The organism is Streptomyces sp. NPDC042002 (assembly GCF_055588305.1).
In genome coordinates this window covers 1-56,222 of sequence record NZ_JBVJCT010000031.1, presented here as the reverse complement: position 1 = coordinate 56,222, position 56,222 = coordinate 1, and the positions used below count along the sequence as shown (strand labels likewise).

General features: G+C 70.5%; 50 protein-coding genes and 2 pseudogenes (1 of these 52 running past the window's edge). 24 read left to right on the top strand and 28 right to left on the bottom strand.

Annotated features, from left to right (window positions below; genetic code table 11):
• The 6 genes from resB to hemL form a co-directional block, all read right to left on the bottom strand.
• Positions 1 to 578, bottom strand: partial view of a cytochrome c biogenesis protein ResB gene (resB, locus tag ACZ6KY_RS32205; RefSeq protein ID WP_469313791.1) — the 5' portion only. The gene continues 1,261 nt to the left of window position 1, outside the view; only the first 578 of its 1,839 coding nucleotides appear in the window; it begins with the start codon at positions 576 to 578; the stop codon falls past the left edge of the window.
• A 3-nt stretch (positions 579 to 581) separates the two neighbouring features.
• The gene (locus ACZ6KY_RS32200) at positions 582 to 1,319 is read right to left on the bottom strand and encodes a cytochrome c biogenesis CcdA family protein (RefSeq protein WP_469313828.1); all 738 of its coding nucleotides are present in this window, start codon (positions 1,317 to 1,319) and stop codon (positions 582 to 584) included.
• A 50-nt stretch (positions 1,320 to 1,369) separates the two neighbouring features.
• The gene (locus tag ACZ6KY_RS32195; RefSeq protein ID WP_469313790.1) at positions 1,370 to 1,987 is read right to left on the bottom strand and encodes a TlpA family protein disulfide reductase; all 618 of its coding nucleotides are present in this window, start codon (positions 1,985 to 1,987) and stop codon (positions 1,370 to 1,372) included.
• 66 nt (positions 1,988 to 2,053) lie between these two features.
• Positions 2,054 to 3,316 carry a polysaccharide deacetylase family protein gene (locus ACZ6KY_RS32190; RefSeq protein ID WP_469313789.1) on the bottom strand — a complete coding sequence of 421 codons (1,263 nt, stop codon included), beginning with the start codon at positions 3,314 to 3,316 and terminating at the stop codon, positions 2,054 to 2,056.
• A gap of 151 nt (positions 3,317 to 3,467) precedes the next feature.
• A complete protein-coding gene (locus tag ACZ6KY_RS32185) occupies positions 3,468 to 4,178 on the bottom strand; it encodes a histidine phosphatase family protein (protein ID WP_469313788.1) in 711 nt (236 codons plus the stop codon).
• Positions 4,175 to 5,491 carry a glutamate-1-semialdehyde 2,1-aminomutase gene (hemL, locus tag ACZ6KY_RS32180; protein ID WP_469313787.1) on the bottom strand — a complete coding sequence of 439 codons (1,317 nt, stop codon included), beginning with the start codon at positions 5,489 to 5,491 and terminating at the stop codon, positions 4,175 to 4,177. Before hemL ends, ACZ6KY_RS32185 begins: the two co-directional genes overlap by 4 nt.
• 386 nt (positions 5,492 to 5,877) lie before the next feature.
• On the opposite strand from hemL, the gene ACZ6KY_RS32175 reads away from it, so the two are divergent.
• The gene (locus tag ACZ6KY_RS32175; RefSeq protein ID WP_467759640.1) at positions 5,878 to 6,498 is read left to right on the top strand and encodes a hypothetical protein; all 621 of its coding nucleotides are present in this window, start codon (positions 5,878 to 5,880) and stop codon (positions 6,496 to 6,498) included.
• 91 nt (positions 6,499 to 6,589) lie between these two features.
• Here the strand turns inward: ACZ6KY_RS32175 and ACZ6KY_RS32170 are convergent, their stop codons facing one another.
• A complete protein-coding gene (locus ACZ6KY_RS32170) occupies positions 6,590 to 7,327 on the bottom strand; it encodes an SDR family NAD(P)-dependent oxidoreductase (protein WP_469313786.1) in 738 nt (245 codons plus the stop codon).
• A 467-nt stretch (positions 7,328 to 7,794) separates the two neighbouring features.
• Here ACZ6KY_RS32170 and ACZ6KY_RS32165 point away from each other — a divergent pair, with 467 nt between their 5' ends.
• Both ACZ6KY_RS32165 and ACZ6KY_RS32160 read left to right on the top strand, forming a co-directional pair.
• Entirely contained in the window at positions 7,795 to 8,400 is a 606-nt protein-coding gene (locus ACZ6KY_RS32165; protein WP_469313785.1) for a hypothetical protein, read from the top strand.
• A 270-nt stretch (positions 8,401 to 8,670) separates the two neighbouring features.
• Positions 8,671 to 9,369 carry a class F sortase gene (locus tag ACZ6KY_RS32160; RefSeq protein WP_469313784.1) on the top strand — a complete coding sequence of 233 codons (699 nt, stop codon included), beginning with the start codon at positions 8,671 to 8,673 and terminating at the stop codon, positions 9,367 to 9,369.
• 72 nt (positions 9,370 to 9,441) lie between these two features.
• Here the strand turns inward: ACZ6KY_RS32160 and ACZ6KY_RS32155 are convergent, their stop codons facing one another.
• The 6 genes from ACZ6KY_RS32155 to ACZ6KY_RS32130 all read right to left on the bottom strand — a co-directional run bounded on the left by ACZ6KY_RS32155 (position 9,442) and on the right by ACZ6KY_RS32130 (position 17,049).
• Entirely contained in the window at positions 9,442 to 10,125 is a 684-nt protein-coding gene (locus ACZ6KY_RS32155) for a response regulator (protein WP_469313783.1), read from the bottom strand.
• Between the two features lie 219 nt (positions 10,126 to 10,344).
• Complete coding sequence (locus tag ACZ6KY_RS32150; RefSeq protein WP_469313782.1) at positions 10,345 to 11,013, bottom strand: potassium-transporting ATPase subunit C; 669 nt, start codon at positions 11,011 to 11,013, stop codon at positions 10,345 to 10,347.
• Between the two features lie 24 nt (positions 11,014 to 11,037).
• Positions 11,038 to 13,170, bottom strand: coding sequence for a potassium-transporting ATPase subunit KdpB (gene kdpB, locus ACZ6KY_RS32145; RefSeq protein ID WP_469313781.1), 2,133 nt, complete (start codon positions 13,168 to 13,170; stop codon positions 11,038 to 11,040).
• Complete coding sequence (gene kdpA, locus ACZ6KY_RS32140; protein WP_469313827.1) at positions 13,167 to 14,831, bottom strand: potassium-transporting ATPase subunit KdpA; 1,665 nt, start codon at positions 14,829 to 14,831, stop codon at positions 13,167 to 13,169. Before kdpA ends, kdpB begins: the two co-directional genes overlap by 4 nt.
• Positions 14,832 to 14,863: 32 nt before the next feature.
• Positions 14,864 to 14,953, bottom strand: coding sequence for a K(+)-transporting ATPase subunit F (gene kdpF / locus ACZ6KY_RS32135; protein WP_033264828.1), 90 nt, complete (start codon positions 14,951 to 14,953; stop codon positions 14,864 to 14,866).
• Positions 14,954 to 15,213: 260 nt separating this feature from the next.
• A complete protein-coding gene (locus ACZ6KY_RS32130) occupies positions 15,214 to 17,049 on the bottom strand; it encodes an APC family permease (protein WP_469313780.1) in 1,836 nt (611 codons plus the stop codon).
• Positions 17,050 to 17,292: 243 nt separating this feature from the next.
• On the opposite strand from ACZ6KY_RS32130, the gene ACZ6KY_RS32125 reads away from it, so the two are divergent.
• The 9 genes and pseudogenes from ACZ6KY_RS32125 to ACZ6KY_RS32085 all read left to right on the top strand — a co-directional run bounded on the left by ACZ6KY_RS32125 (position 17,293) and on the right by ACZ6KY_RS32085 (position 27,554).
• Positions 17,293 to 17,844 (top strand): hypothetical protein, encoded by a 552-nt coding sequence (locus ACZ6KY_RS32125; RefSeq protein ID WP_469313779.1) that lies wholly within the window; start codon positions 17,293 to 17,295, stop codon positions 17,842 to 17,844.
• Between the two features lie 93 nt (positions 17,845 to 17,937).
• Positions 17,938 to 19,917: an APC family permease gene (locus tag ACZ6KY_RS32120; RefSeq protein WP_469313826.1), complete on the top strand. Its 1,980-nt coding sequence runs from the start codon at positions 17,938 to 17,940 to the stop codon at positions 19,915 to 19,917.
• 280 nt (positions 19,918 to 20,197) lie between these two features.
• Positions 20,198 to 20,677 (top strand): annotated as a pseudogene (locus ACZ6KY_RS32115) (cation:proton antiporter domain-containing protein); the annotation flags it as partial.
• Positions 20,678 to 20,703: 26 nt separating this feature from the next.
• A complete protein-coding gene (locus ACZ6KY_RS32110) occupies positions 20,704 to 21,003 on the top strand; it encodes a hypothetical protein (RefSeq protein ID WP_469313778.1) in 300 nt (99 codons plus the stop codon).
• Between the two features lie 187 nt (positions 21,004 to 21,190).
• The gene (locus ACZ6KY_RS32105) at positions 21,191 to 23,149 is read left to right on the top strand and encodes an APC family permease (protein ID WP_469313777.1); all 1,959 of its coding nucleotides are present in this window, start codon (positions 21,191 to 21,193) and stop codon (positions 23,147 to 23,149) included.
• A 144-nt stretch (positions 23,150 to 23,293) separates the two neighbouring features.
• Positions 23,294 to 24,016: a response regulator transcription factor gene (locus tag ACZ6KY_RS32100; protein ID WP_469313776.1), complete on the top strand. Its 723-nt coding sequence runs from the start codon at positions 23,294 to 23,296 to the stop codon at positions 24,014 to 24,016.
• Entirely contained in the window at positions 24,017 to 25,477 is a 1,461-nt protein-coding gene (locus tag ACZ6KY_RS32095; RefSeq protein ID WP_469313775.1) for a sensor histidine kinase, read from the top strand.
• A 350-nt stretch (positions 25,478 to 25,827) separates the two neighbouring features.
• Positions 25,828 to 26,091, top strand: a pseudogene (locus ACZ6KY_RS32090) (helix-turn-helix domain-containing protein); the annotation flags it as partial.
• A gap of 44 nt (positions 26,092 to 26,135) precedes the next feature.
• Complete coding sequence (locus ACZ6KY_RS32085; protein WP_469313774.1) at positions 26,136 to 27,554, top strand: MFS transporter; 1,419 nt, start codon at positions 26,136 to 26,138, stop codon at positions 27,552 to 27,554.
• 222 nt (positions 27,555 to 27,776) lie between these two features.
• Here the strand turns inward: ACZ6KY_RS32085 and ACZ6KY_RS32080 are convergent, their stop codons facing one another.
• Entirely contained in the window at positions 27,777 to 28,280 is a 504-nt protein-coding gene (locus ACZ6KY_RS32080; RefSeq protein ID WP_469313773.1) for a MarR family winged helix-turn-helix transcriptional regulator, read from the bottom strand.
• A 353-nt stretch (positions 28,281 to 28,633) separates the two neighbouring features.
• On the opposite strand from ACZ6KY_RS32080, the gene ACZ6KY_RS32075 reads away from it, so the two are divergent.
• Genes ACZ6KY_RS32075 through ACZ6KY_RS32065 form a run of 3 tightly spaced genes read left to right on the top strand, consistent with a single transcriptional unit; the run spans position 28,634 to position 29,973 of the window.
• Positions 28,634 to 28,972 (top strand): YnfA family protein, encoded by a 339-nt coding sequence (locus ACZ6KY_RS32075; RefSeq protein WP_469313772.1) that lies wholly within the window; start codon positions 28,634 to 28,636, stop codon positions 28,970 to 28,972.
• A 60-nt stretch (positions 28,973 to 29,032) separates the two neighbouring features.
• Positions 29,033 to 29,800: an SDR family NAD(P)-dependent oxidoreductase gene (locus ACZ6KY_RS32070; protein ID WP_469313771.1), complete on the top strand. Its 768-nt coding sequence runs from the start codon at positions 29,033 to 29,035 to the stop codon at positions 29,798 to 29,800.
• Positions 29,800 to 29,973 (top strand): hypothetical protein, encoded by a 174-nt coding sequence (locus ACZ6KY_RS32065; protein WP_469313770.1) that lies wholly within the window; start codon positions 29,800 to 29,802, stop codon positions 29,971 to 29,973. The genes ACZ6KY_RS32070 and ACZ6KY_RS32065 overlap by 1 nt, the downstream gene beginning before the upstream one ends.
• A 108-nt stretch (positions 29,974 to 30,081) precedes the next feature.
• On the opposite strand, the gene ACZ6KY_RS32060 is transcribed toward ACZ6KY_RS32065, so the two are convergent.
• Positions 30,082 to 31,275 (bottom strand): RtcB family protein, encoded by a 1,194-nt coding sequence (locus ACZ6KY_RS32060; protein ID WP_469313769.1) that lies wholly within the window; start codon positions 31,273 to 31,275, stop codon positions 30,082 to 30,084.
• Positions 31,276 to 31,476: 201 nt separating this feature from the next.
• Here ACZ6KY_RS32060 and ACZ6KY_RS32055 point away from each other — a divergent pair, with 201 nt between their 5' ends.
• From ACZ6KY_RS32055 to ACZ6KY_RS32045, 3 genes are all read left to right on the top strand, one after another.
• A complete protein-coding gene (locus ACZ6KY_RS32055; RefSeq protein ID WP_469313768.1) occupies positions 31,477 to 32,313 on the top strand; it encodes a DUF3558 domain-containing protein in 837 nt (278 codons plus the stop codon).
• Between the two features lie 145 nt (positions 32,314 to 32,458).
• Complete coding sequence (locus tag ACZ6KY_RS32050) at positions 32,459 to 33,373, top strand: DUF3558 family protein (RefSeq protein WP_469313767.1); 915 nt, start codon at positions 32,459 to 32,461, stop codon at positions 33,371 to 33,373.
• A 190-nt stretch (positions 33,374 to 33,563) separates the two neighbouring features.
• Entirely contained in the window at positions 33,564 to 34,919 is a 1,356-nt protein-coding gene (locus ACZ6KY_RS32045; RefSeq protein WP_469313766.1) for a DUF2637 domain-containing protein, read from the top strand.
• A 92-nt stretch (positions 34,920 to 35,011) separates the two neighbouring features.
• Here ACZ6KY_RS32045 and lysS read toward each other — a convergent pair whose 3' ends face one another.
• The gene (gene lysS, locus ACZ6KY_RS32040; RefSeq protein WP_469313765.1) at positions 35,012 to 36,775 is read right to left on the bottom strand and encodes a lysine--tRNA ligase; all 1,764 of its coding nucleotides are present in this window, start codon (positions 36,773 to 36,775) and stop codon (positions 35,012 to 35,014) included.
• Between the two features lie 168 nt (positions 36,776 to 36,943).
• Between lysS and argS the strand changes: the two genes are divergently transcribed.
• Positions 36,944 to 38,713 (top strand): arginine--tRNA ligase, encoded by a 1,770-nt coding sequence (gene argS / locus ACZ6KY_RS32035; RefSeq protein WP_469313825.1) that lies wholly within the window; start codon positions 36,944 to 36,946, stop codon positions 38,711 to 38,713.
• Positions 38,714 to 38,827: 114 nt separating this feature from the next.
• Entirely contained in the window at positions 38,828 to 39,706 is an 879-nt protein-coding gene (locus ACZ6KY_RS32030) for a DUF4253 domain-containing protein (RefSeq protein ID WP_469313764.1), read from the top strand.
• A 118-nt stretch (positions 39,707 to 39,824) separates the two neighbouring features.
• Here ACZ6KY_RS32030 and ACZ6KY_RS32025 read toward each other — a convergent pair whose 3' ends face one another.
• Positions 39,825 to 40,727: an SAM-dependent methyltransferase gene (locus tag ACZ6KY_RS32025; protein WP_469313763.1), complete on the bottom strand. Its 903-nt coding sequence runs from the start codon at positions 40,725 to 40,727 to the stop codon at positions 39,825 to 39,827.
• A 72-nt stretch (positions 40,728 to 40,799) separates the two neighbouring features.
• A complete protein-coding gene (locus ACZ6KY_RS32020) occupies positions 40,800 to 42,263 on the bottom strand; it encodes a helix-turn-helix domain-containing protein (RefSeq protein WP_469313762.1) in 1,464 nt (487 codons plus the stop codon).
• A gap of 209 nt (positions 42,264 to 42,472) precedes the next feature.
• On the opposite strand from ACZ6KY_RS32020, the gene ACZ6KY_RS32015 reads away from it, so the two are divergent.
• Positions 42,473 to 43,216 carry a DUF4232 domain-containing protein gene (locus tag ACZ6KY_RS32015; protein WP_469313761.1) on the top strand — a complete coding sequence of 248 codons (744 nt, stop codon included), beginning with the start codon at positions 42,473 to 42,475 and terminating at the stop codon, positions 43,214 to 43,216.
• A gap of 51 nt (positions 43,217 to 43,267) precedes the next feature.
• On the opposite strand, the gene hemB is transcribed toward ACZ6KY_RS32015, so the two are convergent.
• The 5 genes from hemB to ACZ6KY_RS31990 form a co-directional block, all read right to left on the bottom strand.
• The gene (hemB, locus tag ACZ6KY_RS32010) at positions 43,268 to 44,260 is read right to left on the bottom strand and encodes a porphobilinogen synthase (RefSeq protein WP_469313760.1); all 993 of its coding nucleotides are present in this window, start codon (positions 44,258 to 44,260) and stop codon (positions 43,268 to 43,270) included.
• A 98-nt stretch (positions 44,261 to 44,358) separates the two neighbouring features.
• Positions 44,359 to 45,108, bottom strand: coding sequence for a hypothetical protein (locus tag ACZ6KY_RS32005; RefSeq protein WP_469313759.1), 750 nt, complete (start codon positions 45,106 to 45,108; stop codon positions 44,359 to 44,361).
• A 13-nt stretch (positions 45,109 to 45,121) separates the two neighbouring features.
• The gene (locus ACZ6KY_RS32000; protein WP_469313758.1) at positions 45,122 to 46,006 is read right to left on the bottom strand and encodes a DNA-processing protein DprA; all 885 of its coding nucleotides are present in this window, start codon (positions 46,004 to 46,006) and stop codon (positions 45,122 to 45,124) included.
• A gap of 134 nt (positions 46,007 to 46,140) precedes the next feature.
• Positions 46,141 to 47,226, bottom strand: a complete 1,086-nt coding sequence (locus ACZ6KY_RS31995) for a helix-turn-helix domain-containing protein (RefSeq protein WP_469313757.1) — start codon at positions 47,224 to 47,226, stop codon at positions 46,141 to 46,143.
• A gap of 287 nt (positions 47,227 to 47,513) precedes the next feature.
• Entirely contained in the window at positions 47,514 to 47,948 is a 435-nt protein-coding gene (locus tag ACZ6KY_RS31990; protein ID WP_469313824.1) for an ATP-binding protein, read from the bottom strand.
• 151 nt (positions 47,949 to 48,099) lie between these two features.
• Here ACZ6KY_RS31990 and ACZ6KY_RS31985 point away from each other — a divergent pair, with 151 nt between their 5' ends.
• Entirely contained in the window at positions 48,100 to 48,942 is an 843-nt protein-coding gene (locus ACZ6KY_RS31985; protein WP_469313756.1) for a helix-turn-helix domain-containing protein, read from the top strand.
• A complete protein-coding gene (locus tag ACZ6KY_RS31980; RefSeq protein WP_469313755.1) occupies positions 48,939 to 49,133 on the top strand; it encodes a DUF397 domain-containing protein in 195 nt (64 codons plus the stop codon). Before ACZ6KY_RS31985 ends, ACZ6KY_RS31980 begins: the two co-directional genes overlap by 4 nt.
• A 77-nt stretch (positions 49,134 to 49,210) precedes the next feature.
• Here ACZ6KY_RS31980 and ACZ6KY_RS31975 read toward each other — a convergent pair whose 3' ends face one another.
• From ACZ6KY_RS31975 to ACZ6KY_RS31955, 5 genes are all read right to left on the bottom strand, one after another.
• Positions 49,211 to 50,914, bottom strand: a complete 1,704-nt coding sequence (locus tag ACZ6KY_RS31975) for a bifunctional uroporphyrinogen-III C-methyltransferase/uroporphyrinogen-III synthase (protein ID WP_469313754.1) — start codon at positions 50,912 to 50,914, stop codon at positions 49,211 to 49,213.
• A complete protein-coding gene (gene hemC, locus ACZ6KY_RS31970) occupies positions 50,911 to 51,870 on the bottom strand; it encodes a hydroxymethylbilane synthase (RefSeq protein WP_469313753.1) in 960 nt (319 codons plus the stop codon). Before hemC ends, ACZ6KY_RS31975 begins: the two co-directional genes overlap by 4 nt.
• Positions 51,867 to 53,570: a glutamyl-tRNA reductase gene (locus ACZ6KY_RS31965; protein WP_469313752.1), complete on the bottom strand. Its 1,704-nt coding sequence runs from the start codon at positions 53,568 to 53,570 to the stop codon at positions 51,867 to 51,869. Before ACZ6KY_RS31965 ends, hemC begins: the two co-directional genes overlap by 4 nt.
• Positions 53,567 to 54,325, bottom strand: coding sequence for a redox-sensing transcriptional repressor Rex (locus tag ACZ6KY_RS31960; RefSeq protein WP_469313751.1), 759 nt, complete (start codon positions 54,323 to 54,325; stop codon positions 53,567 to 53,569). The genes ACZ6KY_RS31965 and ACZ6KY_RS31960 overlap by 4 nt, the downstream gene beginning before the upstream one ends.
• Positions 54,326 to 54,667: 342 nt before the next feature.
• Positions 54,668 to 54,967 (bottom strand): glutaredoxin family protein, encoded by a 300-nt coding sequence (locus tag ACZ6KY_RS31955; RefSeq protein ID WP_469313750.1) that lies wholly within the window; start codon positions 54,965 to 54,967, stop codon positions 54,668 to 54,670.
• Between the two features lie 186 nt (positions 54,968 to 55,153).
• Between ACZ6KY_RS31955 and ACZ6KY_RS31950 the strand changes: the two genes are divergently transcribed.
• Positions 55,154 to 56,086 carry an HAD family hydrolase gene (locus ACZ6KY_RS31950; RefSeq protein WP_469313749.1) on the top strand — a complete coding sequence of 311 codons (933 nt, stop codon included), beginning with the start codon at positions 55,154 to 55,156 and terminating at the stop codon, positions 56,084 to 56,086.
• Positions 56,087 to 56,222 lie beyond the last annotated feature (136 nt).

Sequence of the window (56,222 nt, the reverse complement as noted above, 5' to 3'; positions counted from 1 at the left end):
TACGCGGGCAGCCGGGTCAGCCGCTTGGGGGCGCCCGGCGGACGGCCGCGAAGCTGTCCGACGAACTGCCAGGTGCGGGGCACGATGCAGCCGATGAGCGAGACGAACAGCAGGATGTAGATCGAGGAGAACCACACCGAGCTGTACACATGGAACAGGCCGAGCTTGTCGTAGACGGATCCGAGGACGCTGTGCGCGGCCTTGAAGTCCGCCACCTTCTGGGCGTCGGTCCCGGACTGCGGAATCAGGGAGCCCGGGATCGCCCCGAGCGACAGCAGGAAGAGCAGGATCAGCGCGACCCGCATCGACGTGAGCTGACGCCAGAACCAGCGGGCCCAGCCGGTCACCTCGCGGGCGGTCCAGGTGATCCACCCCGCGGCACCGGGCCCCCGGGTGCCGCCGAAGGAGCCGGGCACCGCCGTCTCGACGGGCGCGGTGGACAGCTGCGACCCGGCCTCGCCGAGTTCGCCGTCGGCGCTCACCCCGATGTGCCGCTTGGTGCTCACCGGGTCCGGCGCGCCGTCGTCCTCCGGCGTCGCGGCGGACTCGGACGGGTTGCCGGTGTCGGTCGTGCTCATGGATCAGATCCCTACCGTGAAGCCGTCGGACCAGGTCTGCATCTGCTGCACGATGCCGTCCCAGGCACCGGTGAGCAGGAGCAGGCCGGTCACGATCATCATTCCGCCGCCGATCCGCATCACCCAGGTGTAGTGGCGCTTCACCCAGCCGAACGCGCCGAGCGCCTTGCGGAAGGCGACCGCGGCGAGGACGAAGGGCACTCCCAGACCGAGGCAGTACGCGACGGTCAGTATGGCCCCGCGCCCGGCGCTCGCCTGGTCCATGGAGAGCATGTTGACGGAGGTGAGTGTCGGGCCCAGACACGGCGTCCAGCCGATGCCGAAGAGCGCGCCCAGGACCGGCGCCCCCGCGAGCCCTGTCACCGGCCGCCGGTGGAAGCGGAACTCACGCTGGGTGAGCCAGGGCATCAGCCCCATGAAGAACACGCCCATCGCGATCATCAGCGCGCCGAGGACCTTGCTGAGCGTGCCGTTGTACTCGTGCAGCGTCGAGCCGAAGTACCCGAACAGCGCCCCGCCGGAGACGAACACGGCGGTGAAGCCGAGCACGAACAGACTGGCCCCCGCGACCATCCGTCCCCGTCGGGCCTCCGCCAGATCCGTGCCGCTGACTCCCGTGACGTACGACAGATAGCCGGGCACCAGCGGCAGGACACACGGCGAGAAGAAGGAGACGAGGCCGCCGAGCACGGCGATCGGCAGCGCGACCAGCAGGGCGCCGCTGTAGACCGTGGTGTTCATACCGGTCGGGGCGGCGAGGTTCGTGGACGACAGGAGAAGGGACACGCCGGTCACTTCTCCGCGAGGATGGGGTCGAGCATCTCGTGCAGCTTGTCCTCGCTGAGCGCCTGAAGCGTGCGGGCCGCGATCTTCCCGTCCCGGTCGATGATGAGCGTGGAGGGGATCGTCTGCGGGTTGAGCGTGCCCTTCTTGAACCGGAGCATCAGCTTGCCCGTCGGGTCGTACAGGCTGGGATACGTGACCTTCTGCTCCGTCTCGAAGGCCTTCGCCAGTGAGGTGCTGGCGTCACGCGTGTTGATGCCGACGAACTGCACGCCCTGCCCGGCGGTCTCCTTGGCGACCTTGACGAAGTTCGGCGTCTCGGCGCGGCACGGCGGGCACCAGGAGCCCCACACGTTGAGGACGACGACCTTGCCCTTGTAGTCCGCGACATCGAGCTGCTTGCCGTCGACGGTCTTGCCCGAGAGGTCCGGGGCGGCGTCCCGGGACCCCTTGGCGACGGTGGAGATGCCGTCCTTGCCGGAGATGTAGTTGCTGTTGCCCGCGCCGCCGGAGGTACCGCCGGATCCGCACGCGGACAGCACGAGCGCGGCGACGGCGGCCCCCGCTGCGAACAGGGCGGCGCGGGTGCGGTTCGGGCGCTGGTCTGCGCGGCAGGCGGCACTCATGTGAAAAGTTTCGCATGCCCGTTTCGGGGATCTTCCGCACCCCCCTTGCGGGCGGAAACCCGCATTTCAGGCGGCCTGTCCCCGAAGGAAGGAGTGCCAGCCCCCGTCGGGCTGTTCCGCCACGTCCATCGACTGGAGTTTCGCCAGTACCTCGGGCCGCTGCACGTCCAGCCAGTCCACGAACTGGCGGAAGGAGACCATGCGCACGTCGGCGCCCTTCTCCCTCTGCTGGGCGATGTGGGTGAACACGTGCTCGACGGCGTCCATGTAGATACCGCCGTTCCACTCCTCGAAGTGGTTGCCGATGAAGAAGGGGGCGCGATTCGTCTCGTATGCCCGCTTGAATCCCGCCACGTACGACGCGGACGCCTGGGTGCGCCAGCCCGGGTAGTTGTACGAGGGCGCCCGGGTCGAGGCGACCGACTGGTTGGCGAGGATGTTGTAGTCCATCGAGAGGACCTCGAAGCGGTGCCCGGGGAAGGGCATCGCCTGGAGCGGCAGGTCCCACAGCCCCTCCTTCTTCTGCGGCCAGCGCTGGTCCCCGCCGGGCGAGGAGGCGTCGTAACGCCAGCCGAGCTCCTTGGCGGCGGGCAGCAGGTTGTTCTGGCCGAGCAGACACGGGGTGCGGGCGCCGATGAGCTCCTTCTCGTAGTCGAAGGGCAGCGGGGGCAGGTCGGTCCAGCCCGTGTTGGTGCGCCACTCGGTGACGAAGGACTTGGCCTGGTCGATCTCGCTGCGCCACTGCCGGGGCGTCCAGTTGCCCACCGAGCCGGAGCCGGCGCAGAAGTGGCCGTTGAAGTGGGTGCCGATCTCGTGGCCGTCGAGCCAGGCCTGACGGACCAGCTTCAGGGTGGCCCTGACGTGCTCGTCGCTCAGATAACCGATGTCCGAGGCGCCGACGGGGTTGTTGGGCGGGTCGTACGCGCGCTTCTTCGACTCGGGCAGCAGATACAGCCCGGAGAGGAAGAACGTCATGTGCGCGTCGTTCTTCCTGGCGAGCTGGAGGAAGCGGTCGAAGAGACCGGTGCCGACCTCTCCGGCGCCGTCCCAGGAGAAGACCACGAACTGCGGCGGGGTCTGGCCGGGTTCCAGCGGCACGGGGGCCTGGGGCTGGCGCGGCTGCTTGCCGGTGTAGGCGGTGGAGCCGTCGCCGATGAGACGCGTGATCGGCTTCTTCGGGGCGCCCGGCCGGCCGGTGCCGGCCGTGGGGGAACCGCCGGGATGGCCCGAGGCGTCCTTCCCCTCGGTGGTGCCGCACGCGGCAAGTCCCAGCGCGGCCGCGGCACCCGCGCCGAGGCCGATCATTCCCCTCCGGCTGACGTCCCGCATAGGGTCCTCATTTCATCGCGCCCTCTCAGCTGGCTCTCAGCTGGCATCCCATGAGAGGACACGATGAAGTCGAAGGTTCCGTTTAACGCGCACAGATTTATATGATTTTACGAAGATGAGCCCATTTGGCCCGGGTTCTCCGCTGCGCCCGTCAGGCCCCGAACGCCTTGCCCTTGCCCTTCACCGGCTTGGCGCCCGCGAGGAGATGGGCCGGAACCAGATCGCGCGCGGGCTCGCTGTAGCCCACGGACACGATCTTGTCGCCGCGGTAGGTGAAGGTCGTCAGCGACGCCAGCGTGCACTGCCGCTTGCGCGGGTCGTGCCACAGCCGCCGCTTCTCCGCGTAGCTGCGGACGATCCAGATCGGCAGCTGATGACTCACCAGCACCGCCTCGTGGCCGCGCGCGGCGTCCTTGGCGGCGTCCAGCGCCCCCATCATCCGGACGACCTGGTCGACGTACGGCTCGCCCCAGGACGGCTTGAACGGGTTGACGAGGTGCTTCCAGTTCTCCGGCCGCCGCAGCGCGCCGTCACCGACACCGAAGGTCTTGCCCTGGAAGACGTTGTCGGCCTCGATGAGCCGCCCGTCCGTCGCCAGGTCGAGCCCGTGGGCCTTCGCGATCGGGGTGGCCGTCTCCTGCGCCCGCTCCAGCGGCGAGGCCACGACGTGCGTGACGTCGCGCGAGGTGAGGTGCTCGGCCACCCGGTCGGCCATCCGCCGTCCGAGCTCGGACAGGTGGTACCCGGGCAGCCGCCCGTAGAGCACGCCGTCCGGGTTGGCGACCTCGCCGTGCCGCATCAGGTGGACGACGGTGAGGTCGTCGTTGCCGGTGCTGCCGTTCGTACCGATGCTCTCGCTCATGCCGTGGCCTCCGCCGCTGCCCGCGCCGCCGCCGGAAGGGCGTCGGCGATCCGCTGAACCGCCTGGTCGTCGTGGGCCGTCGACACGAACCACGACTCGAACGAGGACGGCGGCAGATACACGCCCTGCGCCAGCATCGAGTGGAAGAACGCGGTGTAGCGGAAGGACTCCTGCGCCTTCGCGCCCTCGTAGTCGCGCACCTCACGTCCCGTGAAGAAGACGGAGAACATGTTGGAGGCGCTCTGCAGACGGTGGGTCACACCCTCCTTGGTAAGCGCCTCGGTCACCAGCGTCCGGATCCGCTCCGACACCGCGTCGACCTTGTCGTACGCGGCCTCATCGAGCAGCCGCAGCTGCGCGAGCCCGGCGGCGGTGGCGACGGGATTGCCCGAGAGCGTGCCCGCCTGGTAGACCGGCCCGGCCGGCGCGAGGTGCGCCATGACGTCCGCACGGCCACCGAACGCGGCGGCCGGGAAGCCACCGCCCATCACCTTGCCGAAGGTCATCAGGTCGGGGCGTACGCCGTCGATCCCGTACCAGCCGGCCCTGCTGGTGCGGAAGCCGGTCATGACCTCGTCGGAGACGAAGAGGGCGCCGTTCTTCGCGCAGGCGTCCTTGAGGCCCTGGTTGAAGCCGGGCGCGGGAGGCACCACACCCATGTTCCCGGGCGAGGCCTCGGTGATCACACAGGCGATCTCGCCGGGGTGCGCGTGGAAGGCGGCCTGCACGGCTTCGAGGTCGTTGTACGGCAGGACGATGGTGTCGGCGGCCTGGGCGCCGGTGACACCGGGCGTGTCGGGCAGCGCGAAGGTCGCCAGCCCGCTGCCCGCCGCGGCGAGCAGCGAGTCGACGTGCCCGTGGTAGCAGCCGGCGAACTTGACGACCTTCGACCGCCGGGTGAACCCGCGGGCGAGCCGGATGGCCGACATGGTGGCCTCGGTGCCGCTGGAGACGAGCCGGACCTGCTCGACGGGCTCGACGCGGGCGACGATCTCCTCGGCGAGGGCGACCTCTCCCTCACCGGGTGTGCCGAAGGACGTACCGCGCGAGACGGCCTCCTGGACGGCGGCGATGACCTCGGGGTGGGCGTGCCCGAGGATCATCGGACCCCAGGAACAGACGAGGTCGACGTACTCACGGCCGTCGGCGTCGGTCAGGTACGGACCGGTACCGGACACCATGAACCGGGGCGTACCGCCCACGGCGCGGAAGGCGCGCACCGGAGAATTCACGCCACCTGGCGTGACGGCCGTCGCACGGTCGAACAGCGACTGCGAGGCTGGGGCTGCATAGGGATAAGGCAGTTCGGTCATGACCTGCGACGTCTCCGACTCCGGGGGGCTAGTGACCTCCTCAGGGTAGGCCAGGGGCCCAGGGGAGCCGTGAGGGGAAGAACGCGGGGCCGTGAACGGATGAACCCGGCCCGACGTACGGCTCTCCACAGAGGAATGATCCCGGCCATCGCGGAGCCGGTGTGACGGAGCCCGGTACGACAAACGGGTTCGTTCCCCCGGCCATCTGCGAAACTGGGCGACGAACGGACAGCTCACATGAACGACGGTGTTCAGGGGCCGCGAAGATCCCGCGGACAGGTGTTTCGGCGTACGTTTCGGCGTGCGACCGTGGGGGAGGTCACTGTCACGATGATCGGGTTGCGTGGCGGGGGTCTCGCGACTTAGAAAAGCAGTCGGGTGGAGATATGCATCGCGGTGGCGGACTGGGCGAGGGGACCGATGACCTCAACCCTCGGCGTGCCCGGCGGGGGAAGCACCGACGCGAGGCGGAGGAAGCCGCCGGAACAAGAGCGGGACAGGCACAGGGATCGCAGGGTGAGCCCGAGCGGATCGAGCGACTGCGAGCGGAGAGCGGGAATGGTGGCCGGGTGGGGGTGACGTACAAATATTTCGGCGCGCCGGACGGCGCGACGGCGGCCCGGGTCCCGATCTCGATGCGCCCCGAAGAACTCGGCGGCGACGAGCTCGGCATGAACGGCATGTTCACCAAGATCAAGCCGGAGACGATGGCCGCGATGGTCCTCACCGGCATAGAAGGCGTCCCCCTGCACAAGGTGCCGCCGCTCGAACTGGTCGTTCTGCACCCCGACTACGCCGTGGTCAAGCTCCCGATGACCGTCGTCGACCCGCTGCGCGGCATCGGTGAGGAGGCCGTCGGCGCCGCCGCCTTCATCTGGTCCACCGTCCCGGACCGGGGCGGCCCACGCGACGCCTTCAACGTCTACCAGCTCCTGCACGAGTGGCAGGACTTCTCGCACCGCTTGCACGAGGCGGGGCATCAGCCTTATTGCCTGGTGTGGCCCTGAGCCGGGTTCCTCCCGGACCGGGAGACCCGGACGACCGGGTTCCCCTCGGACACGCAGACCCGGACAGGGGCTCCCGGAGGCCGTCGCCCGTCTAGCGGCCGCCCGCGACCCGCAGGACCGCGCCCGTCGTGTACGAGGCGTCGTCCGACAGGAGCCAGGCCACCGCGCCGGAGATCTCCTCCGGCCGGCCCGCGCGGCCCATGGGGACGCCGGCGGCCACCCGGGCCGGGCGCTGCGGGTCCTCGTGGAAGTCGGTCCAGATCACGCCCGGGGCGACGCAGTTCACCCGGATGCCGTCGGCCGCCACCTCCTTGGACAGGCCGATGGTCAGGGCGTCGACGGCCGCCTTCGCCGCGGCGTAGTGGACGTACTCCCCCGGACTGCCGAGGGTCGCCGCGGCGGACGAGATGTTGACGATCGCTCCCCCGCCGGACGCGGTCATCTCCCGTACGGCGCGACGCGCGCAGAGCAGATAGCCGAGGACGTTGACCGCGAGGGCGTCCCGCATGCCCTCGGGGTCGGCGTCGGCCAGTGGCCCGTTGGGTCCGCTGACACCGGCGTTGTTCACCAGCCCGGTGACCGGCCCGAGTTCGGCCGCCGCCGCGTCGAAGAGCCCGTCGACCGCGGCGGGGTCGGAGGTGTCCACGGCCACCGCCAGACAGCGCCGGCCCGCGGCCGTGACGGCGTCCGCCACCGTCTCGGCCGCCGCGCGATCGGACCGGTAGCCGATGACGACGTCATGGCCCTCCAGGGCCAGCCGCCGGCAGACGGCGGCGCCGATACCGCGGCTGCCGCCGGTCACCACCGTGATCTTCCGCCCGTCCCGCATGATCACCTCTCTTGTTCTACGCGAACGGTCAGTGTGCCAGGAGGACCCGCGTTCGGCTCTTGTCGGCCGCGTTCGCTGACGCCTTGAGCCGCCGGAAGACATGACTCATTCATGAATCGCCCATGGCTCCGCCAAGGACAAGAGCCGCCGGGACAGCGGGATCTGACGGAGGGTGGCCCGTGCGGCTCATCCGGGCGGGCAGACGTGTCGCCGCCGATCGGGTCATGTGCGAGGCGCCTCACAGGGCCGCCTGACGCCGAGCACGCGCGCCGAATCAGCAGGTCAGAGCGGCCGGTCCGCCTTCGGACGGTCGTCAGGGCGGCCGACGGGCGGGTCCCCGGCCATGGGCCGGGTGCGCTTCCCAGGTGGTGGGCCGCGCACATCGGCTTGACGGTGGATCACGTCGGGCCGGGTTCTTTTCTGCTGACAAGGGGTCAGCTGCCCGATCCTGACGGAAGGACTCCGAAATGCGATCTGCCCGCACGCTCCTCGCCACCGCGACGGCCACCGCCGCCCTCGCGCTCGCCGCCCCCGGCGCGTACGCCGTCTCGGCCGGCGACTGGGGCCACGACGACTCCTCCTCCTCCTCTTCTTCCTCTTCTTCCTCCTCCTCCAGCAAGGAGCACGAGGACTCCGGATACGGCAAGGAGCACGAAGACTCCGGATACGGCAAGGAGCACGACCAGGACAGCGGCGACCACGGCAAGGGCACCTGGAGCCACGAGAAGCCGGAAGGCGGCGTGCACACCGGCGGCGGTGCGCTGACGTCCGTCAAGACGGACGACTCGTCCAAGGGTGACAAGAAGTACGACCCGGAGACCTACAAGGACAAGGGTTCCTCCAGCTCCGACAGCGGCAGCGGCAGCGGCTCCTGGGACTCCGGGCAGGACAAGGGCTCGTGGGACTCGAGCGGCAAGGAGGACCAGGACAAGCCGCACGGCGGCATGCACACCGGTGGCGGCGGTCTCGCCACGTCGTCGGGCATCACGGCCGGCGGAGTCGGGGTCCTCGGCCTCGCGGCCGCGGGCGTGTACATGCTGCGCCGTAGAAGCGCGCAGGGCGGTGTGGCCTGACCATGCCTGACGACATAGCGGTCCGGGCCGCCGCCCACCCACCCCGTGGCGGCCCGGCCGGTCTCCCCCTCCCACCCCGGCCAGCTCACCCTCTTCCCCTCCCGACCCCCACTCCACTCACCGACCCGTCTCCCGCGGTTCCCGCCGCTCGTCCCGCTCCGGCTTCTCCTGCCACTTCCCCTGCTGCTTCTCCTGCTTCTGCTGCTCTTGCTGGTCCTGCTGTTTCCGTCCAGTCCTTTCCGCTGCCCCGACCCGATGAGGTGGTGCCCGATGGCATCCCGGTTGTCCTCTCCTGCCGAGACCCCGTACATGTCGCCCGAGCGGAACGTCCGGCGTCGTGTGACGTGGGTCGTGTGGTGCGCCGGTGTCGCGGTCCTGCTGGCCACGAACCTGCTCCACCGCCACGACGAACCGTCCGGTCCCTCCCCCACCGCTCCTGCGGCGGCGGCCCCCGCGCCCTCGCACTCGGCCGCGTCCTCCGCCTCGCCCTCGAACGATCGCCCGGCCGGGAAGCATCTCCCGCGGTCCGAGCCGACCCGTCTGCTCATTCCGAAGATCTCGGTCGACGCGCCCTTCACCGAACTCGCCATCGACGACACGGGCAAACTCCAGCCCCCGCCCGCGGGCGACACGAACCTGGTCGGCTGGTACGCCAAGGGCGTCTCCCCCGGTGAGACGGGTGCGGCGATCATCGCCGGACACGTGGACACGACGACCTCCGCCGCCGTGTTCGCCGGTCTCGGCGAGCTGGAGAAGGGAGACAAGTTCAGCGTCGAGCGGTCCGACGGCCGTACGGCGTCCTTCGTCGTCGACAGCGCGGAGACCTTCGCGAAGAACGACTTCCCCGACGACCGGGTGTACGCCGACACTCCCGACGCCGAGGTCCGCCTGATCACCTGCGCCGGCACCTACGACCGCACGGTCAGGGACTACACCGACAACCTGGTGGTCTTCGCCCACCTCGTCTGACCGGGCGGACGTCTGCCTGAACGAACGAAGACACCGCTCACGGCCTCCCGAGGCCGATCAAGAAAGCGGCCCTCACGCCTCGAAGCGGTAGCCCATGCCGGGCTCGGTGATCAGATGGCGCGGGTGGGCGGGGTCCGCCTCCAGCTTCCGTCTGAGCTGGGCCATGTACACCCGCAGGTAGTTGGTCCTGTTGCCGACGGAGACGCCCCACACCTCCTGGAGGAGCCGGCGCTGGGTGATGAGCCGGCCCGGGTTGCAGACCAGGATCTCCAGCAGCTGCCACTCGGTGGGCGTGAGGCGGATGTCCCGCCCGGCGCGGGTCGCCTTCTTGGCGGCCAGGTCGACGGTGAACTGGTCGGTGGTGACCAGAACGGTCTCGGGGGCGAGCGCCGGTGCCTCGGTCCGGCGGACGGCGGCGCGCAGCCGGGCCAGCAGTTCGTCCATGCTGAACGGCTTGGTGATGTAGTCGTCGGCGCCCGCGTCGAGCGCGGCGACCTTCTCGTCGAAGGCCCGGCGCGCGGACAGCACCAGGATCGGTACGCGGGTCCAGCCGCGCAGGGCTTTGATGACCTCCGTGCCGTCCATGTCGGGCAGCCCGAGGTCCAGGAGGACCACATCGGGCCGGCGTGCGGCGGCGATCCGCAGCCCGGTGGTGCCGTCGGGGGCCACGTCGACCCCGTAGCCGCGCGCCTGCATGTTGATCAGGAGCGCCCGTACGAGCCGGCTGTCGTCGTCCACCACGAGCACCCGGGTCATCGGCGTGGGCCTTTCCTGTCGTAGAGCCTTCGAGTGGTGGCCCTTCCGAAACGCCGGGAGAGCCGGGGCGGGGAACAGCGGAGGGGGAACAGTGGAGGGGGAACGGTGACGGCTGACGGCAGCGGCGTGTGTGGCGCGTGAACCGGCCTCACGATCTCGGGAGTTGGCGATTCCGGAGTTCCCCGGGTCGCCAACTCCCGCGCGGTGTGCGTAAGGCCATCAACTCTTCGCCACGAGTGCCTTGAGTGCGATGTTGAGTTCGAGGACGTTGACGCGGGGTTCGCCGATGAAGCCGAGGGTCCGGCCGTCGGTGTGCTCGTCGACCAGCTTCCGCACCTGGGCGACGGGCAGGTGGTTCTTCTCCGCGATCCGGTGGACCTGGATGTCGGCGTACTGCGGGGAGATGTCCGGGTCGAGGCCGGAGCCGGAGGAGGTCACCGCGTCGGCCGGCACCTCGGAGGGCTTGACCGTGTAGCCGTTCACCGAGTTGTCCTTGACGACGGCGGCCTTGGCGTCCTTGACCCACTTGATCAGGTCGGCGTTGTCACCGGAACGGTTGGTGGCGCCGGACAGGATCAGCTTGTACTGGGTGTTGACGCTGTTGGTGCCCAGGCCGTTCTGCGGGCGGCCCTGGAACCACTTCAGGTCGGGCTCCGGGGTCTGCTGGCCCTTCTTCAGCGGCAGGTTGTAGGCCTGCCCGATGAGCGAGGAGCCGACGGCCTTGCCGTCCGCCCTGATCTCCGAGCCGTTCGCCCTGCCGGGGAAGATCCCCTGGGCGACACCGGTGACGGCGAGCGGATACAGCACACCGCACACAACCGTCAGGACGAGCAGCGCTCGCAGGCCGGCCCAGAGCAACCGGCCTGTGTTGGTTACCGAGTTGTTCATGAGGATCAGCACGCTTTCGAGGAGTTACAGCCCGGGGATGAGGGAGATGAGCAGGTCGATGATCTTGATGCCGATGAAGGGGGCGATCAGGCCGCCGAGGCCGTAGATCCCGAGGTTGCGCCGCAGCAGCTTGTCGGCGCTGACCGGGCGGTAGCGCACGCCCCGCAGGGCGAGGGGCACCAGCGCGATGATGATCAGCGCGTTGAAGATGACGGCGGAGAGGATCGCGGAGTCGGGCGAGGACAGGTGCATGATGTTGAGCTTGTCCAGGCCCGGGTAGACCGCGGCGAACAGCGCCGGGATGATCGCGAAGTACTTGGCGACGTCGTTGGCGATGGAGAACGTCGTGAGCGCGCCCCGGGTGATCAGCAGTTGTTTGCCGATCTCGACGATCTCGATGAGCTTGGTGGGGTTGGAGTCCAGGTCCACCATGTTCCCGGCCTCCTTGGCGGCCGAGGTGCCGGTGTTCATGGCCACGCCCACGTCGGCCTGGGCGAGGGCGGGGGCGTCGTTGGTGCCGTCGCCGGTCATCGCGACGAGCTTGCCGCCGGCCTGTTCCCGCTTGATGAGCGCCATCTTGTCCTCGGGGGTCGCCTCCGCGAGGAAGTCGTCGACGCCCGCCTCCTCGGCGATCGCCTTCGCGGTCAGCGGGTTGTCACCCGTGATCATGATGGTCCTGATGCCCATCCGGCGCAGTTCGTCGAACCGCTCCCGCATGCCGTCCTTGACGACGTCCTTGAGGTGGATGACGCCCAGGATCCGGGCGCCCCTGCCGTCATGGACGGCCACGAGCAGCGGGGTGCCGCCGGCCTCGGAGATGCGGTTGGCCAGGGTGTCGGCGTCCGGGGAGACCGTACCGCCGCGCTCCTGGACCCAGGTGATGACCGAACCGGCCGCGCCCTTGCGGATCCTGCGGCCGTCGACGTCCACACCCGACATACGGGTCTGGGCGGTGAAGGCGATCCAGTCGGCGCCCGACAGTTCGCCCTGGTGGCGTTCGCGCAGCCCGTACTTCTCCTTGGCCAGGACCACGATGGAGCGGCCCTCGGGTGTCTCGTCGGCCAGCGAGGACAGCTGGGCGGCGTCGGCGACCTCGGCCTCGGTCGTCCCGGTCACCGGGACGAACTCCGAGGCCTGCCGGTTGCCGAGGGTGATGGTGCCGGTCTTGTCGAGGAGCAGGGTGGAGACGTCACCGGCGGCCTCGACCGCACGGCCCGACATCGCCAGGACATTGCGTTGCACCAGGCGGTCCATTCCCGCGATGCCGATCGCGGAGAGCAGGGCGCCGATGGTGGTCGGGATCAGGCAGACCAGCAGGGCCACCAGGACGACCATCGTCAGGTGCGTGCCGGCGTAGTCGGCGAACGGCGGCAGGGTGGCCACGGCCAGCAGGAACACGATCGTGAGCGAGGCGAGCAGGATGTTCAGGGCGATCTCGTTGGGCGTCTTCTGCCGGGCCGCGCCCTCGACCAGGGCGATCATCCGGTCGATGAACGTCTCGCCGGGCTTCGTCGTGATCTTGATGACGACGCGGTCGGAGAGGACCTTCGTGCCGCCGGTGACGGCCGAGCGGTCGCCGCCGGACTCCCGGATGACCGGGGCCGACTCACCGGTGATGGCCGACTCGTCGACGGACGCGACCCCCTCGACGACGTCACCGTCACCCGGGATGATGTCGCCCGCCTCGCAGACGACCAGGTCACCGATGCGCAGCTCCGTGCCGGGCACCTGCTCCTCGGAGCGGCCGTCCACCGAGAGGCGGCGCGCGACCGTGTCGGTCTTGGCCTTCCTGAGGGTGTCGGCCTGGGCCTTGCCGCGTCCCTCGGCCACCGCCTCCGCGAGGTTGGCGAAGACGACGGTGAGCCACAGCCAGGCGCTGATCGCCCAGCCGAACCAGTCGCCCGGGTCCTTGAAGGAGAACACCGTCGTCAGGACGGAGCCGACCAGGACGACGAACATCACGGGCGACTTGACCATCACCCGCGGGTCGAGCTTGCGGACGGCGTCCGGCAGCGACCTGAGCAGCTGCCTGGCGTCGAACAGGCCCGCGCCGACCTTTCCTTCGTCCTTGTGGCCGGTCGGCACATCACTGTGCGGCGCCCGAGTGGGAGTAGTCGTGGACACAGCGTCCTCTTGGTTGTCTATGCGGGTGGTCATGACGCCAGCCCCTCGGCCAGCGGGCCCAGCGCCAGGGCCGGGAAGTAGGTCAGGCCGGTGATGATCAGGACCGCGCCGACCAGCAGCCCGGTGAACAGCGGCTTCTCCGTGCGCAGGGTGCCCGCGGTCGCCGGGACGGGCTGCTGACCGGCCAGCGAACCGGCCAGCGCGAGGACGAACACCATCGGCAGGAAACGGCCCAGCAGCATGACCAGCCCGATCGTGCTGTTGAACCACTGGGTGTCGGCGTTCAGACCGGCGAACGCCGAGCCGTTGTTGTTGGCGCCCGAGGTGTAGGCGTAGAGGATCTCGGAGAACCCGTGCGCACCGGAGTTGGTCATCGAGTGGCCCGGAGTGGGCAGGGCCATCGCGGCGGCGGTGAAAACCAGCACCAGCGCCGGGGTGATGAGGATGTAGAGGGCCGCGAACTTGATCTCGCGGGTGCCGATCTTCTTGCCCAGGTACTCCGGAGTACGCCCCACCATCAGACCGGCGATGAACACCGCGATGACCGCCATGATCAGCATGCCGTAGAGACCGGATCCGGTACCACCGGGCGCGATCTCGCCCAGCTGCATGCCCAGCATCGTGATGCCGCCGCCGAGTCCGGTGAACGAGGAGTGGAAGGAGTCCACCGCACCCGTCGACGTCAGCGTCGTCGCCACCGCGAAGATCGACGAGCCGCCGACACCGAAACGGGTCTCCTTGCCCTCCATCGCCCCGCCCGCGATGTCGAACGCGGGACCGTGGTGGTGGAACTCGGTCGCCATCATCAGCGCGGTGAAACCGATCCAGATGGTGACCATCGTGGCGAGGATCGCGTAACCCTGCCGGATGCTGCCGACCATCTGACCGAAGGTGCGGGTCAGCGCGAAGGGGATGACCAGCAGCAGGAAGATCTCGAAGAGGTTCGAGAACGGCGTCGGGTTCTCGAAGGGGTGCGCACTGTTGGCGTTGAAGTAACCGCCGCCGTTCGTGCCCACCTCCTTGATCGCCTCCTGCGAGGCCACCGCGCCGCCGTTCCACTGCTGCGAGGTGCCGAAGAACTGGCCCACCGAGTGGATCCCGGCGAAGTTCTGGATGGCGCCGCACGCCACCAGCACGACCGCGGCGACCACCGACAGCGGCAGCAGGATCCGGACCACCCCGCGCACCAGGTCGGACCAGAAGTTCCCCAGCTCACCGGTCCGCGAGCGGGCGAAACCACGGACGAGAGCCACGGCCACCGCGATGCCGACGGCCGCCGAGACGAAGTTCTGCACCGCCAGACCGGCGGTCTGCACGACGTGGCCCATGGCCTGCTCGCCGTAGTACGACTGCCAGTTGGTGTTCGTGACGAACGACGCGGCGGTGTTGAACGCCTGGTCCGGGTCGATGGACCGGAAGCCGAGCGAGCCGGGCAGATGACCCTGCACGCGCTGGAGGACGTAGAGGAACAGGACACTGACGGCGGAGAAGGCGAGGACACCGCGCAGATACGCGGGCCAGCGCATCTGCGCATTCGGGTCGGCGCCGATGCCCTTGTAGATCCACTTCTCGACCCGCAGGTGCTTGTCGGAGGAGTAGACCCGGGCCATGTAGTCGCCGAGGGGACGGTAGGCGAGTGCCAGCGCCGCTATGAGGGCCAGCAACTGGAGCACGCCGGCGAGGACGGGACTCATACCGCCCGCTGCGACAGCAGTCGACGTCACAGTCAGAACCTCTCCGGGAAGACGAGGGCGAGGACGAGATAGCCCAGCAGGGCGACGGCCACGACCAGGCCGACGATGTTCTCGGCGGTCACAGCTTCGTCACCCCCTTGGCGACGAGGGCCACCAGCGCGAACACCGCGATCGTGGTGACGACGAAGGCCACGTCGGCCATCGGGACTCCTAGAAGAGGTTCGGTTTTGAACTGACGCTTAGAGCAAAACGCCTCACCGGCCGGATCCGGCCACCGTTGACGGCTCCCATACGGGGCACGGCGCGCCTTTGACGCATCCCTTACGAGTCGGGGCGGCCGGAGCCGGAGGTGCGGGTCGGGACAGCGGGCCAGGACAGCGCGTCAGGACAGCCGGAACCGCAGGCGGCAGATCACCGCGTCCGTGTCCCTGCGCACCGCGTGGGCGACCACGGCCCCCCGCTGGTTCTGCAGCAGCCGCTGCCACAGCCGCTCGGGCTCGACCTCGGGGATCAGCACGGTGACCCGGGTACCGGGCGCGGCGACCTCGCGTACGTACGCGGCGATGGGGCGCCCCAGGGCGCGGTGCGCTGAGTCGACCCGGACGAGGGGGACTCCCGGGTTCCACAGCTCCCAGGCCGTCTCCAGCGCCGCCGCGTGAGCGCGGTCCTCGGGGTCGGCGTGGCACACGGTCACCGCGCGCACCTCGTCGCCGAGCGAACCGGCGGCGTTCAGCGCCTCACAGGTGAGCCGGGACAGGTTCGACACCGGGACGATCACGACGGACCGGTCGCGGTGCGGCCGCTCGGGGATACGGCCGAGGCCGAGCCGCTCCCCGATCCGCGCGTACGCCCGGTGCACCGTCTCGAAGGCGGCCACCATCAGCGGCACCGCGATCACGATCAGCCAGGCGCCGTCCGCGAACTTGGTCGCGGTCACGACGACGGCGGAGATGCCGGTGAGCACGGCGCCGCATCCGTTGAGGAGGGCCTTGCCCCGCCACCCGCTCCCCCGCTCCGCGCGCCAGTGCCGGACCATGCCGACCTGGGCGACCGTGAAGCCGATGAAGACGCCGATGGCGAACAGCGGCACGAGGGTGTTGGTGTCTCCGCCGGAGAAGACCAGCAGGCCCGCCGAGACGAGAGCCAGCGCGAGCACACCGTGCCGGTGCACCTGGCGGTCGGCCTTGAGGGCGAAGACGTGCGGCAGGTAGTTGTCGCGGGCGAGGAGCTTCAGCAGGACCGGCAGCCCGCCGAAGGAGGTGTTCGCGGAGAGGGCGAGGAGGATCATCGTCGCGAACTGGATGACGTAGAAAGCCCAGTTGTGGCCGAGGGAGGCGTCCGCGAGCTGGGCGAGGACGGTGACGCCGTCGACCGGCTGGAGGTGGAAGCGCGAGATCAGCACGGACAGGCCGATCAGCATCGCGCCGAGGACGGCGCCGAGGGCGACCTCCGCGCGCTGGGCCCGCCTCGCGCGCGGGACGCGGAAGGACGGCACGGCGTTGGCGAGGGCCTCGACGCCGGTGAGGGCGCTGCACCCGGAGGCGAAGGCCTTCAGCAGGAGCAGGGCGCCGACCGTGCCGGCGTTGCCCGCGAGGACGGAGGCGTGGCCCGCGGCGGCGGCCGTGCTGACGGGGGCCGACCGGAAGAGGCCGACGACGATGAGCACGAAGACCGAGCCGACGAACACGGCGGTCGGCACGATGAAGGCCCGCGCGGACTCGACGATGCCGCGCAGGTTCACGCCCGTGACCAGCGCGAGCACGGCGAGGCACATCCACAGCCGGTCGTCGTAGAGGGCGGGGAAGGCCGAGGTCAGGGCGGCCACCCCGGCCGTGACGGCGACGGCCACGTTGAGCACGTAGTCCAGGACGAGCGAGGCCGCCGCGACCAGGCTCGTCCGGGCGCCGAGGTGGGTCCTGGCCACGGCGTACGAGCCGCCGCCGTCCGGGAACGCGGCGATCACCTGCCGGTAGGAGGCGACGAGCACGGCGAGCAGACCGGCGATGGCGAGGGTGACCGGCAGCGTGAAACCGAGGCCGCGCGCACCGGCTGCCGCGAGCACCAGGACGATCGCCTCGGGGCCGTACGCCACCGACGCCATCGCGTCCAGGGAGAGGGCGGCCAGGCCGGTGACGGCGGTGAGCCGGTGGCGCTCGCCGGTATCCGGGGGTTCCTCGTCGGCGGGGGCGGCACCGGGGGTGGCGGTCAGGACGGACACGGGGCGGGTGCTCCTCGGCTCGGGGCGCGGCCCCTCATGGGGCGTTCGCGTAAGGAGCCGCACACGCGGGGAGGCGGTGTGCGGCTGCGCCCAGGTTGTTCCCCGCCGCGGCCCCGCTTGAGCACCCCTTGCGGGATCTTCGCGCCGATCTCTCCCTCCTTGACGCAACGTTGACGCCACGGCTCATCAAAGACCCGTCAAGGCACACCGCTTCCGGTTCCGCGGTTCACTACCGTCGGACGTATGGAACGCCGCGACGATCCGTGCGAAGCGGCCGAGGTGCCCCCTCCGGCCGAGGAGGTCGCGCACGACCTTCTCTGGGCCCATGACCTGCGCAGTTCGCTGCGCTGCGCGGGCGCGCTCCTCGCCCTCCTCGTACTGATCGACGGGGTCGCGGGCACCCTCACCGGCCTGCGCGCCCTGCTGTGGTTCACGCTCGCCGCGCTGCTCTTCCTGGTCCTGTGCCCCACCCGGATCGCCGCGGGCGAGGGGTGGCTGACCTCGCGCGGGCCGCTCGGCACCCGGCGGGTGCGCACCGACCGTCTGGTGTCGGTGCGCTGCCTGGACGGCGTCGGACAACGGCTCGTGCTGCGCGACGCCCTCGGCGCGCGCCTGGAGATCGACCCGCGCGTCCTGGCCGCCAGCCCGGCGCTGTGGCACCGCCTGGACGAGGACGCCCGGGTCTCCGCGCTGCGCGGCTCCCTCACCTGCGGGGAGACGGCGCTGCGCCGCGTGTCGGAGCGCATCGACCGGGAGACGGCACGGACGGTGTTCAAGGTGTCGGGGCTGGACTGAGTGTCGGGTCCGCCCGCCCCTCCTCTTCCGGATTACCCTCCGCCCGTGCTCAACGTGACGGAGATCCTCAAACGCCTGGTGATCGGCCGGGCGATGCGCAGCGAGGAACTGACCGAGACGCTGCTGCCCAAACGGCTGGCGCTGCCGATCTTCGCCTCCGACCCGCTGTCGTCCGTGGCGTACGCGACGCAGGAGATCCTGCTCGTCCTCACCCTCGGCGGACTGGCGTATCTGCACTTCACGCCGTGGATCGCGGGCGCGGTGGTGGCACTGATGGCCATCGTGGTGCTGTCGTACCGGCAGGTGGTGCACGCCTATCCGAGCGGCGGCGGCTCCTTCGAGGTCGCGTCGACGAACCTGGGCCCCTCGACCGGTCTCGTCGTCGCCGCCTCGCTCCTGGTCGACTACGTCATGACGGTCGCCGTCTCGGTCGCCTCCGGCGTCGACAACATCATCTCGGCGATCCCCGGACTCGCTCACGAACGCGTCCCGATGGCGCTCGTCTTCGTGGCCCTCCTCGCGGCCGTCAACCTGCGCGGGGTGCGCGAGTCGGGGCGGGCCTTCGCCGCGCCGACGTACCTGTTCATCGGCGGTGTGCTGGTCATGGTGGTCACCGGCTTGATCCGGTACGCCCTCGGGGACGCGCCGGTCGCCGAGAGCGCCGCCTACGGTGTCACGCCGGACCCCGCCGACGCGCACCTGACGGGCCTGGCCCTGGTGATGCTGGTGCTGCGCGCGTTCTCCTCCGGCTGTACGGCGCTGACCGGCGTGGAGGCGATCTCCAACGGCGTACCGGCGTTCCGCAAGCCCAAGTCGCGCAACGCGGCCACCACGCTGGCGGCGATGGGCAGTCTCGCGATCGTCATGTTCGTCGGCGTCACCACGCTGGCGCTGGTCTCGAAAGTGCACATCACCGACGACGCGTGCCGGCTCACCGGGCTGAGCGGCGACTGCGCCTCCTACACACAGCGCACGGTCATCGCACAGGTCGCGGCGGCCGTGTTCGGCGGGGAGCACAGCTTCGGCTTCTACTTCATCCAGGCGGCGACGGCTCTCGTCCTGGTCCTGGCCGCGAACACGGCCTTCAACGGCTTCCCCTCACTGTCCTCGATCCTCGCCCAACACCGCTATCTGCCACGCCAGTTGCACAACCGTGGCGACCGACTGGCCTTCTCCAACGGCATCTTGGCCCTCGCGATCGTCGCGGGCCTGCTGCTGTGGGGTTACAAGGCCAACGTCACCAGCCTCATCCACCTCTACATCCTCGGCGTGTTCACCGCTTTCACGCTCTCCCAGCTCGGCATGGTGCGGCACTGGAACCGTGCGCTGCGCGGCGAACCCGACGTGACCGTGCGCCGGCGTCACCAGACAGCCCGCATGATCAACGCGGTGGGCGCGGTCGTCACCGGACTCGTCCTCCTCATCGTCCTGACCACCAAGTTCACCCAGGGCGCGTGGCTGGCCGTCCTCGCGGCGGCAGTGCTGTGGGTGACGATGCGCGCGATCAGGCGCCATTACGACAGGACGGCGGCGGAGCTGGCGGTGACCGACCCGCACGGTGAACTCGTGCCGCCCAGCCGGGTGTTCGCGATCGTGCTCGTGTCCACACTGCACAAGCCGACGCTGCGGGCCCTCGCCTACGCGCACGCCACCCGCCCCGACCGGTTGGAGGCACTGACGGTCTCCGTCGACCCGGACGAGACCGCCGAGTTGCGCAGGCGCTGGGAGGAGTACGGCATCGACGTACCGCTGAAGATCGTCGACTCCCCCTACCGCGAGATCACCAAGCCGGTCGTCGGGTACGTGCGCGCGGTGCGCCGCGACAGCCCGCGCGACATCGTCGCCGTCTTCGTCCCCGAGTACGTCGTCGGTCACTGGTGGGAGAACCTCCTCCACAACCAGTCCGCGCTGTGGCTCAAGAGCCGGCTTCTCTTCACCCCGGGCGTGATGGTGACGAGCGTGCCCTGGCAGCTCAGCTCCTCGGTCCACGCCGACCGGCCGGCGGCCCGCGCGGCGGGGTCCGTCCGCCGGGGGGAGCCGCCGCCGGTGCCTCCCCGGCCACGGAGCCGGTAGCCGCGGGCCCGGTCGAAGACGAAGGCGCCCATCACCCCGGCCGGGACCCGTGACAGCGCCCGGACACCGCCAGGACACCGACACTGCCTTGACGGGCCCTGGCCCGATGGGGCGAAAGAGGTGTGCCGGGAAGCCTGGTCGGCGGGGAGCCACACGGGCTCCTCGGGGAACCCCGAGGGTTTCCCCGAGTGACCAGGGGGACGGCGTGCGCGGTGTGGGAACGGTCCTGGCTCTGGTCGTCCTCGCCACCCTGGTGGCGACGTTCGCCCGCCGGTGACGCATCCCCGCCCCCTCCCTGCTCGTCGTCGCGGGCCTCGCCGTCGCCCTGCTGCCCGGCACCCCGCGGATCGGGATCGATCCCGGGATCATCGGGCTCGTCGTCCTGCCGCCGCTGCTGTACGCGAGCGCCGAGGAACTCTCCTGGCGCGAACCGCGCGCGGTATGGAAGCCGGTCGGAGTCCTGTCCACAGGGCTGGTACCGGCCTCGGCGGCGGCGGTGGCCTGGGTCGCCTCGCTCGTCGCACCGCTGTCGTGGCCGACGGCCTTCGTCCTCGGCGCGGTCCTCGCCAGCACCGACCCGGTGGCGGTCACCGCCCTCGGCAGACGGCTCGCGCTGCCGCCCAGGGTGCAGGTCCTCGTCCAGGCGGAGAGCCTCTTCAACGACGCCACGTCACTGGTGCTCTTCCGGGTGGCGGTGAGCATCGCCGTGGCGACGTCCGGCGTGGGCCGGGCCTGGCCGCTGTACGCGCTCGCGGTGGCGGGCACCCTCGTCGCCGTACGCCTGCTGTGGCTGGTGCCGCTGTCGGCGAGGCGGTCGAGGGCGTCGTCGAGGCGGGCCGTCAGGCCGCGGCGCAGCCGGTCGAGGACGACGTCGGGTACGGCCTCGCCGAACCCGCCGACGCCACCACCGCCACCACCGGAACCGAGTCCGCCGACGTCGTCCACCGGCAACTGCGCCGCGACCCGATCGCCGTCGAGGGGGCCGAACTCCAGGCCCTGTACGACGAACACAGCATCAGCGACACCACCCGCAGGCGGTTGCGGCGGTCCCAGGACCTGGAGGAGGCCAGGCTGGCCGACACCTGAACCGGAGCCCGCGACTCCACCTCTTGGCGCTCCCGTGATGCGCGACCAGCCGGTCTTAACGCAAGCTTGACGCCTGGGGCCCCCTGGACGCGTGGGCCCAGGGATCACTCTCTGCATACGCTGATGGACGCCGTCTCCTCGATGGCCGGAACCGTTCGAAGAGCCGTACGTCAGGAGAGTCACCGATATGGCCAGCACCGAGCCCGCCCCGCCGAGCCGCTTGCGGGCGTGGATGCTGGAAGGCCTGTCCGACATGGGCAAGACCAAGGGCCGCCAACTGCCGGGCCCGGCCCAGCCCGCCCCCGTGCACAAGGGGCAGCGCTGGTGGCGCGTCATGTGCCTGACCGGCGTCGACTACTTCTCCACCCTCGGCTACCAGCCGGGCATCGCCGCCCTCGCGGCCGGACTGCTGTCCCCCGTGGCGACCGTCGTGCTCGTCATCGTCACCCTGGCGGGCGCACTGCCCGTCTACCGCCGGGTCTCGGAGGAGAGCCCGCACGGCGAGGGCTCCATCGCGATGCTGGAACGCCTGCTCTCCTTCTGGAAGGGCAAGCTGTTCGTCCTCACCCTGCTGGGCTTCGCCGCCACCGACTTCCTGATCACCATCACCCTCTCGGCGGCCGACGCCTCCACCCACCTGGTGGAGAACCCCCATCTGAACAGCGCGCTGCACGACAAGCAGATGGTGATCACCCTGTTCCTGGTGGCCCTGCTGGGCGCGGTCTTCCTCAAGGGCTTCCTGGAGGCGATCGGCGTCGCGGTGGTGCTGGTGGGCATCTACCTCGCCCTCAACGTCGTGGTCGCCGTCTCGGGAGTCTGGGAGGTGGCCACCCACGAGCACCTCGTCACGGACTGGACCACCGCGCTGACCGCCGAACACGGGAACGTCTTCGCCATGATCGGGGTGTCCCTGCTGGTCTTCCCGAAACTCGCGCTCGGCCTGTCCGGCTTCGAGACCGGAGTCGCGGTCATGCCGCACGTCGAGGGCGAGGCCAGCGACACCGAGCAGAAGCCGGCCGGACGGATCCGCGGCGCGAAGAAGCTGCTGACCACCGCCGCCGTGATCATGAGCGTCTTCCTGATCGTCACCAGCTTCATCACCACCGTGCTGATCCCGCCGAAGGAGTTCCAGCCGGGGGGCCAGGCCAACGGCCGCGCCCTCGCCTACCTGGCCCACGAGTACCTCGGCAACGCCTTCGGCACGGTCTACGACGTCTCCACGATCTGCATCCTGTGGTTCGCCGGCGCCTCCGCCATGGCCGGGCTCCTCAACCTCATGCCGCGCTATCTCCCGCGCTACGGCATGGCCCCGCACTGGGCCCGCGCCGTCCGCCCCATGGTGATCGTCTTCACCCTGATCGCGTTCCTGGTCACCTGGATCTTCGACGCCGACGTCGACGCGCAGGGCGGCGCGTACGCGACCGGTGTCCTCGTCCTGATCAGCTCCGCCGCCATCGCCGTCACCATCGCCGCCCACAAGGCCGGCCAGAAGCACTGGACCATCGGCTTCGCCGTCATCTCGGCCGTCTTCCTCTACACGACCGTCGTCAACGTCATCGAGCGCCCCGACGGTGTGAAGATCGGCGCCTGCTTCATCGCCGGCATCATCCTCGTCTCCCTGCTCTCCCGGCTCGCCCGCGCCTTCGAGCTGCGGGTGACCAGCATGACCATGGACGACATGGCCGAACGGTTCGTACGGGACATCGCGAGCCGGCGGATCCGGTTCGTCGCCAACGAGCCCGACAAGCGCGACGTCGCCGAGTACCGCGAGAAGATCGAGCAGATCCGCGCCGACCACGACCTCCCGGCCCAGGAGGACTTCGTCTTCCTGGAGGTCACCGTGGGCGACCCCTCGGAGTTCGAGTCGGTGATGAGCGTACGCGGCGAGGTGCTGCACGGCCGCTACCGCGTCCTCACCCTGGAGTCCGCCTCCATCCCCAACGCCCTCGCCGCCCTGCTGCTGTACGTCCGCGACACCACGGGCCGCATCCCGCACATCTACTTCGAGTGGACCGAGGGCAACCCCTTCACCAACTTCCTGCGTTTCTTCCTCTTCGGCCAGGGCGAGGTCGCGCCCGTCACCCGGGAGGTCCTGCGCGAGGCCGAGCCCGACCGCGCACGACGGCCGCGGGTGCACGTCGGCTGAGCCCGGCCCGCCCCGGCCGACGCAGACCCGGGACCTTTCCGGGCACGTCCGACACACCGGAAAGGGGTGAGAGGCCGGTAAGAAGGCCCTTCGCGGACCCGCTCACCAGGTCGCATGCCGCCAACGGCTTGGCAGACTGGTCGGGTGCCCCAGAACGTACTGCTCGCCGAGGACGACCGCGCCATCCGCCATGCCCTGGAAAGGGCACTGACACTGGAGGGCTACCAGGTGACGGCCGTGGCCGACGGGGTGGAAGCGCTGGCCCAGGCCCACCGCACCCCACCGGACGTCCTCGTCCTCGACGTCATGATGCCCGGCATCGACGGCCTCCAGGTGTGCCGCGTACTGCGCGCCGAGGGCGACCGCACCCCGATTCTGATGCTCACCGCGCTCGTCGAGACCGCCGACCGCATCGCCGGCCTCGACGCGGGAGCCGACGACTACGTGGTCAAGCCGTTCGACGTCGAGGAGGTCTTCGCCCGGCTGCGCGCCCTGCTGCGCCGCACCGGGAACGGCGCCTTCGACGAGGCGCCGGCGCCCGCGCCCCGGGAACCCCAGACGTCCAGCGCGCAGATCTCGGCGGCCGGGCTGCGCATGGACATCCAGGCACGCCGGGCCTGGCGCGGGCAGCGCGAGCTGGAACTGACCCGGACCGAGTTCGAGCTCCTCGAACTGCTGGTCCGCAACGCGGGCATCGTCCTCGACCACTCCACCATCTACGACCGGATCTGGGGCTACGACTTCGGCCCCGGTTCCAAGAACCTCGCCGTGTACGTGGGGTATCTGCGGCGCAAGCTCGACGAGCCGGGCGGACCGGCGCTGATCCACACCGTGCGGGGCGTGGGGTACGTCCTGAGGGAGGACTGAGTGCAACGACGGCTGCGGCAGGTGTCCTCCCTGCGGGCCACCTTCACCGTGTCCTTCGCGGCCGTCGCCGCCGCCGTCACGGTCCTGGTCGGATTCCTGAGCTACGACGCCGCCGCCCGGCTGGTGCGGGTCGACCAGCAGACGGTGTTCGCCGAGGTGGTGCAGGACCTGCGGGACCAGGTGCGCGAGCACCCGCTGCACACGAGCGACTTCGCCTCCTCCGACCCCGACCACGACGGGCCCCTCGACGACATCATCCGGCCCAGCCGCACCGACGTCCAGGTGCTCGGCCCCAAGGGCGTGATCGTCGACCACGGAGTGCCGCCCCTGCCGGTGGACAGCCACGACCGGGCGATCTCGGACGACGGCAAGGCGGGCAAGCTGGAGCAGCACAAGGACGTCAGCGTCGTCGGCGACCGCTACCGGCTGGCGACCGTCTCGCTCGGCGGCGGACGGGGCGCGGTGCAGGTCGCCCAGCAGTTCAGCGACACCGAGGATCTGCTCCGGGTGCTCCAGCAGCGGACCGTGGTGCTCGTCGGGGCTGTCGTGATCGCCGCGGGACTCTTCGGCTGGTGGCTGGCCCGGCGCATCACCCGGCGCCTGGTGCGGCTCGCCGGGGCCGCCGAGGACGTGGCGCGCACCGGTCGTCTCGGCATCCAGGTGCCGGTCACCGGGTACGACGAGGTGGCCCGGCTCGGCCGGTCCTTCGACCGGATGCTCGGCCGCCTCGCCCAGTCCGAGGAGGACCAGCGCCGGCTGGTCCAGGACGCCGGACACGAACTCCGTACGCCGCTGACCTCCCTGCGTACGAACATCTCGATGCTCCGCAGGATCGACGAGCTGCCGCCCGACGCCCGTGAGGAGATCGTCGCCGACCTGGCCCTGGAGTCCCGGGAACTGACCGACCTGGTCAACGAACTGGTCGCCCTCGCGGCCGGCCAGTCGGACACCGAGCCCGTACGGCGACTCGACCTCGCCGACCTCGCCGAGGACGTCGCGATCGTCGCGCGCCGCCGCACCGGCCGGGACGTCACCGTCCGGGCCGCCGGCGACACCGAGGTCGACGGCCGCCCGAGCGCCCTGCAGCGCGCGGTCTCGAACCTCGTGGAGAACGCCACCAAGTTCGACCGGGGCGGAACGGCTCCGATCGAGGTCGTGGTGACGGGCCCCGCCCCGCAGCCCGGCGGCGGGCACGCCGGTGACCCGGGCATCGGCGCGAACTCGGGCGGCCGTCACAGGCCGGTCCGCGTCGAGGTCCTCGACCGCGGCCCCGGCATCGGCGACGACGACCTCGTACGCGTCTTCGACCGCTTCTACCGCGCCGCCGACGCCCGCAGCCTCCCCGGCTCGGGCCTCGGCCTCTCGATCGTCCGCGAGGTCTCCACGGCCCACGGAGGAACCCCGTTCGCCTACCCGAGAAAGGGCGGCGGCACGGTGATCGGCTTCACGGTGGAAAGCTAGACCGCGCCTGCGGGCGCAGAATCCAGCCCCTGCACCCCGCCCTTTCGGCCACAGGCCAGAATTCGGTTTCCCTGCCCCACCTTTCGACCGCGGGACAGCATTCAGCCCCTCCGGTCCACCCTTCGACCGCGGGGGCGGAATTCAGCCCCTCCGGCGTTTGAGGAGCGGGGTCCGGGGCGGAGCCCCAGGTACGGGCAGGGTAGGGGCGGAGGGGGGAAAACCCGCTCCACCACGCTGCACCCCCTACACCCGCAGCGGCGGCCAGCCCTGGCCGGCCGGCCAGAAGATGTTGTTTTGACATCCTGCACCTGCTCAAGGACTCCCTCGACGCCGCAGGGAGCACCAACACGTACGTCGGCGTCGGACCGAAGCGGATCATCCTGCGCTACCGCATCCACGAGGCCCTGGAACGCGCCGAGGCCGCCGACCCGGTGAACTGGGCCGCCCTCGACGCCGACCTCGGCTACGCCGACCAGGCCCACCTGATCCGGGACTTCACGGTGACGGCCGGAGTCCCGCCCACGGTCTACGCGAACAGCCACCCGGCCGCCTTACCACTACATCGCCCGACCGACGGATCGCCCCATCGCCCGCCGATCCCTGGGCTCCGGTAAATCCCACTTGACCGCACCCCACCCCATGCCAGATATTCATCTGCGTGACACAGACACTGCATGACACACACGAAGCCGCGCACCCTCCCGCCCGCACCCGCTGGGCGATCCTCGGCGTCGTCCTCGCCGCCGACGTCCTGGACCTCCTCGACGGCACCATCACGAACATCGCCGCCCCGACCATCTCCCACGACCTCGGCGGCGGCACCGCCCTCATCCAGTGGCTCGGCGCGTCCTACGCCCTCGCGCTCGGCGTCCTGCTCGTCCTCGGCGGACGGCTCGGCGACAGGTACGGCCGCCGCCGGCTCTTCCTGACCGGCCTCGCCGGTTTCACCGCCGCCTCGCTCGCCTGCGGCCTCGCCCCGACGCCGGGAACCCTCGTCGCCGCCCGCCTCGCCCAGGGCGCCTTCGGCGCGCTCGTCATCCCGCAGGGCTTCGGCATCCTCGGCGCGACCTGGCCCCGGGACCAGATCGGCAAGGCGTACAGCCTGTTCGGGCCCGTGATGGGCCTGTCCGCGGTCGGCGGCCCGATCCTCGCCGGACTCCTCATCGACGCCGACCTCGGCGGCCTCGGCTGGCGCCCGATGTTCCTCATCAACCTCGTCCTCGGCGGCGCCGCGCTCCTCGCCGCCGCCCGGCTGCTCCCCCGCGACACCGGCGACCGTACGACCACCGTCGACCTCCCCGGCTCCGCCCTGCTCGGCGCCACCATGCTCGCCCTGCTGACCGGCCTCATCGAGGGCTCGGCCCACGGCTGGAGCGCGCTCCCCGTCCTCCTCCTGCTCGCCGGCCTCGCGCTCTTCGCGGCGTTCTGCCACCGCCAGCGCACCGCTCCGAGCCCCCTGATCCGGCCCTCCCTCCTGCACAACCGCGGCTTCACCTCGGGACTGGTGATCGGCATCGTCTTCTTCGCCGCGGTCTCCGGCCTCCTGTACGTCGTCTCCCTCTTCCTCCAGCAGGGCCTCGGCCGCTCCCCCGCGGCTGCCGCGCTCGCCCTGATGCCCCTGTCGGCGGGCATCGTCGTCGCCTCGATCGCCTGCTACCGCCTGATCGCCCGCCTGGGCCGCCGACTCGTCCTCATCGGCTTCCTCGTCACGCTCGCCGGAACGGCCCATCTCCTCGCCCTGGTCGCCGTCTCCGGCACGGACACCGGAAGCTGGGCCCTGGTCCCGCCGCTGCTCGTCATCGGCCTCGGCATGGGCGCCTGCTTCGGCTCGCTCTACGACGTCACGATCGGCGACATCGCCCCCGAGGAGGCCGGCAGCGCGGGCGGTTCACTCGGCGCGGTCCAGCAGCTCGCCAACGCGATCGGAGCCGCCGCCGTCACCACCGTCTACTTCCGCGCCGACGGCGACGGGGCCCACGCCACCACCGTGAGCCTCGCCGTCGTGGCCGCCATCACCCTCCTGTGCTGCCCCCTCGTACGCCTGCTGCCGCTCAAGGCACCGGAACAGCACCACTAGGCCCTGTCGGTCCTGGGGCCACCGAGACCGCAGGCGTCACAGGAACCGCCGGGGTCGAAGGGCCGCAGGGGCCACCGGAGCTACCTGGACCGCCGGAACTACCGGGATCACCCGGATCACCGGAGAACGCCCGGGGAACGAGGACCAGTCGGCCCCGCATGCCTCCGCACTCCGCAAGCCGCGCGTGCGGGACTGGGCGGAGCACGTCGAAGCCCGCGAGCGCTACGACGCGTCGTCCGAGGCTTCCTGGAAGTCCCCGGACCGCAGCCGCGCGACCTGCTCGGCGCTGAAGTCGACCGTGCGCCGCATGTGCCCGATGATCAGGGCGACCTCGGCGTCGTCGAGCCCGTCGAACAGGCCGTACCAACCGCCGCCCAGCCGCTCCCACATCCGCCCGAACTCGGCGATCTTCTCCGGCACGGTCGCCACCAGAACCCGCCGCCGGTCGACCACATCACGCTCCCGCACGACATAGCCGGCCTTCTCCAGCCGGTCCACCAGCCGCGTGGCCGACCCGGTCGTCAGCCCTGTCATCTCGGCGATCCGCCCGGTGGTCACCGGCCCCGCCTCCAGGCTGAGCAGATTCACACACTGCACATCGGTCGGATGCAGCCCGATGTGGTCGGCGAGGGCCTGGTTGAACAGCGCGTACGAGGCCATGTACCGCCGCGACACGACCGCCAGCTCCCCCAGCAGCCGCTCCCGCGCTTCCCCAGCCGTGGCCATACGGCCCCCTTCCACCAGCCCAGCCAAAATCGTACGCCGCACGCCCCGCACCCCCCGAAACCGGCGCCGCGCCCCACCGGCGTTCTCTCGCCCCCTCCGCCCCAGACCCCGCTCCTCAAACGCCGGAGAGGCTGAATTTCCCGGGCCGGGGAGATGGTGGGCCACCACGACGCACCCGCGGCCGGCCGCGCGCCGTCGGGGACGTGCCGGTACATCAAATGCCCGCAGGCCGGACGGATCATCACCCACCCGCACCTCGAAACGCCGGTGGGATCCGTTCGGATGCGGGCGGATGTACCGGCGCGGCCCCGACCCACCCACCGGCCCGAACCGCGTCCTGACACAGTGACCGCATGCTGATCGCCCGCTCCGCCGCTCTCTTCGTCCTGGCCGCACTCCTGGAGATCGGCGGCGCCTGGCTGGTCTGGCAGGGGGTACGCGAGCACCGCGGCTGGCTGTGGATCGGCGCCGGCGTGATGGCCCTCGGCGTCTACGGCTTCGTGGCCACCCTCCAGCCGGACGCCGAGTTCGGCCGCGTCCTCGCCGCGTACGGCGGAGTCTTCGTGGCCGGCTCCCTCGCCTGGGGCGTGGTCGCGGACGGCTACCGCCCCGACCGCTGGGACATCACCGGCGCCCTGATCTGCCTGGCCGGAGCAGCCGTGATCATGTACGCGCCCCGTGGGGGCAGCTGACGCCCGCCTATCCTGGCCGGAGCAACCGAAGACACGCAGACACCGCCAAGGAGCAGCCGTATGACCCCCGCCGCCGCGTCCCGTATCGCCGTCATCACCGGTGCAAGCAGCGGAATCGGCGCCGCGACGGCCCGGCAGCTCGCGGCCGAGGGCTACCGCGTCGTCCTCACCGCCCGCCGCAAGGACCGCATCGAGGCGCTGGCGGAGGAGATCGGCGCGGCGGGCGGCCAGGCGACCGCGTACGCCCTGGACGTCACCGACCGCACGGCCGTCGACGAGTTCGCGACGGCGTTCAAGACGATCGGCGTACTGGTCAACAACGCGGGCGGCGCGCTCGGCGCCGACCCGATCGCGACGGCCGACCCGGCCCAGTGGCGCCAGATGTACGAGACGAACGTCATCGGCACCCTGAACATCACCCAGGCCCTCCTCCCGGCGCTCACCGCCGGCGGCGACGGCACGGTCGTCGTGCTCTCCTCCACGGCGGGCCACGGCACGTACGAGGGCGGCGGTGGCTACGTGGCCGCCAAGCACGCCGAGCACGTCCTCGCGGAGACGCTGCGCCTGGAGATCGTCGGCACGCCCGTCCGGGTCATCGAGGTCGCCCCCGGCATGGTCAAGACCGACGAGTTCGCCCTGACCCGCTTCGGCGGCGACGCCGAGAAGGCCGCCAAGGTCTACGCGGGCGTGGCCCAGCCCCTCACCGCCGACGACGTCGCCGAGACCATCACCTGGGCCGTCACCCGCCCCAGCCACGTGAACATCGACCTCCTCGTCGTCCGCCCCCGCGCCCAGGCGTCGAACACGAAGGTCCACAGGGAGCTGTGATGCCCGATCCGGCGTCACCTCCGGAGCAGCCGTCGCCCCCGGACGCCGAACAGGCCCGCCTGGCCCTGGAGAAGAAGCGGGAACGGTACGTCTGGTACTACCTCGCGTACTTCCTCTTCGGCATCCACATCGTGGCCTTCGTCATGATCTACGCGGTCCTGCACGCGAAGTGACCGCCCGGAGCCGCGGGCGGTTCCAGGCGCCGCTCGTGAACACCCACGCGTAAGGGTCCGAGCCGTCAACGGCTCGGACCCTTCGGGCAGTTCAGCCCCCCACGCGCTTCAGCCCTTCACGCAGACGACCTGCTTCAGCTTCGCCACGACCTCCACGAGGTCGCGCTGCTGCTCGATGACCTGCTCGATCGGCTTGTAGGCGCCCGGGATCTCGTCCACGACGCCGGAGTCCTTGCGGCACTCCACGCCCCGCGTCTGGTCCTCCAGGTCCTTCGTCGAGAAGCGCCGCTTCGCCGCGTTGCGGCTCATGCGCCGACCCGCGCCGTGCGAGGCCGAGTTGAAGGACATCTCGTTGCCGAGGCCCTTCACGATGTACGACCCGGTCCCCATCGATCCCGGGATGATGCCGAACTCCCCGGCCCGCGCGCTGATGGCTCCCTTGCGCGTGACGAGCAGGTCCATTCCGTCGTAGCGCTCGATGTTGACGTAGTTGTGGTGGCAGCTGACCTCCGGCTCGAAGGTCGGCTTCGCCTTCCTGAACTCCTTGCGGACCACGTCCTTCAGGAGCGCCATCATGAGCGTGCGGTTGTGCTTCGCGTACTCCTGGGCCCAGAACAGGTCGTTGCGGTACGCCGCCATCTGGGGTGTGTCCGCGACGAAGACGGCGAGGTCACGGTCGACCAGGCCCTGGTTGTGCGGGAGCTTCTGGGCGACACCGATGTGGTGCTCGGCCAGCTCCTTGCCGATGTTCCGCGACCCGGAATGCAGCATCAACCAGATGGAACCGGTCGTATCAGTGCATACCTCTATGAAATGATTACCCGATCCAAGCGTCCCCATCTGCTTGGTCGCCCGGTCCTGACGGAACTTGACCGCTTCGGCGACTCCGTCGAACCGCCCCCAGAAGTCGTCCCACCCGGCGGTGGCCAGGCCGTGGAAGCCGTTCGGGGTGACCGGGGAGTCGTGCATCCCGCGGCCCACCGGGATCGCCTCCTCGATCTTCGAGCGGAGTCGCGAGAGGTCGCCCGGCAGGTCGTTGGCCGTGAGCGAGGTCCGGACCGCGGACATTCCGCAGCCGATGTCGACGCCGACCGCCGCCGGGCACACCGCGTCCCGCATCGCGATGACCGAGCCGACCGTCGCGCCCTTGCCGTAGTGGACGTCCGGCATGACGGCGAGTCCCTTGATCCAGGGCAGGGTCGCCACGTTCTGGAGCTGGCGGAGTGCGACGTCCTCGACCGACGCCGGGTCGGCCCACATGCGGATGGGAACCTTCGCCCCCGGCACCTCTACGTACGACATATCGCCCTCGATCCCCAGAAAAACAGCAGAAGTCTTAAATCGCAAAACCGGCACCTAGGTCGACGTATGGGACAACGGACCGGCGTCCACGGCTGTGCGTGCGATACACATTGTCTCCAGGGGTCGCCCCCGTGCGGCAACCGAATAACCACAGGACACCCGGGCCGAAGCGCCGTCGGGACCGTCGAGAGGAGCCTGACCGTGCAGCGGAAGGCGTACGTATCTGGCGCCGCCGTGCTCCTCGCGGCATTGCTGGCGGGCTGCACGAGCGGTTCGGGCGTGGGGAGTTCGGCTCCGGACTCCAAGGGCGGCGACACCGGCACGACGGCCCCTGTGGCCCAGCCCGGCAAGTACCGCACCCTCCCGGAGGCGTGCGGCGCGGCCGATCACGACACGCTCGACTCGCTGCTGCCCGGCATCCAGCAGATCACCGACGAGACGCAGCAGGAGAAGGCGTACGAGGGCGAGGCCACGCTCACGTACGACACGGACCGGCGTGACGGCTGCAACTGGAAGGTGGATTCCACCTCCGCCACCGATCACCTCTTCGTCGACTTCGAGCGCGTGGTCTCGTACGACAACGCGGTGAGCGACGAAAGCAAGGCCGCGGAGCTGTACGCCGGCAAGCAGACGGCGGCCGATCTTCCGGAGCCCGCCGTGTCCGCTTCCGGCGCCGCCGGCCCGAGCCCGAGCGGCAGCGCCAGCACCCCGGCCGACGACAACACCGGTGCCGGCGGCGACAACGGCGACGCCTCCGCCCCCACCGCCTCGGCCTCCGCCTCGGAGACCCCGGCCGAACTCCAGCCGCGCGTCCTCGACGATCTGGGCGACGAGGCGTACATCGACGACAAGCTGAGCACCGGCTCGTCGACGGCCCAGCAGCGCACGGTGACTGTGGTGTTCCGCACGTCCAACGTGATCGTGACGATCGAATACGCCGAGCAGCCGACGACTTCCGCGACCGCCCCGGACAGCAAGGAAATGCAGGACAGCGCGCGGAAACTGGCCCAGAAGCTGGCCTCCAGGCTCAACAGCTAGCAACCCCGCGGCCCCTGGGGGCGCCCTGGCGCAAACCCCCCGAACGGGAACCGCCCGGGCGCCCCACCGCGTACCGTGGCCCCTCGGACCCGACCGGTCGCACGCCCCATGTGCGGCCGTACCACGAGCCACGAGCGAAGGAACCATGCACCGACCAGTACAGCGAGTAGGCCGAGAACCGCGACTCACCCGCATCCTTGTCAGCGCAGCAGCCGTCCCGGCGATGCTCGTCGCCGCGGGCTGTTCCTCGGACTCCGGCTCCGGCGGCGACGCGCAGAAGAGCGCGAACGCGGCCCCGGGGCCGACGGTGTCCGTGTCCAAGACCCCCGCCGTCCAGCCCGCCGCGTACCCGACGCTGCCCAAGCCGTGCACGGTGCTGTCGCAGAAGACACTGGACGAACTGGTCCCGAAGGGCTCCAAGTCGGGCAAGTCCGGCAAGCTGGACGATCCGGCGCAGCGCGGCAACTGCAACTGGAGCAGCCTCGACAACAACGGGGTGAAGGGCTCTCAGTTCCGCTGGCTGAACGTGGCTCTGCTGCGTTTCGATTCGGACGCGCGCGGCACGGGCAACGAGCAGGCGCACGATTACTTCCAGAAGCAGGTCGCCGGCGCGCAGTCGGTGACGGGCGCGCTGGGCACCAAAGCGGAGCAGGTCGCCGGGACGGGCGACGAGGCGACGGCCGTACGGTACGGCCTGAAGAAGAAGGAAGGCTCCTTCAAGCAGCAGACGATCGTGGCGCGCGTCGAGAACGTGGTCGTCACGCTCGACTACAACGGTGCCGGTCTCGCGGGTGAGAAGACCCCGGACGCGGCCGGCCTGCTGAAGGCGGCCGAGAAGGCCACGAAGGAGGCGGTGGCCGCGGTGTCCGCCGCGAACAAGGACGGCGGCGCGGTGAGCGCGGCCTCGCCGGATCCGGCCTCCTCGTCGAAGGCTCCGTCCGCCTCCAAGGCTCCGTCGGCCTCGCCGTCCAGGAGCGCCGCCAAGAGCACGTCCAAGACCGCCGCCAAGGCGGGCTCCGAGAGCGCCTCGCCGTCGCAGTCGGCGGAAAAGAGGAGCTGACCCGGTTTCGACCGGATCCGGGGCTCAAGTCACGGCTCCGGCAGGACAGTTAAGGGGGCCCGGTTCTCTCGGGGACCGGGCTCCGCCCATACCGCGCATCCGTATGCCACACACATGTGCCACTCTGTTGCGCGCAACAACACGCAAGGGGAGGGGAGTACAGGTGGCCGCGCCCATACAGCTGACACGGATGCACAAGATTCTCATCGGCGTGGTCGTCGCCGGTGCGCTCGTCATCGCCGGAATCGGCTTCGCCGGTTCGTACGCGGCGGTCCGTGAGCTGGCGATCAAGAAGGGCTTCGGGAACTTCGCGTACGTGTTCCCGATCGGCATCGACGCGGGTATCTGCGTCCTGCTCGCTCTGGACCTGCTGCTGACCTGGATCCGCATCCCGTTCCCCCTGCTGCGCCAGACGGCGTGGCTGCTGACGGTGGCGACGATCGCGTTCAACGGCGCCGCGGCCTGGCCGGACCCGCTGGGTGTCGGCATGCACGCCGTCATCCCGGTCCTGTTCGTGGTCTCGGTCGAGGCGGCCCGCCACGCGACCGGCCGAATAGCCGACATCACGGCCGACAAGCACATGGAGGGCGTCCGCCTCACCCGCTGGCTGCTCTCCCCGGTCCCCACGTTCCTGCTGTGGCGCCGGATGAAGCTGTGGGAACTGCGCTCCTACGAGCAGGTCATCAAGCTGGAGCAGGAACGTCTCGTCTACCAGGCCCGCCTGAACTCCCGCTTCGGCCGCGCCTGGCGCCGCAAGGCCCCCGTGGAGTCCCTGATGCCGCTGCGCCTGGCGCGCTACGGCATCCCCCTGTCGGAGACGGCCCCGGCAGGTCTGGCGGCGGCGGGCATCGAGCCCGCGCTGCTGCCGCCGGCGCCGGCGCCCGCCCTGGCGCCGGCCGACGCGTCCGCGAGCAGTCGCACCCTCGAACCCGCGGCGGCCCCTCAGCCCCAGCCCGTCGAGCAGCGCCCCGCTCCCGAGGGCGGCGAACGCCCCGAGCCTGCGGACTACGCCGAGCCACAGAATCCGTGGCTCCAGGCGCGGGACCCCCAGTCCATCGCGTACCAGGGCGGCTACGACCCGGACACGGCGTACCGGCAGTGGTACGCGGAGCAGCAGCAGGCCGAGCTGTTCCAGGAACAGCAGCAGTTCCGGTCCCAGCAGCAGTTCCCAGAAGAGCAACGGTTCGAGGAGCAGCAGAGGTTCGAGGAGCAGCGGTGGTTCGGGCAGCAGTACCAGGAGCCGCCGGCCCCCGCACCCGAGCCCGTCCCGGAGCCCTCTCCGGAGGACACGGGTACCTTCCCGATCCCGTCCGGCCCGGGCCGTACCCGTGGGATGGGTTCGGGCGGTAGCACGGAGCCGACCGAGGAGGACTACTACCTGGTCTTCAAGAAGTCGATAGACGGCAGCTACCCGACCTCGGGCCAGTTCAGGGGTGACGTGGAGGCGACGTACCGCCTCACGCTCCCGCAGCGCGAGGCCGACCGCATGGTCCACCGCTTCACCAACCGCCACACGGCGGAACTCCAGGAGGACCACATCGCCTAGGCACGTCGGCGCGCGAGCGCGTCGGCGAGTACGAGGAAGGGGCGCCCGGTGATCACCGGGCGCCCCTTCCTCGTACTCCGTACGGCGTGCGGTTACGCGCTGAGCAGCTTGCGCACCCGGTCCTGTCCGACGGCGAGCAGCAGCGTGGGCAGACGCGGCCCGGTGTCGCGGCCGACGAGCAGGTGGTAGAGCCGGGCGAAGAAGGTGCGCTGGGCGACCTTGATCTCGGCGGGGAGTTCCTTGGCGGTGGCGTCGGCGGAGAAGCCCGCCTGGACCTTGGGAACGCCGTAGACGAGGTGGGTGAGGCCGTCCAGGGACCAGTTCCGCTCCAGTCCGTCCAGGAGCAGGCGCAGCGACTCACGGCCCTCGTCGTCGAGGGACGTTAGCAGCTCGACGTCGGGTTCGTCGCGCACGACGGTGCGCTCCTCGGCGGGGACCTGGGTGTTGATCCAGGTCTCGGCCTTGTCGAGGCGGGGACGGACGTCGTCGAGGGAGGTGAGCGGGTTCTCGGGGTCGAGCTCGCTCAGGATGCGCAGGGTCTGGTCCTCGGCGCCGGCGGTGATGTCGGCGATGGAGGCGAGGGTGCGGTACGCCATCGGGCGGGGGGTCCTGGGCAGGTCCCCGGCGGCGGTGCCGACGGCACGGGTGTACGCGGCGGCGTCGGCCGGGAGGACCGAGCCTTCGGCGACCTTGCCGGCGAGCTTGTCCCACTCGTCGTAGAGCCGCTGGATCTCCTGGTCGAAGGCGATCTTGAACGACTGGTTGGGGCGGCGGCGGGCGTACAGCCAGCGCAGCAGCTGCGGCTCCATGATCTGGAGCGCGTCGGCCGGGGTGGGGACCCCGCCCTTGCTGCTGGACATCTTGGCCATGCCGGAGATGCCGACGAAGGCGTACATCGGCCCGATGGGCTGCTTGCCGCCGAAGAGACCGACGATCTGCCCGCCGACCTGGAAGGAGGATCCCGGGGAGGAGTGGTCGACACCGCTCGGCTCGAAGACGACGCCTTCGTAGGCCCAGCGCATGGGCCAGTCGACCTTCCAGACCAGCTTGCCGCGGTTGAACTCACTGAGCAGGACGGTCTCGGTGAAGCCGCAGGCGGAGCAGGTGTACGACAGCTCGGTCGTCGTGTCGTCGTAGGACGTGACGGTGGTCAGGTCCTTCTCGCACCGCCCGCAGTAGGGCTTGTACGGGTAGTACCCGGAGTCGGAGCTGCCGTCGTCCTCGGCGGCGGCGCCCGATCCCTCGGCGGCTTCGAGCTCGGCCTCGTCGACCGGCTTCTGGCCCTGCTGCTTCTTGGCGGGGGCCTTCTTGGTCCGGTACTGGTCGAGGATCGCGTCGATGTCGCCGCGGTGCTTCATCGCGAACAGGACCTGCTCGCGGTAGGTGCCCGCGGTGTACTGCTCGGTCTGGCTGATCCCGTCGTACTCGACGCCGAGCTCGGCGAGCGCGGCGGTCATGGCGGCCTTGAAGTGCTCGGCCCAGTTCGGGTACGCCGAACCGGCCGGGGCCGGGACGGAGGTCAGCGGCTTGCCGATGTGCTCGGCCCAGGACTCGTCGACGCCCGCCACGCCCGCCGGAACCTTGCGGTAGCGGTCGTAGTCGTCCCAGGAGATCAGGTGGCGCACGGTGTACCCGCGGCGGCGGATCTCGTCGGCGACGAGGTGCGGGGTCATGACCTCGCGGAGGTTGCCGAGGTGGATCGGGCCGGACGGGGAGAGACCGGACGCGACGACGACCGGTGCGGTGGCGCCAGAGTCTTTCGCGCCCGGGGCCCGACGCTCCGACTCCTCGATGACCTCATCCGCGAAACGGGAGACCCAGTCGGTGGTCTCGGTGCTCTGAGCCACGATCGGCACGTCCTTCTTTCTCATACGCGAGTACGGCTGACCCGACCATTCTCCCAGCTCGGACCCCAACCGCGAAAACGGCTTTTCACCGCGTGGGATACTGGCTTTCCCTGTACTCGCCTTGTACTCACCTTGTACGCGCAAACTCCGGAACCCGAGCAGAACGGCAGCCACTCCATGGCCTCGGTCACGTCCCTCACCGCTTCCGTCCACCAGCGCCTCGCGGACGCCCTCTCGGCAGCACTGCCGGAGGCCGGTTCCGCGGACCCGCTGCTGCGCCGAAGCGACCGGGCCGACTTCCAGGCCAACGGGATCCTGGCCCTCGCCAAGAAGGCGAAGGCGAACCCGCGCGAGCTGGCGACGCAGGTCGTGTCCCGGGTCGAGTCGGGTGACGTGATCAAGGACATCGAGGTCTCCGGGCCCGGCTTCCTGAACATCACGATCACCGACCGGGCGATCGTCGCGAACCTGGCGGAGCGGTACGCGGACGGCGCGCGCCTCGGGGTGCCCCTCGCGGAGCACCCGGGCACGACGGTGATCGACTACGCGCAGCCGAACGTGGCGAAGGAGATGCACGTCGGTCACCTGCGGTCCGCGGTCATCGGCGACGCGGTGGTGCAGATCCTGGAGTTCACGGGCGAGTCCGTCGTGCGGCGGCACCACATCGGCGACTGGGGCACCCAGTTCGGCATGCTCATCCAGTACCTGATCGAGCACCCGCACGAGCTGGACCACAAGGGCGGCGAGGTCTCCGGCGAGGAGGCCATGTCGAACCTGAACCGGCTCTACAAGGCGGCGCGGTCCCTCTTCGACTCCGACGAGGAGTTCAAGACGCGGGCACGGCTGCGGGTGGTGGACCTCCAGGCTGGCGAGTCGGAGACGCTGGCGCTGTGGCAGACGTTCGTGAACGAGTCGAAGATCTACTTCTACTCGGTCTTCGACAAGCTGGACATGGAGATCCGCGACGCCGACGTGGTGGGCGAGTCCGGCTACAACGACATGCTGGACGAGACGTGCCGCCTCCTGGAGGAGTCGGGCGTGGCGGTCCGCTCGGACGGCGCGCTCTGCGTGTTCTTCGACGATGTGAAGGGCCCGGACGGCAACCCGGTCCCGCTGATCGTGAAGAAGTCGGACGGCGGCTACGGCTACGCGGCGACCGACCTCTCCGCGATCCGCGACCGTGTCGTCAACCTGAAGGCCGACAGCCTCATCTACGTGGTGGACGCCCGGCAGTCCCTGCACTTCAAGATGGTCTTCGAGACCGCGCGCAGGGCCGGCTGGCTGAACGACGACGTCTTGGCCCACCAGCTCGCCTTCGGCACGGTGCTGGGCAAGGACGGCAAGCCGTTCAAGACGCGTGAGGGCGAGACGGTCCGACTGGTCGACCTCCTCGACGAGGCGATCGACCGCGCCACCGCCGTCGTACGGGAGAAGGCCGAGAAGGTGGGCCTGAGCGAGCGGGAGATCGAGGAGAACGGCCGGTACGTCGGCATCGGCGCCGTGAAGTACGCGGACCTGTCCACCTCCGCCGTCCGGGACTACAAGTTCGACCTGGACCAGATGGTCTCCCTGAACGGTGACACGTCCGTGTACCTCCAGTACGCGTACGCCCGTATCCGGTCGATCTTCGGCAAGGCCGGCGACCGTGCGCCGCTGGCCCACCCGGAGCTCGAACTGGCCCCCGCGGAGCGGGCGTTGGGTCTGCACCTGGACCGGTTCGGCGAGACGCTGGAGGAGGTCGCCGCCGAGTACGCCCCGCACAAGCTGGCGGCGTACCTGTACCAACTGGCCTCGCTCTACACGACGTTCTACGACCAGTGCCCGGTCATCAAGCCGGCGCCGGCACAAGAGGTCGCGGAGAACCGCCTGTTCCTCTGCGACCTGACGGCCCGCACGCTGCACCAGGGCATGGCCCTGCTGGGCATCAGGACGCCCGAGCGGCTCTGATCACGGCTCCGTGAAGAGCCCCGCACCCAGGATCACCGGGGTGCGGGGCTCTTCGCCGCGGCCCGGCGGGAAGCGGGCCGCCCGTTGTCAGTGGTGGCCCCTACAGTCTCCGGCATGGCGACTCTTCCCAATCCGCTGCCGCGGCTGACGGCAGACCCGAGCGGGCGCGCGCTCGGGCTTCAGCTCCCCGCCGGGAGACTCATCGACACGACCCACGACGGCCCGTGGCACGAGCCGTTGCTGTGGCACGCCGAGGAGCGACCCGCCCCAGGGGACTGGACCGCGTCGAGGCCCGCCCGGGCGTCGGGCCTGCTGCCCGTGCTGCTGGACGTCGGCGGCGCGCAGAAGGGCCCAGAGGACTGGGAGTTGGCGCCCGACGAGGTGTCGTACCCCGGGGACCACGACGCCGACGAGGTGCTGGCCGAGTTCTGGGAGCGGTACGCGGCGGACGAACTCGACGGCGACAAGGAGTTCGCGAGCAGGGAGGTCATGGAGAGCCTCTTCGGCAAGCCGGACCCCTATGACGCGACCGTCGCGCCGTACGGCCCCATATGGCCCGGGCTCGCCGCCGCCACCCCGCCGGCGGCCGATCCGGACGCCCGCGCCGCGGAGACCGCCGACTCCCTCGCGGACAGCGGCTCGCGGCTGAAGGAGCCTCGCCTCGCCCTCGTTCCGGCGCGCCGCAGCGCGGACATCCCGGCGGCGCTCGGCTGGGCGGGCCCGCTGAACCACGAGAACGACGTGGCGCGCCTGTGCGCCGTCCTCCGTTCCTGGGAGGACCGCTTCGGGATACGGGTGGTGGCCCTGACCTTCGACCAGTTGGTGGTGTCCGTCGCGGCGCCGCCGACGACCATGGAGGAGGCGGAGGCGGTCGCCGCCGAGCACTTCGCCTTCTGCCCGGACAACATCACCCAGGGCCACCACCCGACCCTGCGCGCGTACGCCGAGCAGGAGGTGCTGAACGAGCGCGTGTGGTCCTTCTGGTGGGACTGAGCCCCCTCGTCGGCAGTACCGGCAGCCCGGATCAGGAACTCGAACGGGGGCATCGACGGACAGCCGGTGCCCCCTGGGGACTTGGCCGTGACCGGAGGCAACCCCCTCACGGCGGCGCCTAGGGTTTGACGCCCGTCGCGACGTAGACGTTGATGTCCGCGTCCGTGACGTCGTCGATGTCGTGGTAGCGGACCTTCTCGATGTCGTCGAGCGTGGCCAGGAAGGCGGGGTCGGCGGCCTCGGGGGCCGGGGCGTTGCCGTCGGGGCGCCAGTGGTGGGCGGGGACGACACCGGGCTCGTCCAGTACCAGGCCGTTCTCGGTGAAGAAGCGCTCGACCTCGGCCTTCGAGCGCAGGACGAAGGTGAACCCCCGCTCGGTGAAGGTCCGTTGGACCGCGCGGATGTTCTCCGCGTTCAGGTCCTCGGTGAGGTGGCTGAGGACGAGCCGGCTGCCGGACGGCAGCGCGTCGACGAGTCCCCGCACGATCGGGTACGCCTCCGCGTCCTCGACGAAGTGCAGGACCGCGACCAGCACCAGGGCGACCGGCCGGTCGAAGTCGACTGTCTTGGCGGCCTGTTCGAGGATCTGGCCGGGCTCCTTGAGGTCCGCGTCGAGGTAGTCCGTACGGCCCTCGGGCCCGCTGGTGAGCAGGGCGCGCGCGTGGGCGAGGACCACCGGGTCGTTGTCGACGTACACGACCCGTGCGTCCGGGGTGATCCGCTGGGCGATCTGGTGGACGTTCTCCTGGGTGGGCAGCCCTGTGCCGATGTCCAGGAACTGCCGGATGCCGTCCTCGGCGGTCAGCGTGGTCACGGCGCGGCGCAGGAAGTCGCGGTTGTGCCGCACGTCGAGGTAGCCCCGCGGGTTCGCGGCGAGCGCGGCGGCGGCCGCGTTCCGGTCGACGGGGTAGTTGTCCTTGCCGCCGAGGAAGACGTCGTAGACCCGGGCCGGGTGCGCCTTGGTGGTGTCGATCCTCCTTCTCAGCTCCGCGGGGTCCTGGCTGAGCGCGTCACCGGACATGGGGCATCTCCCTGGAGAGTCGCGTCATTCGACGGCCAACAACCTAACTCCTGAAGGGACTTGATCGCGTCCTCATCCCGCAGTGGGAGCCACCTCCCACTCGCTGCCGCCCAGCGGATGGTCGTACGCGGGCCTGCCCGTGTTCCCGCTCGTCCGGAACGGCTTCCCGTGGTCGTCGACGCGTACCGTGCCGCTCTTCGTCCCGCTGGACCAGTCGAGTTCCAGGTACCAACTCACGTCGTGCGCCCGTGCGTCCGCGACCACGTAGAAGACCTCGGGATCGGACTCGCTGACCTTGTACGGGAAATCCCGCTGCCCGTTCTTGAGCGCGGTCACGGGCTGCCCCGCGTCGAGGTCCACGGTGAACGATTTCGTCTGCACTCCGCTACCGCAGCCCACGCCCATCGCGTAGTCGTTCCAGGCGAGCGGCACGTCCTTCTGCACCACCCGCACGTGCAGCGCCTCCAGGACGACGGTCGCCCTGCCGGTGCCCTGGACCGTCAGCGCGACCATCTGCTCCCCGCTCGCGACCCCGCCGAGCGCGGTGACCCAGCCGCGCGCGTCCGACTCGTTCGGCGGCGGCGGGGGGACCTGCGCGGCGTCCCGGTTCACCAAGTAGTGCTGGCCGCACGGGCCGTCCCACTTGTACCCGTCGGCGACGACGGCCGGCGCTCCGGCGCCGTCCTCGGCCGTGCCGGCCTCGGCCTTCTCGGCCGGACCGCCGTCGGCCGCACCGCTCTCGACCACACCGTTCTCGTCGACGGCCCCGGCGATCGTCGAGCTGGACACCTTGGGCCTGCCGCTGTGCGAGGCCGACGCGTGGTGGGCGTCGGGTGTCGTACCGGTGTCACGCGTGCCTGTCGCGGGCGGTACGCCGAGGGCCACGGCCTTTCCCTTGGAGTCGTCGTCACCTCCGCCGGACCCGAAGTGCACGGCCAGTGTGGTGGACACGATCGCGGTCACCACGACAGCGACGGCACCGGCGAGCAGCAGAGCCCGTCGGCTCCGCTTCACCGGCCCCGGTATCGGCTCGGGCATCGGCCCCGGCTCGGGCACCGAAGCCGAGGCCGAAGCCACGGCCACTTGACCCGCCAGCGGCACGGAACCCGTCGGACTCCCGGCCTCCGCCGGGCTCCCGGCCACCCCGCCATCCGGGCCGGACTCCGCCCCCGCGCTCCCGCCTGCCGTCTCGGCACCTTCCCCCGCGCCTTCCGCGACCACGACCGTCACGGCTGCCGATCTCACTACCGCCGCGCCCGCCGCGCCCGGCAGGGTCCCCGCGCCCGGGGCCTTCTGCCTCCGCAGCGCGTCCGCGAGGACCCAGCTCCGGTGCAGCTCGATCAGCTCCTCCGGAGTCGCCCGGCAGACACGCGCGAGGCGCTCCACGGGCGCGTAATCCGTCGGTACGGCATCCCCGTTGACGTACCGGTGCAATGTGGACGTACTCACGTGCAGCCGTTTGGCGAGCGCCCCGTAGCTGAGCCCGGACCGTGCCTTCAGCGCCCGCAACAGTCCCGCGAACTCGTCCCCCGCCACCGTTCCTCCATCCCCCGCGTCCCGGACCGTGTTCCAGGGCGACACTGTTTTCCCAGCTCAGACCCTGTGCGAACGTTCCGGCGTCCCAAATACCCCGGCGATGGTGGCTGCCGGGACGGAACACCGCACAAGCTTCGGTCATCCAAGCACGCCGCTCCCGCCGACCGGTCGAGCGGCTGACCCATCAGCGACACCCCAGGGGGATCACCATGTCCGCACGCACCACCCGTACCGCACACACCACTCGTACCGCCCGTACCCGCTTCCTCGCCGCCACGGCGGTCGCACTCGCCGCGCTCACCCTCACGGCGTGCAACGACGGCGACGGCGTACGCGGCGAAGGCCCGTCCGACACGTCCGCGTCCTCGGCGCAGCCGAGCGGAACGGCAGCCGACGCGGGCTCGACGGCGAAGCCCGCGGGCAACGTCACCGCGAGCTCGACGGGCCGCTCGAAGAGCACGTCCACCGCCGCCGGCTCCGCACAGGGCTCCGGCAAGAAGAACGGCACCGGTTCCACGACCGGCTCCACCGGGCAGACCGGCACCAGGAACGTGGCCTGCGACGGCTCCACGACCAAGACGACCGCGACCGCGGTGTCCCGTCCGCTCAACCACCTGCTGCTCACCGTCACCAACACCGGCACGAAGAACTGCGACCTGACCGGCTATCCGATCGTCCGCTTCGACCAGGCCCAGTCCGTCCCGCCGGTCGCGGAGGAGACGCACCCGCAGGCGGTCGTGACCCTCGCTCCCGGTGAGTCGGGCTACGCGGGCGTGCTGCTGTCGGCCGCCGACGGCAGCGGGGGCAACGGCTACACCGCCAAGACGCTGAAGGTCGGCTTCGGCAAGGGCGTCGCCGCGACCCCGGCCCTCCCCGCGAAGGGCGTCTACGTCGACGACAAGCTCACGGTGACGTACTGGCAGCAGACCCTGGACGCGGCGCTCACCTACTGAGCGGGCGCGGCCCCGACCGAGGTCGCCGGAACCACCCCGCCCGCGGGGCCGCTAACGCAGGTTCCGCGCGACCTCGGTCGCCCAGTACGTGAGGATGTTCTGCGCGCCGGCGCGCTTGATGCCGGTCAGGGTCTCCAGGATCGCCTTGTCCCGGTCGATCCAGCCCTTCTCGGCGGCGGCCTCGATCATCGAGTACTCGCCGGAGATCTGGTAGGCGGCGACCGGCACGTCCACCGCGTCGGCGACCCGGGCGAGGATGTCGAGGTAGGGGCCCGCGGGCTTCACCATCACCATGTCGGCGCCCTCCTCCAGGTCCAGCGCCAACTCCCGCAGGGACTCCCGCGCGTTGGCCGGGTCCTGCTGGTACGTCTTGCGGTCGCCCCTCAGCGAGGAGCCGACGGCCTCCCGGAAGGGGCCGTAGAAGGCGGAGGAGTACTTGGCGGTGTAGGCCAGGATGGCCACGTCCTCGCGGCCGATCTGGTCGAGGGCGTCACGGATGACACCGATCTGACCGTCCATCATCCCGCTGGGGCCCACGACATGGGCACCCGCGTCGGCCTGTACCTGGGCCATCTCGGCGTACCGCTCCAGGGTGGCGTCGTTGTCGACCCGTCCCTGGTCGTCGAGCACACCGCAGTGTCCGTGGTCGGTGGTCTCGTCGAGGCACAGGTCGGACATCACGAGCAGTTCGTCGCCGACCTCGGCGCGGACGTCGCGCAGGGCGACCTGCAGAATCCCGTCCGGGTCGGTGCCGGGCGTCCCCACGGCGTCCTTCTTCGACTCCTCGGGAACCCCGAAGAGCATGATCCCGGAGACCCCGGCCTCCAGCGCCTCCACGGCCGCCTTCCTCAGGCTGTCCCGCGTGTGCTGCACGACCCCGGGCATTGAGCTGATCGGCACCGGCTCGCTCACACCCTCGCGGACGAACGCGGGGAGGATGAAGTCGGCCGGGTGCAGCCTGGTCTCGGCGACCATCCGGCGCATGGCGGGCGTGGTGCGCAGCCGCCGCGGACGCGTACCGGGGAAGGATCCGTACTTCGTCATGCCGTCTACGCTACGCCCGCCCCAGAGGCCCCTATACCGACGCGGTGTCGGAGCCCGCCAGGCCCCCGGCGGGAACGGCGAGGGGCGATCGGAACCCGTCAGCCGTGGCTCCAGGGTCGCGGCAGGCAGACATCCCAGGCGAATCGCCGAAGCCGCGCCTGCTCGATGTGGACGGCCGTGTCTTCGTAGCTCTTGTTGAGATGACGCCCCAGGACCACGACGGCGACGCTCCCGGCGCCGGCTGCTCTGAGCGCGGCGGCAGCGGACTGTGCATGGTTTCCGGTGACCCAGGTGTCGTCGATCAGCAGCACGTTCTCACCCCACAGCGCTGACGAGGCGTAACGCGCGAGCGATACCTCGCGGCCGAGAGCAGCTGCCTTCGGTGCCGGTACGAGAAGGTCGCGGTAGCGCTCGCGCGTGACACCGACCATGTCTGCGGCCATGGCGCGCAGGGGATGATCCGCTCGGTCGCTCGTGCTGGGCACTGTCGTGACGGCGTCGAAGCCAGGGACCCGGCATTGATGGGCGATACAGCGTTCGTGCCAGGAGAGGAAACGCCACAGAACAGCCGCGAGTCCCGTACGGAAGTACCGCTGCTGGGCGCCTGGAGCGTTTTTGTAGCGCCAGAGTTCGTTGGCGTACTGCTCCCCCTTCAAGGCCAGGCTGATCGGGACCACGGTGTCGGCGACGCCCGCCCCGAGCACCGTGCCCGCCTGGTTGCACCACCAGCAGGTCGGATATCCGACTCTGGCCGGGCCCCGGCAGATCTGGCACACGCCTGGGCCGGGCGGCAGCGGGTGAATGAGGAAGTTGGCATAACGGTCCGACAGTCCGACGACGGTCGCCATCCAGGCAGCGCCCCTATGTCCAGGTCAGCTCGCCCGTGACCGGGACGAGGGAGTCCAGTCGACGGAATACGTCCTCGGGACCGTCGATGACGGTGGTATTGGGTCGTGCCGCGTATTCCCTCGCCCATTCGTGTGTCATGAGGGAGCGCATGAGGAAGACCCGACGACCGTGTTCCAGCGCGAGGCGGGCCTGCATTCGGGCGCCACTGCGGTAGGCCGCCTCGATGACGACGGTGGCCAGGCTGTAGCCGCTCATCACCGCGTTCCGCATGGGGAAGGACGTCTTGGACGGGGGTGTGTCGGGCCAGAACTGGGAGATCAGCAGTCCACGCTCGGCGATCTCCTGCTGAAGCCGTGCGTTCTGCGCGGGGTAGGTGTGACGCAGGCCGGTGCCGATGACGGCGACGGTACGCCCGTCCACCGCGAGAGCGGACCCGTGGGCGGCGGTGTCGATTCCGGCGGCGAGCCCACTCACCACGGTGACGCCACGCTCGGCAAGGCCGCCCGCGATCGCACGAGCGTGGGCGACACCCTCGGGGCTGGGGGTGCGGGTTCCGACCACGGCGACCCGCAGGTCCGCTTCAGCAGAGCCACCACGCAGGAACAGGAGCGGCGGACGCTGGTGGACCAGTCTGAGATAGAGCGGGTAGTCCTCGTCGAGGATCGTGACCAACCGCATGCCCTCGCGCTCCCAGGCAGCGATCTCGGCTGCGACTTCGTCGAGATCCGCCGGGGGACCTGTGTCGAAGAGCGCGCCCTGCCCCGAGGCGTCCAACGCGTTCTCCAGGACTTCGAGGGCGCTGCCGACGATCTCGATCTGATCCGTGAGGTCAGGCCAAGGGCGATCGCCGCGCCGCAGCAGGGCGACAAGGGCGGCGCGCTCCAGCTCCTGGTCCATGCGGCAAGTATAAGAAGGCCGTACGAGCCGGGCGGCTGAACATGAGTTGCCGCTTCGGAAGAGGGCGTTCCCTTGGCGGCCGGTCGCAACCCGGTGTCCTGTCTTCATCACGGAGCCATTTCCTCTCAGGGAGCTCAGACGAGGGCCGGCACGGTCACGGGAGCCACGGGAGCTTCGCCGGGCCGGGCGGCACGGCAGTCACGGCACCACGCTCCTCGGAACGGTGCCCTGAAGGGCCTCTCGCAGCCGCCTTCGCAGTCCGGCATGGCGGATGAACGGGGCGGCTGCTGATTCAGGAGCGGCCCGCCCCCACCGGCCTCCGGAGGGGACGGCAGCGCCGGTGGAAGCAGGTCCAGCAGGCGGTTGCGGAGGAAGCCGGCCGGGTTCCGTACGTGGAGGGGAAGGTCGTCGGTCAGGGCGTGGATCACCGACGCTCTGCCGAGACCGTTCTCGAACCAGGCGACGACCAGGGGAGCCAGGCGCCGCACCTCCCGCCCGGACAGCGTCAGCCGGATGTCGGTCCGACGCAGCCCGGCGAGCAGCGCTTCGGCCTTGTCGCGGTGCTCGCTGCGGGGCGGCCCCGACTCGGCGGGGGCGGCGGTCGACTCGGGAGGCTCGGCAGCCTCGGTGACCGGCCCCGCGTCGGGGGCAGATCCGCCGAGGCGTGCGACGTCGGCTGCCACGACCGGCTCGGACACGGCCTCGGATTCGGCCTCGGAGGGCGGACCGTCGGGGGCGATGGGGTCCTGGACCGGAAGGTCCGAGGCCGGTGCGGTCCTGATCGTCGGGGAGGCCTCGCGCGCCGGGGCGGCCGGGGCGGCGGCATCCGGCCCCGCCTCCCGCCGGGCCCGGGTGAGCGCCGGGGCGTGGAAGGCGTATGTACGGGTGATCATCTGCCCGGAAGGGAGCCGTTCCCGCACGCGCTCGACATAGCCGCGCGCCTCCAACTCCCGCAGCGCGCAGCCGATTCGGGCCCGCCCTTCGGGGAACCGCTCGGCGAGGCTGCGGATGTCGACCCGCGCGCCCTCGGGCAGCGACAGGATGTGCACGGCGATCCCGATCGCGGTCGCGGAGAGCCCCCGGTGCTGGGCGAGGTGGTTGCCGACGATCGTGTACCGGTCGGACTGGTACTCACGTACGTGCGTGACACCGGAGTGGGTGTCGTTGCGCCGTACTCCCTGACTCGGGAGCAGGGCATCGATAAGCTTGGACACAGCCATGGGGAAGGTACTGCTTCCTCGTTGGTCAGGCCCTCGCACTGGGATTGCCGTCCCGGCGGGGGCCGAAGCATGTGTGGGGATGTGGAGTTGGGGACGTTGCTTGCGGCGAGCGTGCACGTCCGGACCGCCCACGCGCCACCCGTACCGGCCTGTTTCACCCGCTCGTGTGACATGAGCCGGGTTTGGTTGGTTGGAAGGGTTTTCCCCGGGTTCTTTACTTCTCTTACCGCCCGCCGCTCCGGCCCTCACGCCACCGAAGTACGCCTCACCGGGCTCCGGTTCGAGCGTCACCGGCCAAGCCCGAGATCGAGTTCCGCCCACACCGTCTTGCACGGCACCGGCCCCTGCCGAACACCCCAGCGGTCCGCCAACTCCTCCACCAGCAGCAGCCCGTAGCCCGATTCGGACCGCCTCTCGGCCCCGCCCCTCACCCGGGTGGGCCACCGTTCGCCCCGGGCGTCGGTGACCTCCACGCTCAGCGTCCGGGGAGAGAGGACGGAGAGGGTGAGACGGAAACTCCGGCCGGGGACGCGTCCGTGCAGGACTGCGTTCGCGGCGAGTTCGGCGACGACGAGCCTGGCCGGGTCCAACGGCAGCCCCCAGTCGTGCAGTTGCTCGGCCGCGAGCAGTCGGGCGAGGCGGGCGCCCCGCCGGGTGGCGGAGAGCGGCACCGAGAAGTGATGGAGCGGAGCGTGCGCAGTTCGTTGATTCACGTCACTCAGCGTGTTCTTGCGTACGTACCCTGTGAAGTGCGGCAGCCCGTGCGGACGGTGTCTGTCCGGGTGGCGTCCGGTTCTGTCCGGGCTGTACGGGGTGACCGGGGAGCCGGTGGCGGGGTTGGGCGGGGAAGTGCGCGGCTGGAGGGCGACGGGCGTGAGCGCATGGGACGCGGGGCCGGAGGACGACGAAGAGGCCGGGGCGGTGATGAGAACCGTCCAGCGCCAGTTGAAGCTGTGGCGGGAGTCCGCCGGCCTCACCCAGGCCGAGTTCGGAGCGGCCATCGGATACGGGGAGGAACTGGTCTCCTCCGTCGAACGGGGGCGGCGCATCCCCCGGTCCGAATACCTGGACCGCGCGGACGAGATCCTGTCGGCGGGCGGCAGACTCTCGGCCCTGAAGGAGGACTTGGCGGAGGTCCGCTACCCGAAGAAGGTACGGGACCTGAAGAGGCTTGAGGCGGACGCGATCGAGCTCGGCGCCTACAACAACTCCGTGATTCATGGGTTGTTGCAGACCAAGGAGTACGCACGGGCGATTTTCGACGCGCGTCGGCCACCGTTCAGTGAGGACGAGGTGGAACAACAGGTCGCGGCGCGTTGCGCACGTCAGAAGATCCTGGCCCCCTCGGCGGGACCGCGCGTCTTCAGTTTCGTTCAGTGCGAGTCGACTCTGCGCAGGCCCATCGGAGGCAAGATGGTCCTGCGACAGCAGCTCGAACGGCTGTTGGAGGTGAGCCAGTGGCGCAACGTGGACCTGCAAGTCCTGCCCCTCGACTGCGAGGAGAACTCGGGTACCGACGGTTCGTTCAGGCTCCTCAAGCTCAGAGACGGGGCCACCGTTGCGTTCAGCGAGGCGCCGCTCAGCAGCCGGGTGATGACCGACCCCAAGGAAACGACGGTCCTCGACATCCGCTACGGAGTCCTTCGCGCGCAGGCTCTCAGCCCTCAGGAGTCGTTGGCCTTCATCGAGAAAGCACTGGGAGACACGAAGACATGACGCTCAAGGCTTCCGCAGCCGACGCCGGGCCGGAGTGGATAAAAAGCAGCTACAGCACGGCTGACGGCCCCGACTGCGTCGAAGTGGCCGCCGCCCCGGACGGAGTCCTCGTCCGCGACTCCAAGAACCCCGGCGGCCCCCGCCTCACCCTCACCCCGACCGCCTGGGCGGCCTTCCTGCCGTCCGTCTGACCGGGCGTACGACGAAGAACGCCCCGCCGTCTCCCGTAGGAGACGGCGGGGCGTGTGCGCTTCGAAGGCGCGGGGCGTCAGGTGGTCCGGCGCCTGCGCGATCCCGGACGCCGCTCGCTCGGCCGGGTGACCGGGTCCCCCGCGTCCAGCGCGGCGGCGCGGCGGCGCAGGCCGAAGTCCGCCAGGGCCTCCGCCAGCTTGTGCACGGAGGGCTCCGGAGCCATCACGTCGACCCGCAGCCCGTGCTCCTCGGCCGTCTTGGCTGTCGCGGGGCCGATACAGGCGATCACCGTCACGTTGTGCGGCTTGCCGGCGATACCGACCAGGTTCCGCACGGTCGACGACGAGGTGAAGAGCACCGCGTCGAAGCCGCCGCCCTTGATCGCCTCGCGGGTGTCCGCCGGCGGCGGCGACGCGCGCACGGTGCGGTACGCCGTGACGTCGTCGACCTCCCAGCCCAGCTCGATGAGCCCGGCGACGAGGGTCTCCGTGGCGATGTCGGCCCGGGGCAGGAAGACGCGGTCGATCGGGTCGAAGACCGGGTCGTAGGGCGGCCAGTCGTCCAGGAGACCCGCGGCCGACTGCTCGCCGCTCGGCACCAGGTCCGGCTTCACGCCGAAGGCGATGAGCGCCTTCGCGGTCGACTCGCCGACCGCCGCGACCTTGATGCCCGCGAAGGCACGGGCGTCGAGCCCGTACTCCTCGAACTTCTCCCGCACGGCCTTGACCGCGTTCACCGAGGTGAAGGCGATCCACTCGTAGCGGCCCGTCACCAGACCCTTGACCGCGCGCTCCATCTGCTGGGGCGTGCGCGGAGGTTCGACGGCGATCGTCGGCACCTCGTACGGCACGGCCCCGTACGACCGAAGCTGGTCGGAGAGCGACGCCGCCTGCTCCTTCGTACGCGGCACGAGCACCTTCCAGCCGAACAGCGGCTTGGACTCGAACCACGACAACTGGTCACGCTGGGCGGCGGAGGAACGCTCACCGACCACGGCTATCACCGGGCGGCCACCGTCCGGGGACGGCAGCACCTTCGCCTGCTTCAGCGTCTGCGCGATCGTGCCGAGGGTGGCCGACCAGGTGCGCTGGCGGGTCGTCGTACCGGCGATCGTCACCGACATCGGGGTGTCGGGCTTGCGGCCGGAGGCCACCAGCTCACCCGCGGCCGCGGCCACCGAGTCGAGCGTCGCCGACACCACGACGGTGCCGTCGGAGGCGCCGACCTCGCTCCAGCAGCGGTTCGAGGCGGTCCGCGCGTCGACGAACCGTACGTCCGCGCCCTGCGCGTCCCGCAACGGCACACCCGCGTAGGCGGGCACACCGACGGCGGCCGCGATGCCGGGCACGACCTCGAACGGAACGCCCGCGCGGGCGCAGGCCAGCATCTCCTCGGCGGCGTAGGTGTCGAGCCCGGGGTCACCGGACACCGCACGTACGACCCGCTTGCCGCCCCGCGCGGCCGTCATGACAAGATTGGCAGCGTCCCTCGACGCGGGGTCACCAACGGTTGTTGACGTGCTGTCAACAACCGTCAGCTGAGGCGTGCCTGTGCTCTGGTACGGAACCGGCGAAGTGTCCGGATCCGTGTTCAGAACGGCGACGCCTTGTCTGGCGTGAACGCGCACCACGTCGAGCACCTCGTGCTCGGCGACGAGGACGTCCGCGTTCGCCAGCGCCTCGACGGCGCGCAGTGTCAGCAGCCCTGGATCTCCGGGTCCGGCACCCAGGAAGGTGACGTGCCCGTGGACCGGACCGGCGGGAAATTTGGTGGGGCTCACAGTGCTCGCTCCCCCATCAGACCGGCCGCGCCCTTGGCAAGCATCTCGGCAGCGAGTTCACGGCCGAGCGACATCGCTTGGTCATGTGTCTCGGGCACGGGACCGGTGGTGGACAGCTGCACCAGCGTCGAGCCGTCGGTCATGCCGACGACGCCGCGCAGGCGCATCTCCTTGACAATCTGCCCATCGTCCAGCAGGTCGGCGAACGCGCCCACAGGTGCGCTGCAACCGGCCTCCAGGGCGGCAAGCAGGGATCGCTCGGCGGTCACGGCGGCCCGGGTGAACGGGTCGTCGAGCTCTCCGAGCGCGGCGACGAGGTCCGCGTTGTCCGCGGCACACTCGATCGCCAGTGCCCCCTGGCCGGGGGCGGGCAAAACGGTGTCGACCGACAGGAAGTCGGTGACCTCGTCGATCCGGCCGATCCGGTTGAGTCCAGCGGCGGCGAGCACGACGGCGTCGAGCTCCCCGGCGTGGACGTACCCGATGCGGGTGTCGACGTTCCCCCGGATGGCGACCGTCTCGATCGTCATGCCGTGGCTGCGCGCGTACGCGTTCAGCTGGGCCATACGGCGCGGCGAGCCGGTGCCGACGCGGGCGCCGTCCGGCAGCTCCTCGAAGGTCAGTCCGTCACGGGCGACGAGTACGTCGCGCGCGTCCTCGCGCACCGGCACGGCGGCCAGCGCGAGGTTCTCGGGCTGCGCGGTCGGCAGATCCTTGAGGGAGTGCACGGCGAAGTCGACCTCCCCGCGCACCAGTGCCTCCCGCAGCGCGGTCACGAAGACGCCCGTGCCGCCGATCTGCGCGAGGTTCTCGCGGGAGATGTCGCCGTACGTCGTGATCTCAACGAGCTCGACGGGCCGTCCGGTCACCTTGCTCACGGCATCCGCCACCTGCCCGGACTGGGCCATGGCGAGTTTGCTGCGCCTGGTCCCGAGCCTCAAAGCCTGCTCACTCATGCTCGCCCTCGGTTCTTGGCGTTCTCGGTGTTGTTCTCGGCCCGCGAGACGGCGGCGACCGTCTCCGGGTCCAGGTCGAACAGGGTCCGCAGCGCGTCCGCGTACCCGGCACCGCCGGGCTCGGCGGCGAGTTGCTTGACCCGTACGGTCGGCGCGTGCAGCAGCTTGTCGACGACGCGCCGCACGGTCTGGGTGATCTCGCCGCGCTGCTTGTCGTCGAGGTCCGGCAGCCGTCCGTCCAGCCGCGTGATCTCGTTCGCGACGACGTCGGCGGCCATGGCGCGCAGCGCCACGACGGTGGGCGTGATGTGCGCGGCCCGCTGCGCGGCGCCGAACGCGGCCACCTCGTCGGAGACGATCCGGCGCACCTGGTCCACGTCGGCGGCCATCGGCGCGTCCGCGGAGGCCTCGGCCAGCCACTCCAGGTCGACCAGCCGCACACCGAGCAGCCGGTGCACGGCCGCGTCGATGTCACGGGGCATCGCGAGGTCGAGCAGCGCGAGCACCGGCGCGGGGCGCGGGACCTCGACGACGGGTTCGGGCCTGCGGCGCTCGGGGACGCGGCCGACGGTGGCGACGGTGGCGGCCAGCGCGGTGATCAGGTCGGCGTCCTCATCGGGCGTACGACGGCTGTCGCGGCGCTCGACGGTTCCGGTGCCCTTGTCCACCCAGGCCGCGTGCTGCTCCAGGGTGGCGGCGTCCATGCCGGCGACGGCCGCCTCGCCCATGACGGAGAAGCCGGTGGCGCCCTGCACGGCGGCCAGGTCCAGCGGACAGGCGTCCTCGGTGCCGGCACCGGCGGGAGCGAGGTGACCGGCCGGGCCGGCCGCCGTCTCGCGCAGGGCCGCGGGTGTTCCCGTACGGCCTTCGACGGCGGCGGCGACGGTCTCGGCCGTCAGGACGATCCCGGTCGCTCCGGTGCAGGAGACGGCGATGTCGGCACGTGTCAGCTCGCCCCGTACCGAGTCCATCGGTACCGCGCGGGCCAGCACGTCCGTGTCGTCGCCGCCGTTGAGGATCTCGGCGAGGCGCTCGGCGCGGTCGGGGGTGCGGTTGGCGATCACGATCTCGCCGACGCCCGCTCGCGCGAGCGTCGCGGCGGCCAGCGAGGACATCGAGCCCGCGCCGATGACGAGGGCCTTCTTGCCCTTGGCCCAGGCCTCGACGGCGCGCCCGGCGGACAGCTGCTCCAGGCCGAAGGTGACCAGGGACTGTCCGGCGCGGTCGATGCCGGTCTCGGAGTGGGCGCGCTTGCCGACCCGCAGGGCCTGCTGGAACAGATCGTTCAGGAGGCGGCCCGCGGTGTGCAGTTCCTGCGCGGTGGCGAGCGCGTCCTTGATCTGGCCGAGGATCTGGCCCTCGCCGACGACCATCGAGTCCAGGCCGCAGGCCACCGAGAAGAGGTGGTGGACGGCCCGGTCCTCGTAGTGCACGTACAAGTAGGGGGTGAGCTCCTCCAGCCCGACGCCGCTGTGCTGGGCGAGGAGCGTGGACAGCTCGGCGACGCCCGCGTGGAACTTGTCCACGTCGGCGTACAGCTCGATGCGGTTACACGTGGCGAGCACCGCGCCCTCGGCGGCCGGCTCGGCGGCGAGGGTGTCCTGGAGCAGCTTGACCTGGGCGTCCGCAGACAGCGCGGCCCGCTCAAGGAGGCTGACCGGAGCGCTGCGGTGGCTCAGTCCGACGACGAGGAGACTCATGCCGGCATCACGGCGGGAACATCCCCGTCGGGCCCTTTGCCGTCGTTCTCCTGCGCGGCCGTGGCGACGGCACCGGCCTGCGCCTCGGCCTCCTCGCCGGCCTTGCGCTGCTCGTGGAAGGCGAGGATCTGCAACTCGATGGAGAGATCGACCTTGCGCACGTCGACGCCGTCCGGGACGGACAGGACGGTCGGCGCGAAGTTCAGGATGGAGGTGACTCCGGCGGCCACCAGGCGGTCGCAGACCTGCTGGGCGGCTCCGGCCGGGGTCGCGATGACACCGATCGAGACACCGTTCTCGTCGATGATCTTTTCCAGCTCGTCCGTGTGCTGGACGGGGATACCGGCGACGGGCTTCCCGGCCATCGCGGGATCGGCGTCGATGAGCGCCGCCACACGGAATCCGCGGGAGGCGAACCCTCCGTAATTGGCCAGTGCCGCACCGAGGTTTCCGATGCCGACGATCACGACCGGCCAGTCCTGGGTGAGGCCCAGTTCGCGGGAGATCTGGTACACGAGATACTCGACGTCGTAGCCCACACCGCGCGTCCCGTAGGAGCCGAGGTAGGAGAAGTCCTTGCGCAGCTTCGCGGAGTTGACCCCCGCCGCGGCCGCGAGCTCCTCGGATGAGACCGTGGGTACCGAGCGTTCCGACAGTGCGGTGAGGGCTCGGAGGTACAGCGGAAGCCGGGCGACGGTGGCCTCGGGAATTCCTCGGCTGCGGGTCGCCGGTCGGTGAGTTCGGCCAGTTGCCACGGTGCTCCTGCGGGTAGAGCGGGGCTGCAGGCGGTCACACATACCTAGACCGCCCCGTCGAATGCAGGCTATGTCTTTGTGAACGCGTGCACAAAGACGGTGTCCGATTTGCCCGGCCAACGTGACCGGGGTCACGCATGCCCGGCGCGCCCGTATGGAACCGGCGCGCGGACGGCTTTGTTCCGCACTGGAAGGGGGCAAAACCGCACACTCTCCTCAACGAATCCCGCCCCCGAGACCAATCGCCGTCGATCCTAGGCGACTTTCCCGGCTACCCGGGCTGCTCAGGCAGGTCACAAGTCGGGGTACATCACGGGCGCGGTGGGCGTCCCGACGCACGACTCACTGTGCGAGGGCTTTGCGAAGGCGTTCCTCGTTCACGCGCCAGAAGGTGTGCTGGGCGCCGTCCACCAGCACGACCGGGATCTGCTCCCAGTACTGGCGGTGCAGCTCCTCGTCCTCGGTGATGTCCTTCCCCTCCCAGGGGACCCCGAGATCGGCACACACCTTCTCGATCACTTCCTGTGCGTCATCACACAGATGACACCCGGGCTTCCTGATCAACGTGACCAGACGCTCCTCGGGCGCCTTCCTCTCCGTACGGCGGTCGCTGCGCCGGAACATGGGGCTCATACGCGCCATTCTCCCGCCCTGGACGCCTTGGTGGGCGCGCTCCGCTCTTTATGCGACAACAGGCCCGCGCGCGGGGCCGACGCGCCGCGGTGACAGCGAATCGGGCGGGTCCTTTAACGGCCTGGTCGCGGAGAGTTCACAGCGCCGAATCCTCTCGACTCCGGAAGCACCGAACAGACTGGCTATGCTCACGACATGGCCGCTCTCGGATGGCTCACTCCCCGTAGGCGCTCCGCCACCGCGCGGAGTGTGTTGGCAGGCGAAGCCTCGGCGGAGGCAGCGCGCAAGTCCTCGCAGGAACTGGAAGAACTGGCGCCACCGGACGCCGTGGAGGAACCCGACTTCCCGGTGCTCGGCGACGACAAGGCCGCCGCGTTCTTCGATCTCGACAACACCGTGATGCAAGGTGCTGCCCTCTTCCACTTCGGACGGGGGCTGTACAAGCGGAAGTTCTTCGAGACCCGCGACCTCGCACGGTTCGCCTGGCAGCAGGCGTGGTTCCGGCTGGCCGGTGTCGAGGACCCGGAGCACATGCAGGAAGCGCGTGACTCCGCGTTGTCGATCGTGAAGGGCCACCGGGTCTCCGAGCTGATGTCGATCGGCGAGGAGATCTACGACGAGTACATGGCCGAGCGGATCTGGCCCGGGACCCGCGCGCTCGCCCAGGCGCACCTGGACGCCGGCCAGAAGGTGTGGCTCGTCACGGCGGCGCCGGTGGAGATCGCCACGGTGATCGCACGGCGGCTCGGCCTCACGGGCGCCCTGGGCACGGTCGCGGAATCGGTGGACGGGATCTACACCGGCAAGCTGGTCGGCGAACCGCTGCACGGTCCGGCGAAGGCGGAGGCCGTACGGGCGCTGGCGTCCGCGGAGAACCTGGACCTGTCCCGCTGCGCGGCGTACAGCGACTCGCACAACGACATTCCGATGCTCTCGCTGGTCGGGCACCCGTACGCGATCAACCCGGACTCGAAACTGCGCAGGCACGCGCGGGACTTCGACTGGCGGCTGCGGGACTACCGCACGGCGCGCAAGGCCGCGAAGGTCGGGATTCCCGCCGCGGCCGGGGTGGGCGCGGTGGCCGGCGGCACGGCCGCCGCGATCGCGCTCCACCGTCGCCGCCGCTGACCGTCGGCCGTCGGCGGCTCCCACAGGTTCGCTGTGGCATCGGGGGGGGGGGGGGGGGGGGGGGGGGGGGGGGGGGGGGGGGGGGGGGGGGGGGGGGGGGGGGGGGGGGGGGGGGGGGGGGGGGGGGGGGGGAGGG

What these genes read in the sequence shown, in the direction of transcription:
- ACZ6KY_RS32200 (WP_469313828.1), bottom strand. Translation starts at nt 1,319, where the DNA reads ATGAACACCACGGTCTACAGCGGCGCCCTGCTGGTCGCGCTGCCGATC.
- ACZ6KY_RS32195 (WP_469313790.1), bottom strand. Translation starts at nt 1,987, where the DNA reads ATGAGTGCCGCCTGCCGCGCAGACCAGCGCCCGAACCGCACCCGCGCC.
- ACZ6KY_RS32190 (WP_469313789.1), bottom strand. Translation starts at nt 3,316, where the DNA reads ATGCGGGACGTCAGCCGGAGGGGAATGATCGGCCTCGGCGCGGGTGCC.
- ACZ6KY_RS32185 (WP_469313788.1), bottom strand. Translation starts at nt 4,178, where the DNA reads ATGAGCGAGAGCATCGGTACGAACGGCAGCACCGGCAACGACGACCTC.
- hemL (WP_469313787.1), bottom strand. Translation starts at nt 5,491, where the DNA reads ATGACCGAACTGCCTTATCCCTATGCAGCCCCAGCCTCGCAGTCGCTG.
- ACZ6KY_RS32175 (WP_467759640.1), top strand. Translation starts at nt 5,878, where the DNA reads ATGCATCGCGGTGGCGGACTGGGCGAGGGGACCGATGACCTCAACCCT.
- ACZ6KY_RS32170 (WP_469313786.1), bottom strand. Translation starts at nt 7,327, where the DNA reads ATGCGGGACGGGCGGAAGATCACGGTGGTGACCGGCGGCAGCCGCGGT.
- ACZ6KY_RS32165 (WP_469313785.1), top strand. Translation starts at nt 7,795, where the DNA reads ATGCGATCTGCCCGCACGCTCCTCGCCACCGCGACGGCCACCGCCGCC.
- ACZ6KY_RS32160 (WP_469313784.1), top strand. Translation starts at nt 8,671, where the DNA reads ATGGCATCCCGGTTGTCCTCTCCTGCCGAGACCCCGTACATGTCGCCC.
- ACZ6KY_RS32155 (WP_469313783.1), bottom strand. Translation starts at nt 10,125, where the DNA reads ATGACCCGGGTGCTCGTGGTGGACGACGACAGCCGGCTCGTACGGGCG.
- ACZ6KY_RS32150 (WP_469313782.1), bottom strand. Translation starts at nt 11,013, where the DNA reads ATGAACAACTCGGTAACCAACACAGGCCGGTTGCTCTGGGCCGGCCTG.
- kdpB (WP_469313781.1), bottom strand. Translation starts at nt 13,170, where the DNA reads ATGACCACCCGCATAGACAACCAAGAGGACGCTGTGTCCACGACTACT.
- kdpA (WP_469313827.1), bottom strand. Translation starts at nt 14,831, where the DNA reads ATGAGTCCCGTCCTCGCCGGCGTGCTCCAGTTGCTGGCCCTCATAGCG.
- ACZ6KY_RS32125 (WP_469313779.1), top strand. Translation starts at nt 17,293, where the DNA reads ATGGAACGCCGCGACGATCCGTGCGAAGCGGCCGAGGTGCCCCCTCCG.
- ACZ6KY_RS32120 (WP_469313826.1), top strand. Translation starts at nt 17,938, where the DNA reads ATGCGCAGCGAGGAACTGACCGAGACGCTGCTGCCCAAACGGCTGGCG.
- ACZ6KY_RS32105 (WP_469313777.1), top strand. Translation starts at nt 21,191, where the DNA reads ATGGCCAGCACCGAGCCCGCCCCGCCGAGCCGCTTGCGGGCGTGGATG.
- ACZ6KY_RS32080 (WP_469313773.1), bottom strand. Translation starts at nt 28,280, where the DNA reads ATGGCCACGGCTGGGGAAGCGCGGGAGCGGCTGCTGGGGGAGCTGGCG.
- ACZ6KY_RS32075 (WP_469313772.1), top strand. Translation starts at nt 28,634, where the DNA reads ATGCTGATCGCCCGCTCCGCCGCTCTCTTCGTCCTGGCCGCACTCCTG.
- ACZ6KY_RS32070 (WP_469313771.1), top strand. Translation starts at nt 29,033, where the DNA reads ATGACCCCCGCCGCCGCGTCCCGTATCGCCGTCATCACCGGTGCAAGC.
- ACZ6KY_RS32065 (WP_469313770.1), top strand. Translation starts at nt 29,800, where the DNA reads ATGCCCGATCCGGCGTCACCTCCGGAGCAGCCGTCGCCCCCGGACGCC.
- ACZ6KY_RS32060 (WP_469313769.1), bottom strand. Translation starts at nt 31,275, where the DNA reads ATGTCGTACGTAGAGGTGCCGGGGGCGAAGGTTCCCATCCGCATGTGG.
- ACZ6KY_RS32050 (WP_469313767.1), top strand. Translation starts at nt 32,459, where the DNA reads ATGCACCGACCAGTACAGCGAGTAGGCCGAGAACCGCGACTCACCCGC.
- ACZ6KY_RS32045 (WP_469313766.1), top strand. Translation starts at nt 33,564, where the DNA reads ATGCACAAGATTCTCATCGGCGTGGTCGTCGCCGGTGCGCTCGTCATC.
- argS (WP_469313825.1), top strand. Translation starts at nt 36,944, where the DNA reads ATGGCCTCGGTCACGTCCCTCACCGCTTCCGTCCACCAGCGCCTCGCG.
- ACZ6KY_RS32030 (WP_469313764.1), top strand. Translation starts at nt 38,828, where the DNA reads ATGGCGACTCTTCCCAATCCGCTGCCGCGGCTGACGGCAGACCCGAGC.
- ACZ6KY_RS32025 (WP_469313763.1), bottom strand. Translation starts at nt 40,727, where the DNA reads ATGTCCGGTGACGCGCTCAGCCAGGACCCCGCGGAGCTGAGAAGGAGG.
- ACZ6KY_RS32015 (WP_469313761.1), top strand. Translation starts at nt 42,473, where the DNA reads ATGTCCGCACGCACCACCCGTACCGCACACACCACTCGTACCGCCCGT.
- hemB (WP_469313760.1), bottom strand. Translation starts at nt 44,260, where the DNA reads ATGACGAAGTACGGATCCTTCCCCGGTACGCGTCCGCGGCGGCTGCGC.
- ACZ6KY_RS32005 (WP_469313759.1), bottom strand. Translation starts at nt 45,108, where the DNA reads ATGGCGACCGTCGTCGGACTGTCGGACCGTTATGCCAACTTCCTCATT.
- ACZ6KY_RS32000 (WP_469313758.1), bottom strand. Translation starts at nt 46,006, where the DNA reads ATGGACCAGGAGCTGGAGCGCGCCGCCCTTGTCGCCCTGCTGCGGCGC.
- ACZ6KY_RS31995 (WP_469313757.1), bottom strand. Translation starts at nt 47,226, where the DNA reads ATGGCTGTGTCCAAGCTTATCGATGCCCTGCTCCCGAGTCAGGGAGTA.
- ACZ6KY_RS31980 (WP_469313755.1), top strand. Translation starts at nt 48,939, where the DNA reads ATGACGCTCAAGGCTTCCGCAGCCGACGCCGGGCCGGAGTGGATAAAA.
- hemC (WP_469313753.1), bottom strand. Translation starts at nt 51,870, where the DNA reads ATGAGTGAGCAGGCTTTGAGGCTCGGGACCAGGCGCAGCAAACTCGCC.
- ACZ6KY_RS31965 (WP_469313752.1), bottom strand. Translation starts at nt 53,570, where the DNA reads ATGAGTCTCCTCGTCGTCGGACTGAGCCACCGCAGCGCTCCGGTCAGC.
- ACZ6KY_RS31955 (WP_469313750.1), bottom strand. Translation starts at nt 54,967, where the DNA reads ATGGCGCGTATGAGCCCCATGTTCCGGCGCAGCGACCGCCGTACGGAG.
- ACZ6KY_RS31950 (WP_469313749.1), top strand. Translation starts at nt 55,154, where the DNA reads ATGGCCGCTCTCGGATGGCTCACTCCCCGTAGGCGCTCCGCCACCGCG.